At 40.5% G+C, this 57,671-nt stretch carries 43 protein-coding genes, 11 pseudogenes and 1 riboswitch (1 of these 55 cut by a window edge); of the genes and pseudogenes, 18 read left to right on the top strand and 36 right to left on the bottom strand.

Annotated features, from left to right (window positions below):
• Positions 1–16 (top strand): annotated as a pseudogene (locus ACU8V8_RS06580) (tryptophan halogenase family protein) (it extends 1,475 nt beyond the left edge of the window).
• Positions 17–112: 96 nt separating this feature from the next.
• Here the strand turns inward: ACU8V8_RS06580 and ACU8V8_RS06575 are convergent.
• On the bottom strand, positions 113–2,692 hold the full coding sequence (locus ACU8V8_RS06575; RefSeq protein ID WP_446889207.1) for a glycoside hydrolase family 3 protein: 2,580 nt from the start codon (positions 2,690–2,692) through the stop codon (positions 113–115).
• Between the two features lie 295 nt (positions 2,693–2,987).
• Between ACU8V8_RS06575 and ACU8V8_RS06570 the strand changes: the two genes are divergently transcribed.
• The 3 genes from ACU8V8_RS06570 to ACU8V8_RS06560 all read left to right on the top strand — a co-directional run bounded on the left by ACU8V8_RS06570 (position 2,988) and on the right by ACU8V8_RS06560 (position 6,986).
• A complete protein-coding gene (locus ACU8V8_RS06570) occupies positions 2,988–4,316 on the top strand; it encodes a GH1 family beta-glucosidase (RefSeq protein WP_446889206.1) in 1,329 nt (442 codons plus the stop codon).
• 72 nt (positions 4,317–4,388) lie between these two features.
• Positions 4,389–5,915, top strand: coding sequence for an MFS transporter (locus ACU8V8_RS06565; protein ID WP_446889205.1), 1,527 nt, complete (start codon positions 4,389–4,391; stop codon positions 5,913–5,915).
• A gap of 69 nt (positions 5,916–5,984) precedes the next feature.
• Positions 5,985–6,986 carry a LacI family DNA-binding transcriptional regulator gene (locus tag ACU8V8_RS06560; protein WP_446889204.1) on the top strand — a complete coding sequence of 334 codons (1,002 nt, stop codon included), beginning with the start codon at positions 5,985–5,987 and terminating at the stop codon, positions 6,984–6,986.
• Positions 6,987–6,993: 7 nt separating this feature from the next.
• On the opposite strand, the gene ACU8V8_RS06555 is transcribed toward ACU8V8_RS06560, so the two are convergent.
• On the bottom strand, positions 6,994–7,938 hold the full coding sequence (locus ACU8V8_RS06555; RefSeq protein WP_446889203.1) for a LysR family transcriptional regulator: 945 nt from the start codon (positions 7,936–7,938) through the stop codon (positions 6,994–6,996).
• Between the two features lie 130 nt (positions 7,939–8,068).
• Here ACU8V8_RS06555 and ACU8V8_RS06550 point away from each other — a divergent pair, with 130 nt between their 5' ends.
• Entirely contained in the window at positions 8,069–9,016 is a 948-nt protein-coding gene (locus ACU8V8_RS06550; RefSeq protein WP_446889202.1) for a sodium-dependent bicarbonate transport family permease, read from the top strand.
• An 85-nt stretch (positions 9,017–9,101) separates the two neighbouring features.
• Here the strand turns inward: ACU8V8_RS06550 and ACU8V8_RS06545 are convergent, their stop codons facing one another.
• From ACU8V8_RS06545 to ACU8V8_RS06515, 7 genes are all read right to left on the bottom strand, one after another.
• The gene (locus tag ACU8V8_RS06545) at positions 9,102–9,509 is read right to left on the bottom strand and encodes a hypothetical protein (RefSeq protein WP_446889201.1); all 408 of its coding nucleotides are present in this window, start codon (positions 9,507–9,509) and stop codon (positions 9,102–9,104) included.
• 259 nt (positions 9,510–9,768) lie between these two features.
• Entirely contained in the window at positions 9,769–10,119 is a 351-nt protein-coding gene (locus ACU8V8_RS06540; protein WP_169021592.1) for a cupin domain-containing protein, read from the bottom strand.
• A 3-nt stretch (positions 10,120–10,122) separates the two neighbouring features.
• Positions 10,123–11,433 carry an NAD(P)/FAD-dependent oxidoreductase gene (locus ACU8V8_RS06535; protein WP_446889200.1) on the bottom strand — a complete coding sequence of 437 codons (1,311 nt, stop codon included), beginning with the start codon at positions 11,431–11,433 and terminating at the stop codon, positions 10,123–10,125.
• Positions 11,434–11,436: 3 nt separating this feature from the next.
• Positions 11,437–12,828: an FAD-dependent oxidoreductase gene (locus ACU8V8_RS06530; protein WP_446889199.1), complete on the bottom strand. Its 1,392-nt coding sequence runs from the start codon at positions 12,826–12,828 to the stop codon at positions 11,437–11,439.
• Between the two features lie 97 nt (positions 12,829–12,925).
• On the bottom strand, positions 12,926–14,344 hold the full coding sequence (locus ACU8V8_RS06525) for an aldehyde dehydrogenase family protein (protein WP_446889198.1): 1,419 nt from the start codon (positions 14,342–14,344) through the stop codon (positions 12,926–12,928).
• A complete protein-coding gene (locus tag ACU8V8_RS06520; protein WP_446889197.1) occupies positions 14,345–14,794 on the bottom strand; it encodes an RHO alpha subunit C-terminal catalytic domain-containing protein in 450 nt (149 codons plus the stop codon).
• Positions 14,757–15,533, bottom strand: coding sequence for an aromatic ring-hydroxylating oxygenase subunit alpha (locus ACU8V8_RS06515; protein ID WP_446889196.1), 777 nt, complete (start codon positions 15,531–15,533; stop codon positions 14,757–14,759). The genes ACU8V8_RS06520 and ACU8V8_RS06515 overlap by 38 nt, the downstream gene beginning before the upstream one ends.
• 416 nt (positions 15,534–15,949) lie before the next feature.
• On the opposite strand from ACU8V8_RS06515, the gene ACU8V8_RS06510 reads away from it, so the two are divergent.
• On the top strand, positions 15,950–17,578 hold the full coding sequence (locus ACU8V8_RS06510; RefSeq protein ID WP_446889195.1) for a BCCT family transporter: 1,629 nt from the start codon (positions 15,950–15,952) through the stop codon (positions 17,576–17,578).
• A gap of 64 nt (positions 17,579–17,642) precedes the next feature.
• Here the strand turns inward: ACU8V8_RS06510 and ACU8V8_RS06505 are convergent, their stop codons facing one another.
• The 4 genes from ACU8V8_RS06505 to pdxR form a co-directional block, all read right to left on the bottom strand.
• Entirely contained in the window at positions 17,643–18,569 is a 927-nt protein-coding gene (locus ACU8V8_RS06505; protein ID WP_087534529.1) for a LysR substrate-binding domain-containing protein, read from the bottom strand.
• Between the two features lie 196 nt (positions 18,570–18,765).
• Positions 18,766–20,037, bottom strand: coding sequence for a porin (locus ACU8V8_RS06500; protein ID WP_446889194.1), 1,272 nt, complete (start codon positions 20,035–20,037; stop codon positions 18,766–18,768).
• A 315-nt stretch (positions 20,038–20,352) separates the two neighbouring features.
• Entirely contained in the window at positions 20,353–20,760 is a 408-nt protein-coding gene (locus ACU8V8_RS06495; protein WP_446889193.1) for a hypothetical protein, read from the bottom strand.
• Between the two features lie 225 nt (positions 20,761–20,985).
• A complete protein-coding gene (pdxR, locus tag ACU8V8_RS06490; protein ID WP_446889192.1) occupies positions 20,986–22,446 on the bottom strand; it encodes a MocR-like pyridoxine biosynthesis transcription factor PdxR in 1,461 nt (486 codons plus the stop codon).
• A 107-nt stretch (positions 22,447–22,553) separates the two neighbouring features.
• Here pdxR and ACU8V8_RS06485 point away from each other — a divergent pair, with 107 nt between their 5' ends.
• Together ACU8V8_RS06485 and ACU8V8_RS06480 are read left to right on the top strand one after the other, a co-directional pair.
• Positions 22,554–23,330, top strand: a complete 777-nt coding sequence (locus tag ACU8V8_RS06485; RefSeq protein WP_446889191.1) for an aldolase — start codon at positions 22,554–22,556, stop codon at positions 23,328–23,330.
• A 10-nt stretch (positions 23,331–23,340) separates the two neighbouring features.
• Positions 23,341–24,225, top strand: coding sequence for a dihydrodipicolinate synthase family protein (locus ACU8V8_RS06480; protein ID WP_446889190.1), 885 nt, complete (start codon positions 23,341–23,343; stop codon positions 24,223–24,225).
• A 91-nt stretch (positions 24,226–24,316) separates the two neighbouring features.
• On the opposite strand, the gene ACU8V8_RS06475 is transcribed toward ACU8V8_RS06480, so the two are convergent.
• Both ACU8V8_RS06475 and ACU8V8_RS06470 read right to left on the bottom strand, forming a co-directional pair.
• Entirely contained in the window at positions 24,317–26,722 is a 2,406-nt protein-coding gene (locus tag ACU8V8_RS06475) for a collagenase (protein ID WP_446889189.1), read from the bottom strand.
• Positions 26,723–27,337: 615 nt separating this feature from the next.
• Positions 27,338–27,745, bottom strand: a complete 408-nt coding sequence (locus tag ACU8V8_RS06470; protein ID WP_446889188.1) for a hypothetical protein — start codon at positions 27,743–27,745, stop codon at positions 27,338–27,340.
• Positions 27,746–28,184: 439 nt separating this feature from the next.
• Here ACU8V8_RS06470 and sbcB point away from each other — a divergent pair.
• Positions 28,185–29,630, top strand: a pseudogene (gene sbcB, locus ACU8V8_RS06465) (exodeoxyribonuclease I).
• 85 nt (positions 29,631–29,715) lie between these two features.
• On the opposite strand, the pseudogene ACU8V8_RS06460 reads toward sbcB, so the two are convergent.
• The 11 genes and pseudogenes from ACU8V8_RS06460 to ACU8V8_RS06410 form a co-directional block, all read right to left on the bottom strand.
• Positions 29,716–30,421: pseudogene (locus ACU8V8_RS06460) on the bottom strand (hypothetical protein).
• Positions 30,418–31,158, bottom strand: a complete 741-nt coding sequence (locus ACU8V8_RS06455; RefSeq protein ID WP_446889187.1) for an iron transporter — start codon at positions 31,156–31,158, stop codon at positions 30,418–30,420. Before ACU8V8_RS06455 ends, ACU8V8_RS06460 begins: the two are co-directional and overlap by 4 nt.
• Complete coding sequence (locus ACU8V8_RS06450) at positions 31,145–31,471, bottom strand: cupredoxin domain-containing protein (protein ID WP_446889599.1); 327 nt, start codon at positions 31,469–31,471, stop codon at positions 31,145–31,147. Before ACU8V8_RS06450 ends, ACU8V8_RS06455 begins: the two co-directional genes overlap by 14 nt.
• Before the next feature lie 13 nt (positions 31,472–31,484).
• The gene (locus ACU8V8_RS06445) at positions 31,485–32,789 is read right to left on the bottom strand and encodes an ATP-binding protein (protein WP_446889186.1); all 1,305 of its coding nucleotides are present in this window, start codon (positions 32,787–32,789) and stop codon (positions 31,485–31,487) included.
• Positions 32,789–33,448, bottom strand: a complete 660-nt coding sequence (locus ACU8V8_RS06440) for a response regulator transcription factor (RefSeq protein ID WP_446889185.1) — start codon at positions 33,446–33,448, stop codon at positions 32,789–32,791. Before ACU8V8_RS06440 ends, ACU8V8_RS06445 begins: the two co-directional genes overlap by 1 nt.
• 1 nt (position 33,449) lies before the next feature.
• A pseudogene (locus tag ACU8V8_RS06435) lies at positions 33,450–34,104 on the bottom strand (tetratricopeptide repeat protein).
• Positions 34,101–34,896, bottom strand: a pseudogene (locus tag ACU8V8_RS06430) (SDR family oxidoreductase). The pseudogenes ACU8V8_RS06435 and ACU8V8_RS06430 overlap by 4 nt, the downstream one beginning before the upstream one ends.
• Positions 34,893–35,582: a TenA family transcriptional regulator gene (locus ACU8V8_RS06425; protein ID WP_446889184.1), complete on the bottom strand. Its 690-nt coding sequence runs from the start codon at positions 35,580–35,582 to the stop codon at positions 34,893–34,895. The pseudogene ACU8V8_RS06430 and the gene ACU8V8_RS06425 overlap by 4 nt, the downstream one beginning before the upstream one ends.
• Positions 35,579–37,052 (bottom strand): annotated as a pseudogene (locus ACU8V8_RS06420) (AMP-binding protein). The gene ACU8V8_RS06425 and the pseudogene ACU8V8_RS06420 overlap by 4 nt, the downstream one beginning before the upstream one ends.
• Positions 37,052–37,620: pseudogene (locus ACU8V8_RS06415) on the bottom strand (thermostable hemolysin). The pseudogenes ACU8V8_RS06420 and ACU8V8_RS06415 overlap by 1 nt, the downstream one beginning before the upstream one ends.
• A gap of 268 nt (positions 37,621–37,888) precedes the next feature.
• Positions 37,889–38,770: an NAD(P)-dependent oxidoreductase gene (locus ACU8V8_RS06410; protein ID WP_446889183.1), complete on the bottom strand. Its 882-nt coding sequence runs from the start codon at positions 38,768–38,770 to the stop codon at positions 37,889–37,891.
• A 122-nt stretch (positions 38,771–38,892) separates the two neighbouring features.
• Between ACU8V8_RS06410 and ACU8V8_RS06405 the strand changes: the two genes are divergently transcribed.
• Together ACU8V8_RS06405 and ACU8V8_RS06400 are read left to right on the top strand one after the other, a co-directional pair.
• A complete protein-coding gene (locus ACU8V8_RS06405) occupies positions 38,893–39,414 on the top strand; it encodes a glutathione peroxidase (RefSeq protein ID WP_446889182.1) in 522 nt (173 codons plus the stop codon).
• Positions 39,380–40,360: a 2-hydroxyacid dehydrogenase gene (locus ACU8V8_RS06400; protein ID WP_446889598.1), complete on the top strand. Its 981-nt coding sequence runs from the start codon at positions 39,380–39,382 to the stop codon at positions 40,358–40,360. Before ACU8V8_RS06405 ends, ACU8V8_RS06400 begins: the two co-directional genes overlap by 35 nt.
• A gap of 293 nt (positions 40,361–40,653) precedes the next feature.
• Here ACU8V8_RS06400 and ACU8V8_RS06395 read toward each other — a convergent pair.
• The 4 genes and pseudogenes from ACU8V8_RS06395 to ACU8V8_RS06380 all read right to left on the bottom strand — a co-directional run.
• Positions 40,654–40,761, bottom strand: a pseudogene (locus ACU8V8_RS06395) (energy transducer TonB); the annotation flags it as partial.
• Positions 40,762–40,903: 142 nt separating this feature from the next.
• Positions 40,904–41,584 carry a DUF799 domain-containing protein gene (locus ACU8V8_RS06390; protein ID WP_008111381.1) on the bottom strand — a complete coding sequence of 227 codons (681 nt, stop codon included), beginning with the start codon at positions 41,582–41,584 and terminating at the stop codon, positions 40,904–40,906.
• 1 nt (position 41,585) lies between these two features.
• A complete protein-coding gene (locus tag ACU8V8_RS06385; RefSeq protein WP_446889597.1) occupies positions 41,586–41,882 on the bottom strand; it encodes a DUF4810 domain-containing protein in 297 nt (98 codons plus the stop codon).
• A 48-nt stretch (positions 41,883–41,930) separates the two neighbouring features.
• On the bottom strand, positions 41,931–42,614 hold the full coding sequence (locus ACU8V8_RS06380) for a CsgG/HfaB family protein (protein WP_008111383.1): 684 nt from the start codon (positions 42,612–42,614) through the stop codon (positions 41,931–41,933).
• Between the two features lie 470 nt (positions 42,615–43,084).
• On the opposite strand from ACU8V8_RS06380, the gene ACU8V8_RS06375 reads away from it, so the two are divergent.
• Complete coding sequence (locus tag ACU8V8_RS06375) at positions 43,085–43,255, top strand: hypothetical protein (protein WP_446889181.1); 171 nt, start codon at positions 43,085–43,087, stop codon at positions 43,253–43,255.
• A 118-nt stretch (positions 43,256–43,373) separates the two neighbouring features.
• On the opposite strand, the gene ACU8V8_RS06370 is transcribed toward ACU8V8_RS06375, so the two are convergent.
• From ACU8V8_RS06370 to ACU8V8_RS06360, 3 genes are all read right to left on the bottom strand, one after another.
• Positions 43,374–43,841 carry a zinc-ribbon domain containing protein gene (locus ACU8V8_RS06370; protein WP_446889180.1) on the bottom strand — a complete coding sequence of 156 codons (468 nt, stop codon included), beginning with the start codon at positions 43,839–43,841 and terminating at the stop codon, positions 43,374–43,376.
• 87 nt (positions 43,842–43,928) lie between these two features.
• The gene (locus tag ACU8V8_RS06365) at positions 43,929–44,267 is read right to left on the bottom strand and encodes a biotin/lipoyl-containing protein (protein ID WP_446889179.1); all 339 of its coding nucleotides are present in this window, start codon (positions 44,265–44,267) and stop codon (positions 43,929–43,931) included.
• Positions 44,268–44,383: 116 nt separating this feature from the next.
• Positions 44,384–45,706 carry a sodium-dependent transporter gene (locus tag ACU8V8_RS06360; RefSeq protein WP_446889178.1) on the bottom strand — a complete coding sequence of 441 codons (1,323 nt, stop codon included), beginning with the start codon at positions 45,704–45,706 and terminating at the stop codon, positions 44,384–44,386.
• Between the two features lie 153 nt (positions 45,707–45,859).
• Here ACU8V8_RS06360 and ACU8V8_RS06355 point away from each other — a divergent pair, with 153 nt between their 5' ends.
• The gene (locus tag ACU8V8_RS06355) at positions 45,860–46,609 is read left to right on the top strand and encodes a 4'-phosphopantetheinyl transferase family protein (RefSeq protein ID WP_446889177.1); all 750 of its coding nucleotides are present in this window, start codon (positions 45,860–45,862) and stop codon (positions 46,607–46,609) included.
• Here the strand turns inward: ACU8V8_RS06355 and lysC are convergent.
• A pseudogene (gene lysC / locus ACU8V8_RS06350) lies at positions 46,583–47,982 on the bottom strand (lysine-sensitive aspartokinase 3). The gene ACU8V8_RS06355 and the pseudogene lysC overlap by 27 nt on opposite strands.
• A gap of 76 nt (positions 47,983–48,058) precedes the next feature.
• Positions 48,059–48,230: riboswitch (Lysine riboswitch) on the bottom strand.
• 114 nt (positions 48,231–48,344) lie between these two features.
• Entirely contained in the window at positions 48,345–49,592 is a 1,248-nt protein-coding gene (gene nhaD, locus ACU8V8_RS06345) for a sodium:proton antiporter NhaD (protein WP_446889596.1), read from the bottom strand.
• 159 nt (positions 49,593–49,751) lie between these two features.
• Between nhaD and ACU8V8_RS06340 the strand changes: the two genes are divergently transcribed.
• The 4 genes and pseudogenes from ACU8V8_RS06340 (at position 49,752) to ACU8V8_RS06325 (ending at position 55,079) form a co-directional block, all read left to right on the top strand.
• The gene (locus ACU8V8_RS06340) at positions 49,752–51,032 is read left to right on the top strand and encodes a hypothetical protein (RefSeq protein ID WP_446889176.1); all 1,281 of its coding nucleotides are present in this window, start codon (positions 49,752–49,754) and stop codon (positions 51,030–51,032) included.
• Between the two features lie 5 nt (positions 51,033–51,037).
• Positions 51,038–51,583 (top strand): condensin complex protein MksE, encoded by a 546-nt coding sequence (locus ACU8V8_RS06335; RefSeq protein WP_446889175.1) that lies wholly within the window; start codon positions 51,038–51,040, stop codon positions 51,581–51,583.
• A pseudogene (locus ACU8V8_RS06330) lies at positions 51,583–54,361 on the top strand (ATPase). The gene ACU8V8_RS06335 and the pseudogene ACU8V8_RS06330 overlap by 1 nt, the downstream one beginning before the upstream one ends.
• 169 nt (positions 54,362–54,530) lie before the next feature.
• Entirely contained in the window at positions 54,531–55,079 is a 549-nt protein-coding gene (locus tag ACU8V8_RS06325; protein ID WP_446889174.1) for a DUF4136 domain-containing protein, read from the top strand.
• Positions 55,080–55,149: 70 nt separating this feature from the next.
• Here the strand turns inward: ACU8V8_RS06325 and ACU8V8_RS06320 are convergent, their stop codons facing one another.
• On the bottom strand, positions 55,150–55,650 hold the full coding sequence (locus ACU8V8_RS06320; RefSeq protein WP_446889173.1) for a peptide-methionine (S)-S-oxide reductase: 501 nt from the start codon (positions 55,648–55,650) through the stop codon (positions 55,150–55,152).
• A 162-nt stretch (positions 55,651–55,812) separates the two neighbouring features.
• Between ACU8V8_RS06320 and ACU8V8_RS06315 the strand changes: the two are divergent.
• Positions 55,813–57,656: pseudogene (locus ACU8V8_RS06315) on the top strand (TonB-dependent receptor plug domain-containing protein).
• Positions 57,657–57,671 lie beyond the last annotated feature (15 nt).

Genomic DNA, 57,671 nt, shown 5'->3' with positions numbered 1-57,671 from the left:
TTGCCCTGCTGAATAACCGCTAAAAAAAGCCCTTTAATTGCTTAAAGGGCTTTGGACAACACAACAAAATATCAACCAACTAACGTATTAACTGAGTTGGTATACTTAGTATTTAATTCCCTGGGCAGGTCATCATGGCATCTGCAGCGCTGTGGGGCACATAATTAACATTCGCGATGGAAATAGCCGCATCAGCGTCTGTTTGTAAAGAGAAAGGGCTCGTTACTCTGGCAAAATCAAGCCCTTTTTCGGCAAAACAATTTAGGTCAATAGTGAGAGTTTGCCAGCTGTTTGGCTCTGCGCTTTGCAGTAGATCACTAATATCAACACGCGCGCCGCAGCCATGCTCACAAGTCATGGCAATATAAAACGCAGAACTTGGTAACTGGCTGATTTTATATTCAAAACTTAGCGCTGAGTTGGCCTCAATATAAGCGACCTTATCTTCTGTAAAATTACTGTTGATTTCAGCTGTCGCTAAACCTGAACCTGTAAATACAAATGACATCGCATCTTCTTGAATATCTTTATCTTCTGTTCGATATTCAACACCAGCAAACTTCACACTATTACTTGTCACTTGCTGTTGTTGGTCAGCTGATTTTATAAATAATCGCCATGGATTAATCAATGCACCATTAAAAATGGCTAGCGGTGCTAAATTATCAATACTCACACCTGAGTCTTCATTTAAGTCATCAGCCAGCGTATTGTCATCACCATAACTTAAACCAAAGCCATACGGCAGTAATGGTGAATAGTCATCATCGCCTCTATTTACTGTCGTTTGCAGCGGTGTATTTGGCCATGAAAACGATAACTTACCTTTAAAATCATGCTGTATACCACCATCAGCGTCTGTAAGCAGCACATCAGCAATACCTTCCCCTTGCGTACCAGGCAGCCAAGCAGCAACAAAGGCATCTGATGCATTTAATTCAGCATTAACCCACATTGGGCGGCCAGATATAAATACTGACACAACAGGGATACCTTGTGATTTAAGTTGTTTTAATAACGCCAGTGACTTTTTATTATTGCGTTCAAACTCAAGGTTGTCTCTATCGCCATGCCCTTCTGCATAAGGCTCTTCGCCAAAGACAACAATTGCCACGTCTGGTTTTTTATCGTATTCACCAACCGCGCTGAGTGTTGCCGTACCACCAGCAGCGGTTATTTGCGCTTCTAAGCCAGCGTAAATTGATGTCGCACCGGGAAAATCCGCATTTTCATTATTAGTACCTTGCCACGTAATACTCCAACCACCTGACTGTTTACCAATGTTGTCTGCGCCATCACCCGCCACTAAAACATGTGAATTGGCAGAAAGCGGTAAAATATTGTTTTTATTTTTCAGTAATACCAATGATTCTCGTACTGCTTGGCGAGCAATATCACGGTGCGCTTGCGCACCAATCAACTGCGTTTTACCCGAAAATTGACGTTTCGCGGGACTTGGTTTTTCAAATAAACCCGCTCTGAGTTTCACTCTTAAAATACGAGAAACAGCATCATCAATACGACTCATGGCTATCTCACCCGATTTAACCTGTGCGATTGTATTTTCGTACAAAGGTTTCCAAGCATCTGTTGGCACCATAAAGATATCAAGCCCAGCATTCACCGCTTGCGGGCAGCTTTCATTGCTACAGCCTGCCACTTGTCCATGACCGTTCCAGTCACCTACAACAAAGCCATCAAAGCCCATTTTTGTTTTCAGTACATCCGTGAGTAGATATTTATTACCGTGATTTTTCTTGCCGTGCCAACTATTAAACGATGCCATCACCGATTGACTACCGGCACTCAAACCACCCACATAGCCTTGCGCATGGATATCAAATAACACCTTTTCAGAGTCAATATTATTACCCTGATCATCGCCAGCCACAGTGCCGCCATCACCTAAAAAGTGTTTTACTGTACTCACAACGCGACTATCACTTAAAAAGTCGCCATCAGCGTGGCCTTGTAAACCATTTACAATAGCCGCAGCATACTCACGAACAATTTCAGGATCTTCAGAGTACCCTTCATAGGTGCGGCCCCACCTGTCATCACGCACCACGGCTACGGTTGGAGCAAACACCCAATCAATGCCTGTTACCATCACTTCAATAGCGGTTGCTGCGGCAATTTTTTCAATTAACTCAGGATTATTTGCAGCGCCTAACCCTATATTATGAGGAAACAACGTGGCACCAATAACATTATTATGCCCGTGTACGGCATCAGTGCCCCACATCGTTGGGATCGCGCTGTCATCTAACGAATCATCCACCGATGCTTGATACATTGCCTCAGCAAGGGCTATCCAATCTTGTGGCGTTGCGTGTTTATTCGCATTAGGAAACGATCCCCCGCCATTTAAATATGAACCAAAGCCATATTTACGCATATCTTCCACGCTAATATCACGAATTTCTGGTTGAATCATTTGTGCTACTTTTTGTTCAAGTGTCATCGATTCAAGGTAATGTTTGATTTTCGCTTCAAGTTTAGGGTCTTGCTTGACTGAATACTCAAGCTTGGGCCAAATATCTAGGTTATTCGTGGGCGCTTCAACCTGCTGTGAAGATTGAGTCGTCTTGGTTTGTTTTTCAATATCATCTTTTGCGCAGCCAGTAAGAATCGCCAAGCTTGTTAATAAGCTAAGCGCAGGCAACTTAGTTGTGTGTAAGTGTTTTATCATTTTTGTCTCTACCCTATGTCACTTGTTGTTTATAAAACGCGGGCTGACCCATTTATTCACCTCAGTGTGGTTTTACTCTTAGCATTTCAACAAGTATTTATTGTTATCTAAATTTAACTATTGACCTGCCAAGAAATAGTCACTAACCTGAATATGGAAGCGCTTCCCTAAATCACATTAAATACCATAGCAGAGCATTAATCAAATTAATTATGGAAGCGCTTTCACAGAATAACAAATTTGAATTAAAGAAATACGTTTATCGACCGTATCAGCAAGCAGAGGTTTTCCATTAATGAAACAACTATCATTACCCGCTAACTCACCGATTCTTAGCAAAGAGTTTACTTTTGGTGTTGCTACAGCATCATTTCAAATTGAGGGCGGTGCAGACGACCGACTTCCATGCATTTGGGATACCTTTTGCGCAACACCAGGTAAAATTGCCGATAATTCCGACGGGCTTGTTGCTTGCGATCACTATAATAATTGGCCTAATGACATCGCACTAATCGACTCATTAGGCGTAGATGCCTATCGTTTATCAATATCTTGGCCTAGGGTAATGACAGCGGATGGTCATTTAAATCCGGTAGGTGTTAAATTTTATACCGATATTTTAGATGAGCTTAAACGTAGGAACATTAAAGCATTTGTTACGCTCTACCATTGGGATTTACCACAATACCTAGAAGATGATGGAGGGTGGTTAAATCGCAACACAGCTTATGAATATGCAAAATACGCCGATTTAATCAGTACGGCCTTTGGCAAGCGTGTTCACTCATACGCAACATTAAACGAACCCTTTTGTAGCTCATACTTAGGTTATGAAATAGGCGTACATGCACCCGGTATTGTGGGCCGTGAATATGGTCGCAAGGCGGCGCATCACCTATTATTAGGCCATGGTTTAGCGATGCAAGTACTGGCCAAAAATTGTCCTAACGCCTTAAATGGCATCGTGCTTAATTTTACCCCTTGCTACCCTGTGAGTCAGTCTGATGCGGATTTACAAGCCACAGCCTTTGCTGATGATTACATAAACCAATGGTATATGCGCCCTGTGATGGAAGGCAAATACCCTGACATAATCAATCAACTCCCTCCTGAGCAGCGCCCTGACATTCAGCCCGGAGATATGGAAATTATCGCTCAGCCTTTAGATTATTTAGGGGTTAATTTTTATACCCGTTTGCATTACCAAGCAAGCGACACTGATTTTTATCATGAGCTACCCCATCAAGGCCCATTAACTGATATCGGTTGGGAAATTTACCCGCAAGCATTAACGGATTTACTAGTCTCATTAAATGAAAAATACACCTTGCCGCCTATTTATATTACCGAGAATGGTGCAGCCATGGCTGATACGATACAAAACGGTGAGGTAAACGATGTAGATCGGATAAATTACTATCAAGACCATCTCAATGCACTGCATAATGCAACCGAGCAAGGTGTGGTTGTCGACGGTTATTTTGCCTGGAGCTTAATGGATAATTTTGAATGGGCTGAAGGCTACTTAAAACGTTTTGGTATTGTTTACGTTGATTATCAAACTCAACAACGCACAGTAAAAGCCAGTGGTCTTGCGTATAGTAAATTAATTACTAGCAGATAACCCCTTTTATAAGCGGCCTGAATTTTTCACAAACTAGGCCGCCAATTTAAACAACAATAAGAAACACACACAGTGAATAAAATCCCTTTATATGAAAAAATAGGCTACGCCATGGGCGATGCCGGCGCTAACTTAGTCTGGCGTGGTGCACTTGCCTATCTTGCCGTATTTTATACCGACACTTTTGGTATTTCTGCCGCCGCCGCTGCCATGTTATTTTTGGTAGTAAGACTCTCTGATGGTGTTACCGACATCATTATGGGTATGATTGCAGATCGCACCCACACCCGCTTTGGTAAATTTAGACCATGGATTTTATGGTCAGCTCCATTTTTAGGCTTGTTTATGGTGCTGTGCTTTACCACACCAGACTTTAGTGAAACAAATAAGCTTATTTATGCCTACGTCACGTATATTGGTCTAACGCTAGCATACACTGTAAGCAATGTGCCCTACTCAGCTTTAATGGGGGTCATGACTCCTGATGATACTGAGCGCACTAAGCTCTCGAGCTTCCGCTTTGCTGGCGCTTTTGCCGGGGGCTTGTTAGTAATGGGCTTCTTGCCTGAGTTGGTTGCTTATTTTGGTGCTGGCGATAATGCCAAAGGCTACCAATTCACCATGTATTTATTCGCCGCACTGCTCATTGCACTCATGGTAATCACCTTTGTCTCAACCAAAGAGCGAGTGATCCCCCACTCATCAAACGAAGGCAGTTTAAAAACAGAGTTAAAAGATCTGACTAAAAACCTCCCCTTTATTATTTTACCCCTGCTTGCAACCACACTGTTTTTTTACTATCGCGATGTATACAGTGGCCTATTTTTCGTTATTGTTATGGCAGCAATGACTTATGTGATCAAAAAATTACTTAACAAAACGCAATCAAGCTTAACTGGCACACAGCAAGACATGGTTGACTTACTCACCAATAAACCTTGGTTAATATTACTCGGTATCGGCTTTTTAACCATGATGTTCAACGGCATCAAATACGGTGTGATTGCCTATTACTTTAAGTACCAAGTGGCGGATGAACTAATGGCGGGGCAATATTTTGTCGCCTTATTAGTGGTGTCTATTTTGGGTGCACTTGCTACAGGTAAGCTTGCTGAACTGCTTGGTAAGCGTAATTTGTTTATTATTTCGCTGGTATTAAGTGGGTTGTTAACAACCGCGTTTTATTGGGTGCCCAGTGATAATATTGTTGCAATATTTACCTTTGGTTGTGCCGCGGAGTTTTTTGCAGCCATGATGCCCACACTGTTTTTTAGTATGCTAGGTGACTCAGCCGATTACTCTGAATGGAAAAACCACCGCCGTGCTACTGGGCTAATTTATTCAGCAGGCACATTTGTACAAAAAACCGGTGGCGGTTTTGCCGGCGCATTAGTGCTTGTTGTGTTAGCAGGTTATGGCTATAACGGAATGGATGAGTCAACTATCAGCCAATCATTACCCGGTATGCAATTATTAATGAGTTGGATCCCCGCTGCATTTGCTTTTTTAGGTGCCGCCTTGATGTTAATTTATCCGCTTACCCCAGTAATGACACAAAAAATTACAGAAGACTTGGCAATTAGGCGTAGTAATGTGTAAATTACGGGACACGCACAATACTGCTTTATAAAAGCATTTACATAACAACGCATTAAAGTTAGGAAAACAATGGCGACAATTTATCAGGTATCAGAGCTTGCAGGCGTGTCCCTGTCTACTGTGTCCAGAGTTCTGAACAATAATGACTATGTAAGTAAAAAGACGAAAAAGAAAGTGATGGAAGCAATGAAGGAGCTGGGTTATCAGCCGAGCTCTATTGCCCGCTCACTTGCTTCAAGTCGAACCAGCAGCGTTGGCATTTTAGTCTCAGAGCTTGACGGGCCTTTTTTCGGTCAGATGATGTCCGCAATTGAAGAACAGCTTCGCGCCGCTGGTAAACACGTCATTATTACGCCAGGACACAGTGACGAAACAAAAGAGAAAAACGCTTTTGAATTTTTGATCAGCCGTAATTGTGATGCCATCATTGCTCATGTTGAAGCGGTATCAAACGAGTATTTAATTGGGCTTAGTAAAGGTAAAACCCCAATCTACTTAATGAGCCGTTACGTCGAAGAAATCAAAGATAACTGCATCAGTTTAGACAATGAAATGGGTGGTTACCTTGCGACAAAAACAATGATCACTAAAGGTCATACTAACATTGCCTATATAGCTGGACCACAATTTAAACCCGATGCATCAGAGCGTTTTAAAGGCCATAAGCGAGCACTCGCTGAGTTTGATTTAACTTTTAACGAAAACTTATTTTACATCGGTGATTTTAAAGAAACCGGTGGTAATGATGGTTTAAAACACTTTATTGATAATAAAGCCACATTTACTGCTTTAGTCTGTGCTAATGATGAAATGGCCTCTGGTGCAATGAAGTATGCTCGCGAACACGGGTTTAATCTCCCTAGAGACTTAGCCATTATGGGTTACGATAACGTGATATTCACCAATTACTTATACCCAACATTAACCACTATCAACAACCCAGTGCCAGAGATGGGGAAAATGGCTGCTAATTTAGTATTGAAAGATATATACAAGCACACAGGAATAACAATAAATCACGTGTTCCAACCTAATTTAATACTTAGAGATTCAACACCAAGCATTAAATAGTAATAAATTAATTGAGTTTAAGTTCATTTAACTCATTGCACACCCAACGAGCATCAAGGTATTGCTCTAAGTTATTTTGCGCAAATTGTAAAAAACTACGTGCTGCATGAGATATATGACGGTCAGTACGCACAACAAAGTACCAATGGCTCGCAAGCTGCGTATCTTTTACTTTAAGAACTTTAAAGCCATGCTCCCCTAGCGGCAATACGTGACGAGAAAGCACGCCAACCCCCATCCCTGACGAAACCGCAACACGTATTGCTTCATTACTGGCCATTTGAACACTGTTGCTAAGCACGAACCCTCTCGTTTGCAACTCACTTTCAAATAACATGCGAGTCGCTGATCCTGGTTCACGTAATAAGAAGCGGTACCTCGTAAGTTCATCTAAACTAATATCTGTAGCATTTACTAAGGGGTGATCAAAAGGCACAATAAACTCAAGCGGGTTTTGTAAAAATCGCGCCGCTTGAGCATGTTCAAGTGATGGTGGGTGGCTGAATACATAAATATCATCTTCCCCTCGTTCAAATCGAGCAAGCACTTCAGCTCTATTACCAATCTCTAGTGGCAATTCAACATGAGGATGCAAGTTACTATAAGGGCCCAGTAGTTTAGGCAAAATGTATTGTGCCGTATTCACCATGGCGATTTTACAGCGCCCTCGTTCACCGCCTCTAAGTTCAGTTAAAAAATCTTTATAATCATCAAACTGACCAAAAACTTGCTGACACGTTTTAAACAGTTCAAGGCCGGCCTCGGTTACAACTAACTTTTGTTGCTGCATAAGAACTAATGGTTCACCAACAGCTTCTTGCAACCGTTTCATTTGTAGTGACACCGTAGGCTGAGTTAAATGCAGACTGCGAGCGGTTTCACTAATAGAGCCTGTTTTTACTACACTCATAAATACTTCTAGCAGCCGAAAAGAAATATGTCTTAAATCCATCGCTATCTCAACCCTTCTAGTATTAATCAACCCATAGATAATAACCTATAACTAACTACCAATCATTTTATTATTTACAATGCATGATTTTATCTACAATAGCGAGACTTTAAATTAAAAGGGGAAAGGTGTGCCTGATATTGTTGTAATGTTTTTTGTTTTGGGTTTAGTTGCGGGGATTTTACGTTCTGATCTCGTTATTCCAAAAGCAACTTACGAGACCTTAAGTTTACTATTAATGCTGACCATCGGCTTAAAAGGCGGCATGGTATTACACGGTAATTTAAGCTGGCAGTTGCTACCAGAAATGGGCTCAGTAATGTTGTTGGGAGCACTTATTCCGCTGATGCTCTACCCCGTTTTAAAATACCTTGTTAGACTTTCTGTCGCTAATAGCGCAAGTATTGCAGCCCATTACGGCTCGGTCAGCGCGGGGACATTTGCGGTAGCACTGGCCTATGCAGAATCATCACAGCTAGTGGTTGGTGCCGAAGTAACGCTTTATTTAGTAATGCTGGAGTTGCCTGCCATTATTGTCGGCCTATTGCTATACCGACGACTTGATAAAGAAAACAGCGGAGCACACACGCTGCCATTAAAAGCGCTCTGGCATGAGACTCTTACCAATAAAAGCATTATCCTTTTAGTGGGAGGCGTGATCATCGGCATGCTGTACGGCACGCAGCAAGGTAGCCAAGTTACCAGCCTACTAACCAGCAGCTTTAAGGTTGTGTTGGCATTATTTTTATTAGAAATGGGCTTAACAGCAGCCAAAACATTGCGCCCTATTCCATGGCACCACTGGCGTGTTGCTTTATTCGCATTAATTTCACCACTGTTTTTAGGTGTCATCGGTGTGGCAGTTGGAACAATGTTAACTCTTGAGCTAGGCTCTGTAGTTGTATTAGCAAGTTTAGTGGCGAGTGCCTCCTATATTGCAGCCCCTGCGGCTATCAAAGCCGCGATCCCTAAAGCAAACATAGGCCTTGCTATGCTTAGCTCTTTAGGAATAACCTTTGCCTTTAACGTCACCATCGGAATTGGCCTGTATCACCAACTAGCAGTAGCGATGCAATAAAATACATTCTAAACGCAAAAAACCACGTTAGCGATAACTAGCGTGGCTTTAAAATATGCTTTAGATTGTGTTAATCAATAAATACTTATAAAGATAAGTCTTCTTTAGCACGTGTGAGGTTATGAGACACTAAGATGTTATTTGAAATCTGTGTTGCTTCATATAAATCAGCCAAGCCCGCAGTATCATTTTTTGACTTGATACGTGATATACCACGGTTGCTTAAAGCGAATGATGTCAGCTCGCGTACTTTGAGTTTACGCCCTTTTGTCACTTTTAATAACTCAATTGCTTTTGTGCAAATTGCTTCTGCTTGCTCGTAATTTTTTGACTTAACATTTAATGCGCAACCATTGAATGACTCTTCAAGTTGCTGTGGCGCTGTTGCCTGCTCAATAACCATTAACTTATAGTCACTGCCGCCAGCCATAGCCGCTGCTGAGCAAGTTAATAATGAGCCAAGTGCGATGGTTTTGATTAGTGTAAGTTTCATGATTATATTCCTATTAAGTTACGTCGTCTTTGTTGCCGACAACTGAACTTTAAGTGCTTCTAACAATTTCAACAAACGATAAAAACAAACCCAATAGATGAAGAAATTTAACTCATAGACTTTAGTCATAAAAACGTTAATTTCCGTGTTGTAAGTACAAACACAGATATATTTAGCGAGTAGAAAATCAATTAACTAAAAAAGCCCTTAACGGCGGGTTGAATTAAGGGCTTGGGAACTAAGTTTAACGTTATTGGCTTTAGACGATACCGTGAAGTTCCTTCCAATTTCCAGGGTGCACTACATAACCAAATAGTGCATAGCCACCGTAAACCAATTCTGTTCCTTCGGGTATCCAAAGCATTTGACCCGGATATACATGATGGGTTTCGCCATCTGCCGTGAGCTCAAAACAACCTTCAATAACAAAGATAACCTCATCGTAGAGCACAGTCCATGCAACCTCTGCGCCCTCCCATTTAGCAAAGCCGACACCGATATTAGGTGATATTTCAGTGCTCAGCGCTCGCGCGACATAAGCCATACCTGGATTGTCACCACGTACATTGAAATTAAGTAGTTTGCTGTCAACTAATTTTACCTGTTTCATATTTCACTCCTGCTTTGCCATTTCGCCAGCCTGATCCGGCTTTTTTACCCCTAAACCTAAGAATGGCTCTGGTGGGTTTAAGCTCGGCATGCCGGTTACTTTTTGTATATCACTCAACGCATTTGACGTTGCACCGACGACGTAATCAGCCAGTAAACTACCTGATACTGTTCCCCAAGCGACACCCACACCGTTATCACAAGCACTGGCGTAGACCCCATCATCAAGTTCGCCAAAGAAATTGGTGAAATTTCGTGAAATAGCATAGCTCCCTCCCCACGTATGAGTGAAAGGTACATGAGCTAATTGGGGATACCTAGCTAGAAAAACTTTGCGATGTTCGCTCTGAATGTCTGCACGCACTTTATCGTTAATGCTGTTGCCATATTTCGTAACGTGTTTATAGGTATTGCGAATTAAAATGCGTCGATCAGCGGTCATTCTCAAAGTTGTGCCAGCATGATCAGCAGGTGTGAGCCCCCAATCAAGCGTCCCGCTGTAGTGGTGCATTTCATGTTCGGTTAATGGTCGGGTCCAGCTCGCAAAGGTCATCACGGGTAATAGCCGGTTCTTTAAAAAACCAAACTCGCGGGTGAAAATACTGGTGCCTAATAACAGCTTTGCTGTTTTAATACTGCCATTTTCTCCGTGTAACTGCCAAGCTCCCTGCTCTTTTGTTAAACGTTGGATAGGCGAATTTTCAAGTACTTCAACATTGCTTGGTAGACTCGCTGCAAGTCCACAAGCCAACGCAGCAGGTTGAACTAAATAACCACCGGGGGTATAAATAGCACGGCTGTAGTAGTCTGTGCCTAGTACTTTAGCTAGTTGATTACTATCAACATGTTCAAATGGCTCACCTAAGTCTGTCATTAAATGCTCAAAATGGTCTAAATAAGCTTCACCTCGCGGCCCTACTGCGCCTTGGTATTTTCCGGCGGCGGACCATTGACAATCAATATTGTGTTTATCAATTAAAGATGACAGCTGCTTAATTGCAGCACGATTTAACGACAATAGCCTTTGTTTATGGGCAGGATCTGGATGCTCTAATGAAAATTTATGCGGCAAATCGATTACAAATCCAGAATTGCGCCCTGATGCGCCTTGGCCAACTTGTTGCGCATCAATTAGAACAATACGAGCATTAGGTTCAAGTTCAGCCAAACGTCTTGCCATTGCAAGTCCTGCGAACCCAGCCCCTAAAACAACATAATCGGCACTTTGAGCGCCCTTTAAGCTCGGCTTTTCAATTTGAGGTGTTAGCGCGTGATACCAGCCGCAAGTATTATCATCATGTGGTAGATTAATCATTTGCTACTCCGTTACAACATGCGTTGGTAAATCAATCTGTCCAAGCCAATAATTGCGTGTCGATTGCACCTGTTTACCCAATAAAGCAAAACCTAATACTTTACCCTCTGCACAGTTAAACACGGCAGTAAACTCTTCTTCTTGCTGCTTAATATGCCATTGTCCTTGTGTTTGCGCTGCAACGGGGTAAATTGATAAAGGCATGATAGGTGTTTTCACTAACACAGGTGACGCGACAAACTCAGCTTTTTCAAATTTACCTAATAAGCTATTAACCAACGCTGGGAGCATTTGATTAATTGGTGCTATATAAGGTTGCCAACCTTGTGATGTTTGAGCACAATCCCCTAAAGAAAAAATAGCTTCATCGCTGGTTTGGCCATAATCATTCACAATTATGCCTCGCTCAACATCAAGTCCTGCTTGCTCTGCTAAGTATGTGTTGGGCTTTAAACCAACCGCAGACAGTACAATATCAACTTCGAGTTCTTCGCCACTGCTTAGTTTAACGATTGAGCCCGAATCATTATTTGGCTCTATATGGTTAATACTGTTTTGAAGAAACCATTGAACACCTAACTCTGACATTTTTTGTTGTAAAGCTTCACCTAAAACACGTGGGATCAAACGTGACATAGGCCATTGACCTAACCCAATGACAGAAACTTGGTAGCCACTAGCAATTAAATCATTAGCAAACTCACAACCAATTAAACCATCCCCTAAAATTGCAACGCGTTTTTTTTGACCAAGGTGGCGTGTAAATCGATCATGATCCATCAAGTCGTTTACGCTAAATACGTGACTGCAATCACCTGAAATAGGTACTTCGATGGCTGTTGCTCCAGTAGCGATCACTAAACGCCCGTACTGGTATGTGCCAATACTAGTCAAGAGGGTTTTCGTTTCACGGTTTATGTGTTCAACACGCGTAAATGGATAAACACGAATATTGAGTCTACTTTCCCAATCAAGGGCCATTTCGATTTGTAGGTCTGCTGTTTTCTTAGCTTGTGCAAATGAGTTAGACAACGCAGGCTTACTGTATAAAGCACCATCATCAGCTGTAAATACTGTAATATCGACTGTTTTTGATTGTCTACGTAATGCAGCTGCAACTTGATAACCACTGTGACCACTGCCAACAATAACGATAGGTGCGCTCAGTGGTGCTATATCGTCAGATTTAGCCGCAATAGCTTGGTCTGAAACAAGCGTATTTTCATCGTCGCTTAACTCCATCATTTCAAAATCAGCTTTACCAACAAGGCAATCAGGGCATACCCAATCCTCAGGTACATCTTCCCAGCGAGTGCCTGGTAAAATTCCATCTGCAGGCCAGCCTTCAGCTTCATCGTAGATCAGACCACAAATAATACAAAGCCACTTTTTCATTTTTCTAATCCTACTGATTGAGCTAAAAATGACCTACTCACTGTATATAAATGTAAGCATACACAGGTCATTTTAAGCTAATATAATTACCCTAAAACTATAAACGAACGGCTATATTGCGTGTTTGTACATAGCTATAAATTGCTTCTTGGCCTTTTTCTCGGCCAAAACCAGACAAGCCAACGCCACCAAATGGTGTTTCAATCCCTCCAGCAAACCATTCATTAATAAATACTTGTCCACCACGTAGCTGTTGCGCAATTTGCAGAGTCGGATTCAACCTTTCACCAAATACACCAGCAACTAAACCAAATTCAGTGCCATTTGCAATGGTGACAGCGTGTTGTTCATCTTCAAAAGGCATCACAACTAACACAGGGCCAAACACCTCTTGTTGAGCAATCGACATATCAGCTGTCGCTTCAATTACCGTTGGGGCGACGAAATAGCCGGGTAAATCAGGTGCAAAACCACCGGTGAGTATATTTGCACCTTCTTCCTTTGCTTGTTCAATCATTGCTAATACACTGATTTGTTGTTCTTTAGAAACCACGGGCGTTAAATCAACTTGGTGTTCACCTGAGCCAATCACTAAGCTTTGTGCCATTGCAACCACAGCATCTTTTATTTCTTGGTACCGTGATTGATGGATTAAAAGACGTGACATAGCTGAGCAAACTTGCCCTGCGTTAAAGAAAATTCCAGCGCGCACACTGTTAATAACCTTATGTATGTCTGCATCATCGAGAACTATAGCTGCGGACTTCCCGCCTAATTCCATAACTGATGGAGTAGCTCGTGCAGCAGCATCTTTTAATATTCGCTGACCGGTAGGAACTGAGCCTGTAAAAACAATCTGATTTACATCTTTATGCGAAACTAAGTGGCTGCCGACAGTGGAGCCTTTACCACACAGTAAGTTAACAGCCCCTTTAGGAAAGCCTGCTTTTTGCAACGCTTTTATTAAGTACACCATACCAATGGGAGATATTTCGGGTGACTTAATTACCGCGGCATTTCCTGCTGCCAATGCCGGAGCTAAAGAACGTGCACAAATTGATACGGGGAAATTCCATGGAACAATTTGTACCGACACGCCCATTGGCACGTATTGTGTAAAATCAATATAATTTTTACCTAAAGGGATAGATGTGCCTTCAAGTTTATCGGCCATCCCGCCGTAATACTCAAAATAACGAGCAGCCTCTAAAAACTCATCTTTAGCATCAATAATTGATTTGCCATTTTCACGGCAAAGAACTAAAGCTCCTTCATCCGCTATATCCCTTATTGCTTTTGCAGCATTGAGCATCCATGTAGTGCGAATGGCTGGGCGCACCTGCGAAAGCTCACCACCTTGTACGCATAGGCTTGCAGCTTGCATTGCATTATCTGCATCCTTTATAGTGGCACTTGCTATCGTGGCATATGCCATGGCCGAAGAAGGATTCATAACCGTGAGATGCTGCTCAGCATCGACCCACTGGCCATTGATATAATTTAAATAATGCTTCATTTAAGCCTCCGATACTGATTTAACTTGCTGCGCTAACCAAATTTGGAAAAAATGAGTTGGCGTATCCATTTCAGGTGAAAATGCACCGCCACCAAATCCCGGTGAATAACGACCTTGCTGCATCCCCTCAACAGCACCGATATCTTCTCCAAACACAACTCGCCAAGATTCAAGTGTTGCAGTACGACACGCAGCATATTCATCTTTAATTGCTTCATCTGTGATATAAAATATGCGTAGCCGCTCAATCGTTTTGTCAGTGCTAATTGGGTCAATCATCATGGCAAATGCATGATCGGCTTGAATGCCAATTAATACATTTGGAAACAACGCAATGTATTCGGCATGGCGCAGTTTATCTTCTGGCCAGCTAGGAAATTTAGGAAGGTGGGTCCCTGCAGTATCGGATAAATTATATTTGTAGCTTCCTTTGGCCAGAAAAACGTTCATCAAACATAATATTGTAATGATCTTCTAGCTTCGAATAAGTGTTCAATGCAGGGTGAACCCAAGGTAAGTGATAGGCTTCACAAAAGTTCTCTATGGTTAGCTTCCAGTTACTTTTAACTTCGATTTCGAGGTGACCGCCCATATTCGCTCTGCGTAATAAACTAAGCCCATCATCGCCTAAAAATTCATGCCAACGCTTTTGAAGTGGCGCAATGTGTTGCTCAAAACTTGGCGCATCAGCAGATAAATTGACGAATACCATATCCATCCATATAGCTGAACGCAGTGGTTTTAACCCGTGTTGCTCACATTTAAAGCGATCGTCCTTATGTTTGCCTATACCTCCCACATGAGGTGTGCCTTTTAGACTGCCATTTAAATCATATGTCCAAGAGTGATAAGGGCAGCGGATCATGCCTTGAACTTCACCGGCTTCGTGTACTAACTTCATTCCACGGTGGCTACATACATTATGAAATACTTGTACATCACCTTGGCGGTTTTTCATCATCAATAAGGGCAAGTCCATAAAATCAATAGGTAAAACATACCCATTTTTTATTAAATCAGATGCAAAACCGACACATACCCAAGTGTTACTAAAGACGTGATCACGCTCAAATTTAAAATATTCTGGATTTGTATAAGCTTCATTAGGCATACCCGTAGCTTCATGGATAGGGCTTAGTACTTGGTCAATTTGTTGAATAGGAATAATTGTTTGTTTTGCAATGCTCATTGTTGTATCTCCAAGTGTGGAAGTGACGGTACATACAATTGCAGAAACACCATGGCTTTCTTTAAATGTTAGATACAACCCAACTTCAAATAAGCCTATTCAGCGCAACTACATTTTGTTATCAATTGAGTTGATTTTGATTAACAAAAACGCACTAAACAAACGATTAATTAGCCTCCTATCTATGAGTTTTTATCATGCATTGTCATTTTATTCATTTTTGAAGCACACATTGCTAAACGCTCACATAACCAAAACTCATGAATCAATGAGAATTAATCATTTGTAAAATACTGGTTAATTTTTTAGTTTCTTAAAACTTATTCAACAACAAGAAAAACAACATCGGGGCACACACATGAAAAAATCCGTCATTCGAGCTAAGTCGGGGGGTCCTCAAAGGACTAAACCCCACGGTGACGATAGCGTCAAAAGTTATACTCATTGCGTTTATATTATTTATTGTGATACTTGCAAATAAAGCGGGGCAATATTTCGAAACTTTATCTACCTTTCTACTTTACAATATGAAGTGGTTTTCTATCGGCTTAGTCACTTTAGTCGTTGGGTTTTTAGCTTACCTTATGGTCAGTCGTTATGGTCATATTAGGTTAAGTGAAAATGATGACGATAAACCCGAGTTCAGTTTTTGGGCATGGATTGCCATGTTATTTTCAGGGGGAATGGGTATAGGGTTAGTTTTTTGGTCAGTCGCTGAGCCTATGTGGCACTATGCCTCTAACCCATTTACTAAGGGGCTAACTGACGAGGCGGCTTCAATGTCTATGCAACTCACCTTTTATCACTGGGGGCTTCACCCATGGTCATTATTCGTCATTGTTGCACTAGCCCTTTCTTACTTTTCGTACCGTAAAGGCTTACCTTTTACATTTAGATCGATTTTGTATCCTATTGTTGGCGAACGTATTTACGGACCTATTGGTCATGTTGCAGATATCATTACTGTTGCCGTCACTGCATTTGGTATTGCCCAAACATTAAGTTTAGGCGTTATCCAGATCAACTCAGGATTAGAGCAAACTTTTGGTATTGAAGTAAGCTTAATGACTCAATCAATATTAATTGTTACTTTGTGTACAATTGCTGTTGGCTCGGTGTTGTCAGGGGTTGGCCGTGGTATTCGGCTTTTATCTCAATGGAATATGTTACTGTCACTTTTATTAGTGTTAATTGTTCTAGCAATAGGTCCTACCCGGTATGTTCTTAATATTTTTATGGAAAGTACTGGTAACTACATGCAAAATCTAGTCAGTATGGGCCTATGGACCGACACTCAAAGTGATTCAGGTTGGCAAAGCTCTTGGACTGCTTTTTATTGGCCTTGGTGGATGACGTGGGCACCTTTTGTAGGGATGTTTATAGCGCGTATTTCCCGCGGGCGCACGATCAGAGAGCTCATTGGAGGTGCACTTGTTGCTCCAACAGTCATTGCTTTTATCTGGCTATCTGTTTTTGGTGGAAGTGCACTTAAAATGGAACAAAATGAGCGAGTTGCTCATCAACAGCAAACCGTAATAGCAGACTCAGAAGCTCAAATAGACATTGGGGAATTTACTGGCGGTCAAATATTAAATGCAACGAAGAAAGACAGTACGCGTGCATTATTCACTTTATTTGATAACTTAGATGGTGCGATCCTTGGTAAGTTATTAAGCGTACTTGCTTGCATTTTACTTGCAACTTACTTTATTACATCGGCTGATTCAGGAACTTTAATTTTATGTATCCTAGATGCAGCTGGCGATACTGAACCACCAAAATCAATTCGTATTTTATGGGGTATTGTTATCGCGCTAATTGCATGGGTTTTAATATACGCGGGTGGCCTACAGGCGATTAAATATGCGTCTATCATCATTGGCTTCCCTATTTCCATTTTTATATTAATGATGGGGGTTACGCTGTTTTACAGTATACGTCGTGAGCCAAAACCTTGGGCTATGCTGCCACAGCATGTTCATCCCTGTAAAGAGCAGCTAGATGGGCCTGTTGAGCATCTAAATCCCGCTCATAAAACAGAGTAACTTTAATTTTAATTCGTTATAAAAAAGCTCCCGCATTATACGGGAGCTTACTCATATCATAAAATCAAATTAAGCCTGTATCACCAACCTCTATGGGTAATTGTGTTAGCAACCATTCTCTGAACAATTTAACACTTGCTGGGACACGTCCACCATTATTAGGCTCAAGCATTGAAAACTTAGAGTTTGTTGCCAGCACGTGTTCTGTTGGACGTATTAATACCCCACTTTGTAAATATTCATCAACAAGTGATCCCCATGCCAAAGCAATGCCTTGACCATTAATGCACGCCTGCAACAGCATAGGGTAATTATTTATATTGACTCGATTTTTTGGTTCAATAAAATCAAGATCTACGCCTGTAAACCATTCCTCCCAATTCACCCAACCCATTTGCATTTCATCTAAGTTTAAAATAGTTTTTGAAAATATCTCGCTTGCTGCTGTTGGGTTGCCAATTTTACTTAAATATCCAGGGCTACAGACAGGAAATACTTCCTCACTAAATAAAGGGGTAACATTTACATCTAAAGGAGGCGTGCGACAGTAAAAAAGACCTATATCAGATTCTAACTTTGTTAAATCAACGATATTGTCAGAAGCAAGAATTCGCAAATCTATATCATCATGTAAATTTTGAAACTCCGCAACTTTGGGCAATAACCATAATGAAGCCATAGCATTAGTGGTTGCAACCGTTATTTTTTTATCTCCTTGCCACTTTTTAACCTGACCGGTTATGTCTGCTATGTCTAACAAAGAACGGTTTACTGTTTGATAGTATTGTAAGCCTGCCGGGGTTAGGTGAATGCTTCTGCTTGCTCTTGTGAACAAAGTCTTACCTAAATAATCCTCTAATTGGCGAATCTGTCGACTAATCGCCCCCTGCGTAACATTTAGCTCTTGTGCTGCTAAGGTAAAACTAAGATGGCGAGCTGACGCTTCAAATGCAACCAAACTATTTAACGGCGGTAACGGGTTTATTTTCATTGTGCTTCCTACTTACAACTATTTAAGGAACATGGAAGGTGCGGGTGGGTCATTATTTGAATAGATGCACAGGTGTGCAATACCTCAATTAAAAGTATCAATTAGTCATACAGAGTGCAAATGTATTAACGATATATTTACACTCTTACTCCCAAGCCACCCACATTTTGAGATGGCTTGGGTATAGTTACTTTCCTTAGAAGTAGTAGCCAATATTAATGTTGAAGCGTTGTTCTACATCGTCACTATCACCGGCAATAGAGCCTCCAACAAAAGGCTGATTCTTCGCATTTACAAAATCAAAGTAAGTAAAAAGTCCACCAGCTGCGACTGAAAACCCTGTCACATTCATCCAAGTATCTTCACTATTATCTGACTTGTCATAAACAATTCCATAGTCATTATAAAATTGTACCCCTGTAATAGGCCCCCAATCCACAGCTAAATTATAGGCAATATTAGCATTCGATGTTGTTGCTTTCGCTGCAATACTATCGTAAAAAGAGTAGGCACCAACGGCCATGCGATTTGCATTTTCAATATCATAATCGTACTCACCGTGCTGAATCTGAAAATTCCAAGGACCAATATGACTATTTAAGTGTAACGCCCAAGATTGATAGTCACCAGCTCGATCATTACCATCATGAAGGCCTCCACTTAAAGCTGAAAACCCAATTTCTGTTTTACCATTTTCATGTTCAACGTGATAACCATAACGCATTGACAAAGTATTATACTCTGCTATCTCGTCGATTGGCTCAGCATACACACCTTCATCAAGGGTTCTAAAACCAACCACATCATAGGAGTAGCGATCGCTGCGATTATCAACATAGCCATCTATTCCTCCCTGTTCATCATTTTTAAAAAAGCCAATATCGAGTTGCCAGTTATCCGCTACTTTACGCTTTAGAACGACTCCTAAATCATGATCATCCTCTAAACCGATATAATAATTGGTACTAAAAAAATAACTATGTGAATTATAGGGCCAATTACCAAATGGTACTTTGGTAATACCCGCTTGTATTTGCCATTTAGAACTAAAATCATATGCAGCATAGGCATATTTAATTGCAGTCATATAGTCAAAAAAGCGAATTTCAGCATTGAGCTCTACATCGCCTACCTCTCCTGAAAAGTTAAGTCTAAAAATATCAAAGTCAAAATCTCCCCCCCTGTCTTTTGCGCCATCATCATACGAAACGTAACTATAATTAGTCCTTACAGCTCCGCCTATTTTTATACCTTCTGGCTTTGGGGCTTCAGTGCTATTTTGCTTTTCAACACTTTCTACATGTTTACTTTGTATTGTTACTTTTGATAGTTTTTTTTGTAATAACTCAATTTGCTCATTTAAGTCAGCTAGTTGCTGGTCAACTGTATCGAGAGCTGTGGTAGCTTGCGCTTGGTGCGTAAAGAAAAACACAGCACTCGCTAATACCGACGGTTTTATAAAATTCATGAATACCCTTGTTGTTAATGTTGATATCGTGCATGGCCGGGTGTACAAAGCACAAATAATTGAAGCTAAAAAGCAACAACAACCCTATTTATCGGCCATTAGCACCAACAGATACTGCTTAACAAATTAGTAACAAACAAACGACTTTTTCGAAGGGTGACGATGAGGAAAAGTAATAGATGTGAATAGCTAAAAATACAAATAGAAAAGAAAAGTAGAAATCTTACAATCGATAATAAAATCAAAAACATTAAAACCACGTTAGAGCTAACTAACGTGGCTTTTTAAAGCGTATTTATAAGCTAGGGTAAAACCTTATAAAGAAAGGTCTTCTTTAGCACGCGTTAGGTTATGAGACACTAACGTGTTATCAGAGATTTGTGTCGCTTCGTATAAATCAGCTAGACCTGCTGTATCGTTTTTAGCCATGATACGAGATACGCCACGGTTGCTTAGTGCAAACGATGTTAATTGGCGTACTTTAAATTTTGGCCCTTCGCTTTCTTTTAAAAGTGCGATAGCTTTTGTGCAGATTGATTCCGCTTGTTCGTAATTTTTAGACTGAACATTTGATACACAGCTATTAAATGACTCTTCTAGTTGCTGCGGTGCAGTTGCTTGCTGGATAACCATTAACTTATAGTCACTTCCATCAGCCATAGCAGCTGCTGAGCAAGTTAATAATGAGCCAAGTGCGATGGTTTTGATTAGTGTAAGTTTCATGATTATATTCCTATTAAGTTACGCCGTCATTGTTGCCGACAACTGAACTTTAGAGCTTTTGCTCAAACGAAACAAACGATAAAAACAAACCCGATAGATGAAGAAATTTAACCTATAGACTTTAGTCTAATACCTAGTAGTGCGTTCTTGATATCACTTGCTAAATAGGTGATCTTTTATTGTTAAATAATCGGTAAAACAGTCCATTTAGCCGATAATAAATTGTTAGGTAATTAACTCATCAGCTAATTTTTCTATCGATCGTGTGATTTCATCCATACTAATCGCGCCAAAGCCAAACCGAATATGGGTAGGTGTTTTTTGCTCTGCAGCAAAAAAAGTATTTAATGTTGAATCACTATTGTTGAAATCAGCTACATTTTTACCTTTCACTAACTTGGATATATCCACCCAAATTGCCAGCCCCCCTGTTGGTAAAGAAAATGTCGCTTTTCCTTGAAACAACCTAGTAAACTCTTTTGCTGTATGGTCTCTTCGTGCTTTGTACTCTCGTCTAACCTTTCTGATGTGTCGTTTGACTTCACCTGAATCCATTAAATCAGCAATAACATGTTCAGTAATAGTGTTACCCTGTCTATCAATTAAAACGATTTCCTGAGCAGCTCTTTCTATAAACCGAGTATCTGCAACAATATATCCCAACCGCAACCCCGGTGCGAACACCTTTGACATTGAGCCTATATGCACTACATTTTCAGAATTAGGTAAACTAGCAAGTGGCGGGATAGGATTAGCTTCATAATGAAACTCATGATCATAATCATCTTCAATCACACAGAATTGGTGTATCTTGGATAACTCCAGTAAGGCGAGCCGTCGTTGCATTGGCAAACAGACTGTTGTTGGGTATTGATGATGAGGGGTTACATACACACCTGATACTTCATTATTGGCAAGTATTTCACGTAAGTGATCAATATCAAGTCCTTGCTCATCTAGCCGACATTTTATAATTTTAAACCCATTAGCCTCAAATGCAGCATGCGCAGGCAGGTAACTCAACTCTTCCATAATTATGGCGCCTTTATTAGCATCTAATATTCTTGATGCTAGATAAATCCCCATTTGGCTGCCTCTTACGATACATATGTCTTCTTTTGAACAATTCATAAAGCGGTCGCTAAAAAGCATTTTTTGTATTGAGGTACGAAGTTCAATAGCACCACGAGGATCGCCATAACCAAGCTTAGCTTGGCGACTCAAGTTAACACAAACACGCCTATACGTTCGTGCGAGTAACTCATAGGGGATCAAACGCGCATCAGGTGTACCATCATTCGTTATCGATACACAATCAGCTAATGCCACGGCATCCAAATACAAGCTTTCAACTAACTTAGATGAGCGCCTAGTTTTAATTGTATTATTGATCAACCTTGAGTCTGAAGCAGATAAATCTTGCTCCGGCATGATTTCAGATACAAACGTACCGCTTCGCTGCTTACTTTTCAACCACCCTTGAGCCTCAAGCTCTTCATAGACTTGCTGGACAGTTTTTCGATTTATCCCTAATTGCTTCGCGAGTGAGCGAGTGCCAGGCAACATAACGCCAGCTGCTAGCCTCCCGCTTTGGATGTCCACTGTTATGCAATTCAATAATTTAGCATGCAGTGTCTTTGCGGGGCTATCTTCAAACGAGAATTGAATATCCCAAGGTCTTAACATAACCGCCTCACCACTGGACCCCTTAACTTTATATTTCTGGCTCTTATTTTTAATCCAGACTATCGCTATCTTGTTGTCATTGTCAAAACATAAATGAGAGAACTCAGATGAAGACACTAAACACAACAAAAGAAACCTTGATGCAAGATGCACAAAATCAAATGCAAAGGCTTATTGACCAAGAGCATTTATCTCAGCGTGAAAAACTGGCGCTAACTTGCAGAATTTTATTCGATAAAGGGCATGATTCAGGGCTTGCAGGACAAATAACAAGCCGCACTGATGCTAAAAACACCTTTTTAACACAACAATTTGGGTTAGGGTTTGACGAAGTTTCAGCTAATAATTTGATTGAAGTCGATCAAGATTTAGAGCCGTTAAACGGTGAAGGTATGGCTAATCCAGCAAACCGCTTCCATACTTGGATTTATAACGAGCACCCGCAAGTGAATTGTATTATTCACACACACCCAACACACATTGCTGCACTGTCGATGCTGGAAGTCCCTTTAACCATATCTCAAATGGATACCTGTGGTTTATACAATGACTGCTCATTTGTAGCCAATTGGCCTGGAGTACCGGTAGGGAATGAGGAAGGCATGCTTATCTCCCAAGCGCTGGGAAACAACAGAGCCGTATTTCTTGCTCACCATGGGCAGCTGGTTATAGGCAAAACCATTGAAGAAGCATGCAACCTTGCAATTTTAATTGAACGCGCAGCGAAGTTGCAATTATTAGCAATGGCTGCAGGTGAAATAAAACCGCTCCCCCACGACTTAGCACAAGAAGCTCATGACTGGGTATCAACCGATAAACGCAACAAAATTAACTTTGCCTATTATGCAAGACAGGCATTAAAAACCCACAAAGACTGTATTTAGGAGTATAAAAATGAATTTAACAGGCATCATAGGTTACCCAATAACCCCATTTAACGCTGACGGTGAAGGCGTTGATTTATCTAAACTAGAAATGGTCATTGATACATTAATAGCATCAAAGGTAAATGCCATTGCAGCACTGGGAAGCGCAGGAGAAGCCGCCTATTTAAGTGAAAAAGAATGGCAAGACGTTGCAAGTCATACTGTAAAGCATGTTCAAGGTAGAGTGCCTGTCGTGATTGGTATTGCTGAGTTAACGACAGAGCAAGCCGTTAAACGTGCTAAGTATGCACACCAAATTGGTGCTGATGTAATTATGCTCTCGCCTTTTTCGTATTATAAATTGGTTGAAGCAGAAATTTATTCACATTATCAAAGCGTCTCAGATGCAACTCCACTGCCTATCATGGTTTACAATAATCCTGCAACATGTGGTGTTGATATGTCGCCCCAATTTATGCTTAAAATGGTTGCTAATATAAAAAATGCCAGCATGATCAAAGAAAGTTCGGGTGATATTCAACGTATGCATAAAATTTATAAACTTTCAGGGGCAATGGTGCCATTTTTCAATGGCTGTAATCATATGGCACTAGAAGCACTAAATGCAGGTGCAAGTGGTTGGTGTACTGCTGCGCCATGCTTAATAGCAGATAAGCCAAAGCAACTTTTTGATGCTGTTCAAAAGGGTGATCAAAATAAAGCCCGCGAGCTGTTTTATCAGCAATATAATTTTTTAGAATTTATTGTTAAGACAGGTTTAGCAGCTGCAATCAAATCTGGCTTCGACTTACAAGGCAATAAAGTGGGCCCTCCTAGAAAACCATTATTACCTTTAGCAATGCTAGAGCAAGAGCAGTTAAAAGATATGCTGGCAACATTAGGTCACATTTAAGAAATGAAACAAAAATGGCGCTCATTATAACGAGCGCCATTATTTAATTACTTATCGGTTAACCGATGAAATAACAATACTTACCTATTGTTTAATTACCTAAAACGAATACGTTGTCAGTGTCATTCAAATCAAGTACACCGATACAGCTATTACTTTCATCAGTCACCATCATTCGATCACCTGCGGCCCAATAAGTTTGAGTGTAAATCTCACCTTCAGCCAATGTAGCATAAACATTATCAAGGGCAGGCTCACCAGTCGTATTATTAATCCAATAAAGTTTGACAGGATCGCTCATGGTATTTACAACTTGAAGATTTGGTGCACTATTTGATGTTCTCTCATATGGCACAGCTAAATCACAGCTTTGCATCACTGCAGTTGCTTCTGGAATTTCAGCCGGTGGTGCTTCGTCTAATGCATCTACAACCATTTCTTCAGTTACTGTAAATGCGTTATTTTCATCATTCAATAACGCAACACCTAAACAATTATCAGTGCCATCAGTAAGCATAATACGATGACCAATATTCCAATTATCAGCTGTGTAGCTTTCATCCTGTGCTAACGTTACATAGGGATTTCCGCCTTTGTCACCTGTATTTCTATTAAGCCAATAGACTTTAACAAGTTTATCTGTTGGATTTGTAATACTCAAATCAAGCGCTGGTTTAGTTGAATTATAATATGTTTCAGCCAAGCTACATGTACCAAGTGTACCTTTTTCAGGCCAATGTGGTAGGTAAGGTTCTGTCACTGTCACCAAGGCTTGTTGCTCTGGAGTGGTAACTGCACAGTCATCTCCCGCGCAGGCACTAAAGTAAAGATCGATAACATCTGCGCCAACAAAGTCCGAAGCCACTGCAATATAATATTTACCAGACTCAGGCATACTTATAGTACAGTTTTCTGTATTAGTACCTTCTGTTATAGAAGTACATGTAAACTCAGTATCAATCGTAGGATGAAGAGCAGCCCCTTTTTTAACCCATAAGTCAACGTTAGCAGACCCACCCTGAGTTGCGAATGTGATTGAGGGTAGCCCTGCTGGAACATCGACAGAATACAACCACCCGCCTCGGCCATTAATGTGTTTATAGTCACCAAGAGTAAGAACCTCAACACTTTGTTTATATTGATCAACTAAGGTTGTTGATAACCAGGTTGTAAACTCAGCTTGATTGTCTGTTGCTATATTGTCCAATAACAGTTCAAAGTCTTCCCACTCACCCGCACGCATATGAACAAGCATTTGATAAACCAGTTCAGGGTGATTTTCGATTAGAAAAGCAACGGCTAACTGTCCCCACGAATATGCATCCGCGTTACCAGCGAAAATATCAGCTAATGAAGCAGCTTCACCATCATGTGCGGTAGATACACGGGTGTAATATAATTCATTAAACGTACCAAGATACTCAGCAAGCCCTTCTGTCCACCAATTTACACTACTTTTGTAAGCACCTTCTTTATTATAACGTCCATCTAATGCATGCACATATTCATGAGCTAGAGAACGAATAACAGAACGTCCTTCAGTCCATTCTATAGCATCAAAGGTCCAAATATCAGAGCTATGCCACCACTGGGTAGGTGAAGTCTCAAAATAAATGCCGCTGGTATTATTTGTATTAACAAGGTGCTCTGCCCAGGCTGCATGATTAGAAAGGCTAGAGAAAATATGAATATTCGTGATCTCATTTAAATCATCTGGGACAGCTTGTTGAAACTCTGGCGTAAGCCCTGAATTCAGCGTTTCATCGAATAATCTTTTCGTCTGGCTGATCACTGTACATGCTTCTTCAAGCTCAGTATTTGACATTGATTGCGCACGGATCCTTACAGGCTCTTCACACATCATATTTGCGCTAAATAAACCCGTAGTGGCAAACATAGACGCATCAACTGCATCACCACCTTCATATGCATCCATATAAATATGGTATCTACCCGCCTTAGGTTTATCAATAATACAAGTTTCATTATTGTTAGCTCCTTTATAGGATACACAATCAAAAACCCCCTCAGCGCCTGCACTTGCCTCACCCTCGTATTTAACATACAAGTCTGGATCACCAAGCTCTTTGTTTTCTACCCCTGCAAATAAGCTGACAACTAAAGTTTCTGACTCTTGTGTTAAGTCAACATAAAATGACTGGCCCTCACCGCCTACAGTATTAATATTAGTTTTAACCACATCAAGTGCTAAAGCTGGTTCTAACGCACTGGTATAATCAACCTCTGGTTCAGTAGGTTCAACTTCAGGGTCAGTGGGTTCAACCTCAGGATCACTCGGTTCAACTTCAGGGTCAGTAGGTTCAACTTCAGGATCAGTGGGTTCAACCTCAGGATCAGTTGGTTCAACCTCAGGATCAGCTGGCGTTACAGTGACTGGTGGGGTTGGCTCAGGTAAAGTGCTTGTAGAATCACTGCCACCACAGCCTGAAAGTGCACACAGAATTGCACTAGTTAAAGTCAATTTTCTAAAAAACATTTGAGTTTTCCTTTTATTATTTTACTTAATATTCAATTTAACTGCTGATGGCGATAATATTTAATGACTAGAGAGACAATTCGAATTATCCACATGAAAACAATATTTATATAACTTTCATGTAGTTAACTATAAAACGCGTGCATTTCCCCTAAAATCAGCTATGCGTAGTTGCAACTCACCATAAATATTCATGCCGTTCTTAATAACCAATGTTGAGTTTCGCGCTTACACTAAAACCCAACAAACACTGATACCAAGTTCAACAAAGTATTTGTAGCACATTTGTTTGCATAATGTAAATTGTATACTGTATATTTATTTGCAAATTTTACACTTTCGTTAATCATTAACTTAAGTTGGTTACCGTCATTTAAGGCGTTATTGCGCAAGGAATACCCAGCTTATAGTGCCTGAGCATAAAATTGTGTGACTTACTTTGTATTGTGCATTTATCAATAAATACAGAATATTAATATTTTGAGGAAAACGATTGCTTGATTGATTAAGTAGACAAAACAGACAGGAGGTTGGTTGAAAAGCAAAAAACCACGTAGTAGTAACTAACGTGGTTTTTAAGAATGCTTTAGATGGTATTAATTAATCAATAAATACTTATAAAGATAAGTCTTCTTTAGCACGTGTGAGGTTATGAGACACTAATGTGTTATTTGAAATCTGTGTTGCTTCATATAAATCAGCCAAGCCCGCAGTATCATTTTTTGACTTAATACGTGATATACCACGGTTGCTTAAAGCAAATGATGTCAGCTCGCGTACTTTAAGTTTACGCCCTTTAGTCACTTTTAATAACTCAATTGCTTTTGTGCAAATTGCTTCTGCTTGCTCGTAATTTTTTGACTTAACATTTAATGCGCAACCATTGAATGACTCTTCAAGTTGCTGTGGCGCTGTTGCCTGCTCAATAACCATTAACTTATAGTCACTGCCGCCAGCCATAGCCGCTGCTGAGCAAGTTAATAATGAGCCAAGTGCGATGGTTTTGATTAGTGTAAGTTTCATGATTATATTCCTATTAAGTTACGTCGTCTTTGTTGCCGACAACTGAACTTTAAGCTGTTCGTGCAATTGCGACAAACGATAAAAACAAACCCAATAGATGAAGAAAATTAACCTATAGACTTTAGTCTAATACCGAATAATTGCTTATTACTATCAAATGATAATCAAAGCTAATTTTAATGTTGCTTAACCACTGCAACCACCCTACTTTCGCTAACTGCTCATCGATTAAAGCAAGGCTACAGCTCAACACAATAATTATTACACTGCCTATTCAGCTATAAAAATATTTATAGCCACAGGTAAAACTTAATCAGTTTGAGAGTCGCTATAATTAACCTACAAACTCCCCCGCCCATATGCCATAATCTAAATAATTCATAAATTTAGTAACTTGGCGGTATTTCAACCGTTGCAAGCTAACTTAAAGGGTTTTTTAATGGCTTATCAAGAGCAAAATCAAGCAACTATTTATTGGCACGATTACGAGACGTGGGGGCGAGCCCGCAAAAGGATAAGCCGAGCCAGTTTGCAGGTATTCGTACCGATCTTGATCTAAATATTATTGGTGAGCCACTGATTGAATATTGCAAACCAGTGGCTGATTACTTGCCCCACCCTGAGGCCTGTTTAATCACAGGGATTACTCCACAAGTGGCGATGCAAAAAGGCTTAGTTGAAGCTGACTTTATAGCAAAAATTCATGCCGAATTTAGTGTGCCAAATACCTGTGTTGCGGGATACAACAGTATCCGCTTTGATGATGAAGTAAGCCGTTATAGTTTTTATCGTAACTTTTACGACCCTTATGAGCGTGAATACAAAAATAATAATAGCCGCTGGGATATTATTGATTTAGTGCGCGCCTGCTATGCCCTTCGCCCTGAAGGTATTGAATGGCCATTAAAAGAAGATGGTAGCCCAAGCTTTAAATTAGAACATTTAACCGTTGCAAACGGCATTGAACACGCCGCCGCCCATGATGCACTAAGTGATGTAACCGCAACTATTGCCCTAGCAAAACTAATAAAAGAAAAGCAGCCAAAACTGTATAACTTCTTTTTTAGTTTACGTGGTAAAAAAGCGCTCGCTGAACTTGTTGATGTGTTTAACATGACGCCACTGGTACACACTTCATCGCGGATTCCAGCTACACAAGGGTGTACAAGCTGGATTGCCCCGATGAGCTTTCATCCAGTAAATAAAAATGCCGTAGTCTGCTTTAATTTAACTGAAGATCCGCAAGTGTTACTGGATTTATCAGTAGAAGAACTTCGCACCCGCCTTTATACCAAGCGCAGCGAACTTGGTGAAGATGAATTGCCGGTGGGTTTAAAACTGGTGCATTTAAACAAATGCCCTATTTTAGCCCCCCGCTAAAACATTATTACCTGAAAACGCCGCGCGTTTAGGCATCGACCGTGAGCAATGCTTAAAGAACTTAGCAATATTAAAAGCCAACCCAAGCCTTCGAGATAAAGTGACTGAAGTGTTTAACGACAAGCCTGATTACGGTAAAACCACCAACACCGATTACATGTTATACGATGGCTTTACCAGTAATGCAGATAAAGCCAAATTTGCCATTATACGTGATGCCAGCCCTGAGCAATTAGCGGGAATGCAGCTTGATTTTGAAGATAAAAAATTTGATAACTTATTGTTTAAATATCGCGCCCGCAACTGGCCGCAATCACTAAGCCAAGACGAGCTCGATCAATGGCGTCAGTACTGTCAAAACAAGCTAATGCATGGTGAAGATCAACCCTCGATCAGCGCGCAAGATTTTATGGTAACCCTTGAAAATCTTGCCCATGAACATGACGATAATGAAAAGAATTTAACGATTTTAAAAGCGTTATATAACTACGCGCAAAGTATGTAGTTTCCCTATTGCTTATAAACAAACAGCGCTAGTTTGCAAAACTAGCGACGAGATTTAAGGCCGCGATTAGTCGCGGCTTTTTAATTTAAAATTCAAACTCTAGGGCAAGACGAAAACTGTGATCTTTTCCTTGTTGGCTAAGCTCGGTGACAAACCCTGCTTCCCACTTAAGTTGTCGCTTCGCCGAAAATCGATGCAGGCCAATAAAACCGGGGCCAATACCCAAGAAGTCTTCTCCGGCGTATAGCTCTAAAGCTGGCTGAAACTCAGAGCGAAAACGATACCGATACTGTGCGCGAAACTCAGTTTCCCATTCGTTTTTAATATCACCGCCCCATTCATACACTAAAAATGCATTCATAGTGAGGCTAGTACGCCCAAACTCTTTTTCCCATAAAAAAGCCCGTTGTGGCTTCATAACTGTCTTTGCCTTCTTGCATTTCAAGTTCAAATAAAGCGCCCCAGTCAGCCCAAAAGCGCCCTTGTTCAACCAACTGCCAACGTAGTTCTAGCTCGTAGACTGAAAAGCCAAAGTTACCGTCATCATCGCGCTCTCCAACCGCATAGCCTTCCAAACTCATGGTGTCGTTAAATGAGCCACCAAAGCCAACTCGTTGGGCTAAAATATTTCCTTTATCGGTTTGATGAGAGACCAGACGCCATTCAAATTCGCGTTCAAATGGTAAAACGTAAGGGTGGTAAACTTTGTCTACGACTATTCCATCGGCTCGCACATTAAACGATGTTATAAACAAAAGTGAAGTTAAGCACCACGCGAGAATAAACCTCATGATTGCTCCTTTTGAGAAAATTTCCGATTAAATACCATACTGGTGCCAATAAAGGCTAAAACCGCTGCTAGATACAACCATAATGCAGTTTTGCTTGGCGTGGCTTCATAGCCAACTAAAGCCTTTAGTACACGGCCTAACTCTGAGTTTTCGACTAGCACTGCACGCCAATCAAAGTAATTGGAGGTAATGTTGATCAAATCAATTTGGCTGGCTAAATCTAATGCGATAAGTAATTTTGCCGAGGCATTAAAAGCCAAAAATAACATCAGTGGATATACACCAAATCGTGCTCTAACACTGTGCAGTAAAAATAATAGCAACACACCAAAACTACCGCAGATCCCGATTCCCAGAGATGTTCCTATGAGCAAGGGTTTTGCTGTGTCAGTGTTATGCCAAAAACCAACCAGATAAATAAAATAGTGACTCAGATACAACGCCATAACCGCCACTATTGCAAGTAATGCGAAAAAATGTCGCTGCTTACAACTTATAAGTGACGCAACATACACAATGACGCACAACAGCATTTGGCTAAACTCTAAGCCGCGATAATCAAATAACTGGTTCAACCACGCAGCACTTTGTACATAAACAATACTACACAGCAACCCAATAAAAGCGGTTGTTATGAGCATTCGCTGGTTTAGTTTTAGCAATGACTGTAACAGCACGAGCAAAATTACGACTGGTAAAAGCTGATTAATACTCATCAACAAACTAGTTATCAGCATCAGTCTTTCCTTCTACTAATACTGCGCCACGGGCCGTGTTAGGTGAAAACTCACCAAAAAACTCATAACGCCCAGGGCTTAGTGGCCCGATATAAATCACACTACGACGATTTGGATACAGTACTTTTTCACGATTTAAATCGAAGCTGTCAAACTCTTCTGGCGTACTATCTTGATTTTCAATTAAAAGTTTTAGTTTAGTATTGGCCGGTACGATGATCTCTGCAGGATAGAAAAGGTGGTCTTTTAAAATTAATTTATATTCTTTAGCAACACACGAAAACGGTAATACGCTAAATAGCAGCAGGCTAATAAATCCTAAGCAGTTATTCACTCCCTGCTCCTTGCATAAATTCAACTCGCACTTGTAAGCCACCTAATTCATTATCGGCTAAAGAAATGCTCGCGCCATAAATTGTTACTATATGTTCAACTATCGCCATACCTAATCCGGCACCTTGCTCACCAGAGGGGTGTTTATCACCTCCAACACGGTAAAAACGATTAAAAATTCGTGCTTTATGGGCATCATCAATGCCAGGACCTGAATCATCAATCTGCCAACCAAACGTACCGTGTATATTGTTTAAGCGGATCACAATATTACCACCACTTGGCGTATACTTTATGGCGTTACTTAATAAATTACTAAATAGGGTTGCTAAGGTAAATTGGTCGCCATTAATAACATAATCATCGCCTTCAATACTGATCGTATGCTGTTTTTCATCAAGTCGTTCGTATAGCTGTGCAACCACTTTCTGGCTGATCTCAAGCACCGAAATGGGGCTAAATTGTGCCTGCCATTGCTCAGGATAGGTGCGCCCTAAAATCAACATTTGTTCAACAATATTACTTAGTTTATCAATACCCTTAGCCATTGCATCAAGCTCTAAACTATTATTACCTTGAGTGCATAAGTTATGTACATTGATTTTTAAACTACTTAATGGAGTACGTAATTCATGGGCAGCATCTGAGGCAAAAAAGCGCTCTCTTAAGTAAGCACTTTCTACACGCTTAAACAGGTCATTTAAACGTGAGATCACCGGTTTAATTTCATGCGCATTTACTTGCCAATCAATTGCAGTGAAGTCATTAGCTTGCCTCGTCTTTAAAAGCTTTGAAAGACGAGTTAAAGGGCTTAGACCTTGCTTAACAAATAAACTAATTAATATCGCCAGTAACGGCACACTCCAAAGCAAAGGGGTCATTGCTGATAAAATCATAGTCTCGCTAAGGGCATAGCGTTTATTCAAAGGCTCTGCCACCAACACTTGTTTTGTCTGCATGGTTAACCTGAATACTCGCATACGCTGCCCAGCTAAGTTTTCAACACTAAATCCATTCAGGCTTGGTTTTTGTGCAAGCTCGGCTAATGATTTAGACGCACTGAGTAAATTATTATCTTGCCAAATTTGAAACAGTAATTGGGTGAGATCACTGCGCAGCATCGGCGCATCTGTGTGTATAGGTTGTTCGATTAGTACATGAGCTATGGTTTGCAATTCATTATCAAGTAACTGCTCAGCTTGCATCATGCTTTGGCGGTAACCTTTACTAAAGGCTAAAAAACAAGTCAAAATCACTGTTGATAAAATAATCAGCGTGAGTCTGCGTTTGATAGACACTAGCGTTTGCCTACCACGTAACCGATACCTCGTAAGGTTTTTATCAACTCTTTAGGAAGTTTTTTACGAAGGTGGTGAATGTGTACTTCGATAGTATTTGACCCGACTTCTTCTCCCCACTCGTAGAGCTTGCTCTCTAATTGTTGTTTAGATAACACGCGCCCTTGGTTTTCGAACAGTGCTTTAAGAAGCATGAACTCTTTACGTGGTAAATTAATAGCTTGCTGATCCACTGACACAGTGAATGCTGAAGTATCCATAACAATGTTAGCCACTGTAATTTTACTTGATTGCGTTTGAGTTACGCGCCGACTAGCGACTCTTAAACGGGCAAATAACTCAGCAGGATCAAATGGCTTAGCTAAATAATCATCAGCGCCTAAATCTAGCCCTTGTACTTTGTCGTCAATACTACCGCGTGCCGTTAAAATAACGACAGGTAAGTTAGGGCGATGTTTTTTAACGTGTTTTAAAACATCGATACCATCGCCATCAGGTAGCCCTAAATCCAATACGAGCAGTTCAATTTCGTCGTTTTGTAACCATTGCATGGCTGAACTTATACTCGCACAATGCTCAACACTGTAGCCTTGTTGGCGAAGTGATCGACATAAGCCTTCAGCCACCAATTTATCATCTTCAACGAGCAGTAAATGCATATTATCTCTTTAGTTTCTTCTCGACTTTGGCCAACAGTTGAGTTATTTCTTGCTGGCGATATAAATCTGCTTTTGGCCTTTCTGGGCGAGCCGGTGCCTGTTGGGCGGCAAGTAAATGTTTTTTGGCCTTTTTGTACTCTCTTTCGTCATACAAAAAATGCCGCGTATAAATAATTACTATCGATGCCGTTTGGATTTATAGCAAGCGCTTGGTTAAATAGTTCATTCGCTTTGTCATCATCACCAAACCCAATTGGCCAACCCGGTACTTTGCTGTAAAGAGTCGCTAAACTGGTGTAAGCAGAGCCTGATAACGCATTAGCATCAATTTCTATGGCTTGCTCTAACTGTGCTTTCGCATCTTTTGCAAACCCTAACGCACCTAAGCCCCCTTTTGCCCCAGCGTAACTCGAAAGCACAATACCATACCAAATATGGCTTTGTGCCTGATCATCATAGGACTTTGCAAACCCAGCGGCCTGCTCTGATAACTTTTCAAATGCATTGAGTTGCGCTTTATCTACTAATTCATAATTCACAGTAGCCCAACTGGTTTGCACTTGAGCTAATTCGCTTGCAAGATCAGCATGTGCAGTACTGGTTAAAAATATCCCAGATAACAAGCAGCTAATATAAAGTAGTTTAGTCATAATCATTCACCTTTATCAATTTTATCTACAAAAAAACTTTTAATTTTAGGAAGTTGCTTTGCAATTGCGTTATCTACTAAGGAGGGAAATACCCCATTTAGTTTGACAAATAAGCGCTCAGGAAAGCCAATGTAACTGCGTGAGTTTCCGGATTTTAATAATGAAATAAGCGCATCTGCCACTTTATCAGGTGGATCCATTGCATTGCCTAAAGCTTTATTCATCGCGCGTACTTGCACTGAATTGATAGTTGTATCTGTAGCTCTAGGTGCTAAATATAATATTTTTACATCACAGTGACTGAGTTCGCGGTCCAGCGCTTCTGTCATTCCTCGTAATCCAAATTTACTTGCGCAATATAAGGTTTGATAAGGGTAACCAATACTGCCAAACGATGATCCCACATTAACTATTGAGCCTTTTTTTAGCTAAAATTTGTGGTAAAAATAGCTGGCATAGCTTAATTGGCACCGACAAATTAACTATCAGTAAGTCATCTATTTGCTGCTCCGTCATTTCACTAAAACCTTGCATCACATTAATGCCAGCGCTATTTATAAGCATTGTTGCACCGCCAAGTGATTTAGCATGTTCGAGTAAATTTTGGCGAGTCTGTGCTGATGTTAAATCACCAATAAATATCTCACAGTCTTGGCCACACTTAACTTGAAGTGCCTCTAGCTGAGCTTGTTGACGGCCCACTAACAGTAAACGCCAACCATGCTGAATCAACTTTAATGCCACGGCTTGGCCAATTCCGCCTGTCGCACCTGTTAACACGCAAAGTGGGCGGTTCATGCAGTTTGCTCCAATTCACTATTTACAAACTGTGGATCTGTATCTAATTCACGAAAAATATTGCCATATAATTTATAAAAACATTTAGCGGCATGCACAATTGCTTGTTGATCTGCGGGAGACTCTATTTTATTCATCAGATCTTCAAAAAACTTCACATGCTCAATATCTAAAGCACCATGAGATGTTAAATAGCTAAATGCCTTTTTAGGTAATCCGGTCTTATTGGCTATGTTACTTGCCGCATTATCAGCTAACGAAATTGATGTACCTTCGAGCACATGCACCATGCCAAAAAATGCCAATGGATTACCACGATTAATTGTATCGTAGGCATAAGCAACCATTAACTCAGTGGCAAATCTGGGAGCACTTTGACGTACTTGTTGTTTATCAAAGCCACAGGCTGCAATATCATTGAGCACCCATTCTTGATGGCCTATTTCTTCTTCTATATATTCAGCAACAGCCTCGCGGATCCACTCTTGTTCAGTCGATAATTTCGCGCCCACAGCCATCATTAATGGCACCGTATGTTTAACATGATGATAGGCTTGTGCTAAAAATGAAGCATACTCAGTTGTACTTACTTGCCCGTTAAATACCCGGACAATGATCGGTGCAGCCAGTAAATATTCGCGCTCGGCTTGGGTTTGTGACTTTAATGTCTCGAAAAAATTGCTCATAATATTGCCTCACTGTACAGTGCTGATAATTGTGTATGGTAATAGTTTGTTATTGCTTGGCGTTTAGGGCGGTTATTACTGGTTAATAACCCCCGCTTCGCGGTAAGTGGTTCAGCTAAGCGATGAAATGCTTTAATTTGGGCATACTCAGGTAATTGTGCGTTAATGCCTCGACAATGCTCGGCTAATACTGCATCAGACATATTTACTGATGCATAAATAAGCGCCACTAAATGCGCCTTACCTTCGCCAAAAACAACAGCTTGTTGTACTTCACTGTTACTAAGTAGCAATGATTCAGGCCACTCAGCGCTAATGTTGCGCCCAAAACTAGTAATAATTTGGTTTTTTAAACGCCCCTTAATAGTTAACCGACCTTGTTGTTGATCAACCAAATCACCGGTTGCATACCAACTCGTTTGATCATGGGGCTGTTGACCTAAATAGCCTAAAAATAAGGGGCCTTTAATAAATAGCTGCCCATCTACCAGTTTGCTTTGCAAGTGATTTAACACCCGCCCTGCACACTCTATGTCATCATCATTTGGCGTATTTAAACTCACCACTGATGAAGCTTCTGATAAGCCATAACCTTGGTAAACTGGTAACCCTAAACTACGCGCTTCAGTGATCAATTCACTGCTGAGTACAGCGCCACCAACGGCAATAAACTTCAGGCTCTTTGGTACTGTCCATCCCTGCTTGGTAAACCAGACTAAACAGGTCAATAATTCCGGCACCAAAATTAGCGTATTCGGTTGCACACGATCAATGGCATTGATCAGTTGACTGGGATCATTTAATTTTGCCCCTGAGAAGCCTAATTCTGGCAGTGTCATCACGTGAACCTCACCTGCCGCTAATAACGGTGCAAAAACCCCTGCAATGTTTTCAAGCAATACCGGAAGAGGTAATAAACACAGATGTTTGGGCTGTTTTATCGCTATTTTTTTATGTAATGAGGTCGCCACTTGTAATTGGCTTTGTAAAGATAAACACACTCCTTTTGGCTCACCGGTAGAGCCTGAAGTAAACGTTACTTTTTGGGTATCTGTAAAAAACGTTGTAGGGCTCGAAGCGCATACTTTATAGATATAAAGTGGATAGCGATTTAACACGCTCAATGTCGCAATACAATCTAAACCTTCAAGTTCACAGAGAGTGTCGCTAATTAAATGCGAAACGCCGCTTTTATTCATGCTATTAGTTAGCTGTTGTGGGCTAAAAAAAGGTCGGCAACGGAATGCTTACTTGTTGTAACTCAATCAATGCAAAGTCTACAATTAACCAAGCAGGCGTATTGTCCATAACAAACGCCACGGCTGAAATATCCAGCGCTTTAAAATCGATAATTAACTCGGCCACTGCTTGCATCAGCGTCTGCCTAGTAATTAGGCGCATTTGCTGGTCATGATGATCAACAATCACAGTATCAAGCGCTGCGTGTGATAGTTGCGATAAAAACCCCATTATGCCTCCAATTGAGATGCTAATTGGCAACTCGCTTGGTGGTATTGCTGTTTAATATTAAATAAATGAGGTGTATTTGTTACGCACTCATGAGCAGCCGCTAAATCAACCACACACAGTGTTGGCTTATTTTCATAATAAGTGCCCCAATCGGCGGGGTTATCAAGTGCTTGACTATTGGCTAATGCAATTTCAGTGCAATTAACTGAGAGCATTTTTAATAATGCTCTAACCTTTGCAGTAGCACAAAATACCAAGCGTTTTGCACCAATTTTATAAAGTGCTTCAGTCATTAGTACAAAATGAGCGAGCGTTGCTTTGCGGTTGGTTGAACATAAATTACCAAGCTCGTAAATATCTGCCCTTGGTACATCAACAAAGTGTTCAATCGGCTCTGATAAATATTGCTCGATAAAAGTGATTCAGTAGCAGCTCTAAGTCCCAACGTGCAAGAATCAGCAGCAATACTTAATTGGCATAATACAGGCATAAACTGCTTAATATTAGCGCCGTAAGCTTTGGCAAAACTCGCTTTAACGACGTGCTCTAATTGCACACGCAATGGCATGTTTGCATTTGCACACACATAATCATGTGTGTTCGTAACAGGCAAGTTAGTAACTTGAAGTGATTGCATAGTGTTCGCTCTTTTTAGACTATGGGTAAAATCTAACGAGCAAAACTTAAATAAACCTTAAGGAAAATTAATTTTCATAAAAAAACCCAAACAATGTTTGGGTCAGTGATTACCTAAGCGAAGATTTAAGGGATAACAAAGCACATCTACCCACTAACTACATGCTGATGATAGATTTGTTATCCGATAATCTAATAGTCTACTTTTTATGCAGTGCTTCAATACGCGCTAATAAGCTTGATGTATCAAAACGCCCACCACCAAGTGCCTGAACATCCGCATAGTATTGATCAACGGTTGCAGTCATGGGTAAGGTAGCGCCGTTGTTTTTCGCTTCATCTAACGCAATACCTAAGTCTTTTCGCATCCAATCGACAGCAAAACCAAATTCGTACTCACCCTGCCACATAGTTTTATAACGGTTTTCCATTTGCCACGAACCAGCAGCCCCTTTTGAAATGGTTTCAATTACTTTTTCGCCATCAAGACCTGCTTGCTTTGCAAAATGTAAGCCCTCTGCCAAACCTTGCACAACACCTGCAATACAAATTTGATTAACCATTTTACATAATTGACCAGAGCCAACTTCACCCAGTAATTGACTAAAGCGACTAAAAGCCGCCATAACGGGCTGTACTTTTGCAAATACGGCTTCATCTCCACCAGCCATGACCGTTAACACACCATTCTCAGCCCCAGCCTGACCACCAGAAACCGGTGCATCAATAAATGCAATATTCTTAAGTGCGGCTTTTGCCGACACTTCACGCGCCACCTCAGCTGAGGTGGTTGTGTGATCAACCAAAATAGTGCCAACTGCCATACCTGCAAGTACACCATCATCACCATAAACCACTGAACGTAAATCGTCGTCATTGCCTACACACATAAATACAATATCAGCACCTTTGGCTGCAAGTGCTGGAGTCAGAGCAACATCACCTTTGTACTGTTGTGCCCATTGTTGTGCTTTAGCTGTGGTGCGGTTGTACACAGTAACAGTGTGTCCGGCATTGGCTAAATGACCCGCCATTGGATACCCCATAACACCTAAACCGATAAACGCGACTTTCATTGACATAAAACTGTCCTATTTCAGTGGTAACTTAAAAAGATATATTTATTATCTCAATCGAATAGACAAAAAGCGAATGAAAAAGTCTTCATTAATTTTCTTCATGGACGACACACAGCAGGTATACTATGGATAGCATTTATCAATTTAGCGCCCCACTTTATAATGGCGAAGAGTTTTCTTTAAGCCAATTAAAAGGCAAAACGATTTTAATCGCCAACACCGCTAGTAAGTGTAACTTTTCAGTGCAATTAAGTGCGCTTGAAAAACTATATCAGCAATATAAAGCACAAGGGTTTATCGTGTTGGCTTTTCCATGTAATCAATTTGATTATAATGAACCCGTTGACAACGCCAACATGAAAGACGTCTACCAACAACAATTTGGTGTGAGTTTTCCTGTATTTAGCAAAGTAATGGTGAATGGCCCTGAGGCACACCCTTTGTTCAATTACTTAAAAGCACACACCAGAGGCATTGCACAAAATCGTGCCATAAAATGGAATTTCACTAAATTTCTTGTAAACTCTGAGGGGCAGTTGTCAGTGCGTTACGCACCACGTACCAAACCCGAAACCTTAAAAATGGTAATAGAGAGTACCCTTAATGAATCAGATGACAGTAGCGCTTTTCAGTTCGCAAAAATATGAGCAAGCCCCTTTTGATGTATGCTTGCAAGACCAAGCAAGCATTTCAATCACTCATTTCGAACAAGCGCTGACTGAGCAAAGCAGCATTTTATGCAAAGGTTTTGATGCTGTATGCATATTTGTAAATGATCTCGCTAATGAAGCAATAATTAAACAACTAGCAGCGCAAGGTATTAAATGTATTTTATTACGCTGTGCAGGCTTTAATAATGTCGATTTAACAGCTGCTAAAGCCCACAATATAAAAGTATGCCGCGTACCTGCTTACAGCCCTGAAGCAGTGGCAGAGCATTGTATCGCATTAATGCTAACTTTAAATCGTAAAACACATAAAGCTTACAATCGCATACGTGAAGACAACTTTGATTTAAATGGTCTACTTGGTTTTAACCTGTTTAAAAAAACCATTGGCATTATTGGCTGTGGTAAAATAGGCCTTGCGCTGGTAAACATTCTAAACGGCTTTGGTGCCAACGTTTTAGTATGCGACCCCTACGCCGAACAAGGTGATTATACACTTTGCGACCTTGATACATTACTAAGCCAAAGTGACGTGATCTCATTACATTGCCCACTGAACGACCAAACACACCACATAATTAATGAGCATGCCTTTAGTAAAATGAAACCAGGCGTGATGCTAATTAATACCTCACGCGGTGCATTAGTCGATAGTAAAGCATGCATTAACGCACTCAAAAGTAAAAAACTTGGCTACTTAGGCCTTGATGTTTACGAGCAAGAGTCAGAATTATTTTTCAAAGACCACCGCGACGAAATCATGCAAGACGATATATTTTCACGCTTAGTAAGCTTTCCTAACGTATTAGTCACCGGGCACCAAGGTTTTTTCACCAAAGAAGCATTGACTGAAATAGCCCAAACCACCATTAATAACGCGATTGAGTTTGCTAATAACCAGCCGCTGAGTAATGAGGTTAAATAAGGGGTTTATTTAGGTGCTAGGTCAAAGATAAAAGGTTAAAAACCAAAGCACGAAAAATCAACCACGTGAACTTTGCTAAGCCTGTTTAGTTACATCGGCTTCAAAAAAGGACAGGCATATATTTCAACCCCGTTGGTATTGCGCATAAATTGTGACTGTCCTGTTTTACACGGGTAGATTAAATGTATTAATGATTGAAAATAAGAAGGTTGAATTACAATTCGAAGAACTACGAGGTTGCTTGATGTCTGAAGTCAAGATTTGACCCTCAAGGCTCTGACCCTCAAGGCTCTAATTAAGTATTGCATAAAGGCAAATGCAATAAAGGTCATCACAGCACCGCCAATAACAGCTGTTGATGTTTTGAACATGGGGGTTTTAGGAAATTCAAGTGTGTGCATAAGCCGCTCCAAATTAACTTATTATGTTGTTTCAGAGCTATAACGGCTGGCAAATAGAAAAGGGGTGAAATAGTTTTAAAATTTAATTAATTAAAAAGCCGAGTTAGTATTTAACTCGGCTTTTTGTATATTTAATTAAAAATTACTGTTTCTTTTCACTTAGCGCGGGCTGGCCGTAGTTTGGCGAGCGTGGGCCATACAATAAGCCATTGTATGTATCTGATGAAAGTAAACGATTAGAAGTAATTGCAGCAATTTCAAAGCCTTTATCACTCACTGTTTCAGCAATTTGATTAATAGCTGCAACAACTAGCATTCCGACTAAGCCACCACCCGTGTTGTTGTTTTGTTGCTCAGCAGACGATGCTCTTGCCTTATCCTGCCATAGGACTTCGCCAGTGCGTAAATCAACAAGTTTTGCTGATACAGTGACCGCTGTTTCACTTGAAATAACGACGTAGCTAGTACCGTATTCTTCAATGTTGATATATAAGGCTGAATCAGCACCAAAAATATCATGTAGCTTTTTAACGGGCACTTGGTGAATATCGTTTGCAACCGTTAAACCATTACCTTTAAAGGTTTGATCAACAACCGCAACAGGAAATACATAAAAACCTGATTCAGCGATAGGAGTCATCATTTGTGTCATTACGCTATAAGGCGCGATGACTTCTGGTGTGTTGTTTAAAGGAGGCAACACAAGAATTGAATGAGGATCTGCTTGTCTAAATGCACTGTAATCATGGCTCGGTGGCGGTGATACACAGCCTGCGAGTGCTGTTAATAATGTTGCGATAGAGATTAGCTTTAAATAACGCATATTAAGCACCCTTTGCCGATTTTAGAAGAAAGTCGATGTACTGAACTGATTCAGGAAATAATTGTTTTTCTGTTTCAAAATGAGCAATACCTTGCACAGCATTGCCTGTATCAAAATACAGCATACCTAAATGAGCATGTAATCCTGGTGCTATTGCTTTACTGTTATTAGCTGCATCAGCAATAACCTGCTCTAGAATAGTTATTTGCTCTTCAACCGAAACTTCATCTGCTTTTAAATAAGCATAAACGGCGCTGTTATAGTCACCGTAATAATAAAAGAGGTTCTTTGGTGTTATTACACCCAGTAAGCGCGACGCATACTATAGCGGTAGCGATTAGCTTTTTCATGCTTTACTACCCCATTGACCCGATTCAAGACCAGTAACTAGTTTATTTACCACTTCACGAATCGCTAAATCGAGTACTTTTCCGTTTAATGTTGCATCGTATGAAGCTGTGCTACCAAAGCCAACTACTTCACGCTCTGATAAGCTGTACTCGCCAGCACCTTGTACTGAGTAAATAACTTCTGATGTTGTTACATCAACAATGTTAAGTGTTACTTTGGCGTATGCAATTTGTGATTTGCCTTTTCCTAGTAAACCGAATAATTGGCGATCACCTATGGCTTTACGGCCAAATTCAGTTACATCGCCAGTTACTACAAACTTTGCACCGCTAATTACTTGCTTTGCGCCTGTTAATTTAGCTTCTTCTGCAAGTGCTTGCATATTGTCGCGATCCAGCACACTAAAACGGTTAGTTTGTTGTAAGTGGCTCATTAAGGTTGTTTTTGCTTGGCTACCTAAGCGATCTTGGCCTGATGAAAATATACCATTTTGAAAACTTGAGCGATTTACAAACTGACCCACAACTAATTTACTCTTGGTGCCAGAGTAAGTGGTGTTGTAAGTTGCGACTGTTGGTGTGTCTATAGCTTTTGATGAAGTAGTTGCACAACCAGATAAAGTGGCAGCTGCAAGTGCAGCAATAAGGGCTGTTGCTAAATGTTTTTTATTTTTTAACATGAAATTTTCCAATGTTCGTTGGGGGTAAATAATTAAACGAACACTTGGGGATGTACTTATACTGATAAGCTTATGACATTATTCAAGAATCCGTTCCGTGCCCATTTATAAACAAAAAGCGATAAATATGCAATTATTATTACTTTTCATTGTTAGTAGATGTTAACAAGCATTAATGAGTACTAACTTCTATTGCTTAAATACTATTAATATTTTCTCTGATTTTGTCGGCTAACTTTTTAGATGCATCATTTAATTGCGGCTGTAAGTGCAGGACTATTTCGGTAGGCGGTAAGTCGGGTAGTCCATGGGTTATTTAAATCACTGCGTGTGGAAGTGATTAAACGCGATAATATTCAGCACCTTAATCAGGCTACACCAAGCAGTTTGTCGCGTATCCAAGATGTGGGCTGGCAGCAGCATTTATCGCATTTAATTGCTATGCCACAAAAACAGAAGCGCTGGAATTTATGCATACCAATATTATTGATGCCATGAGCGATGTGGCTGAGGTATTTAAAAATGAAGGCTTAGAAACTCGTGTTGATGTTGACCAAACTCACTGTGCTTTAGTCGTGGGGCATGGCAGAAGCCAAAGGGGTCAAATCTTGACTTCAGAAGCCAAAGGGGTCAAATCTTGACTTCAGACATTAAAACTCCTCAACGTCTGCAATTGACATACTTCTGACTATCAGGTTTGGTTAAGCCCTGTTTATCGGCTGTTATAAATCAACCACTTAAGTCACTTAAATACGCCTACTACATTTTGCGAATAGCGTTTAGTTTATTTATCTTGTTGATCACACCTAAATCAAACAGTTGTTGCGCTGTAGACTTGAGCAATTGAGTTTCCTCTGGCGTGCGATGTTCTGTAATGATTAATTTTGCATAGCTAATTTGCAGCCGGTTTATTGCGCGGGTTTTCTTTCTGCATTCAAAACACTTGATTGCATGTGCATCAATCCAAAACTTTAATTGTTCAAACCAGTATTGCTGCTCTTTGGCAAAAAATATAAATGCTCTGTGACAATCAACACACAGCTCTTGTATATCAACATAGAGTTGCCTTGGATATACACAGTAACTTTGTTTCTCGATAACAGCGGGGATTGCTGTTTCTGGATAGTAACGCACGCTTTCGTATCGCCAATGGGCATTATCGATTTCTTGCTTTGTATAGCTATTACCAGAGGGAATTGGCTCGCTGCCATATAGTGGGTGGTTCACATAATTGACCATAGCAGCTAATTACCCAGCACAAAAAGGACAGCTAAAGCCCCTACTGCTAGTGCAATTATCAAACTTACATTAAATTTAGAAAACAATGGAGGAGTAACCGCTGCTTGGTTCTGCCAAGTCGCTTGTGTTGTTATTGGCGCTTTGAGCTTTAGGCCGTGCTGGCATTTCAATGTCGGCAAGCTGTTTAACAGTCATCACAACTTGCTCGCAAGTAACGGCATCGCCATTAGCAATCGTTATATTCTCAATAATGCCATTACAGTCTGCCATCACTTCTAACACGACTTTATCTGTTTCAACATCAAACAGTACATCGTCTACATAGACTAGTTGACCTTCATTAACATAAAGGTTAGTTATTTTTGCTGTTGTTACCGAATCAGGCAAAGTTGGTACTTTAACTTCTTTGTTCATAATCCCTCCTTGGGTGTAATACCACTCAAAACTGACGGCTGACGGCTGACGGCTGACGGCTGACGGCTGACGGCTGACGGCTGACGGCTGACGGCTGACGGCTGACGGCTAAGTTATTACCCAAACGCCACGTTAGCAAACACGGCGGTCATTAAAATTGGGCACACAAAGCGAATATACTGAGCAAACCAAAACTTAAAACCACTGCTTGCTTGATGCAATTGGTTGCCACGGCGCCACAACCAGCCTACCGTAACAAAATAAAACAAGCCCATTAATGGCAGTTGGTATTGCGTTAACACCATAATCACTAAACCAAATAACCAATCAAAATTAAAGATGATTAATGACGATGCAGCCAATACCGTTAGACTAACCATTAAGGTTGCTGATTTACGCTCAACTTGATGATTTTCAACTAAGAAGGCCACAGGAATTTCAGTTGATGAAATGGTCGAGGTCAGTGAGGCTATCGACATGAGTACGAAAAACAATAGCCCAACCGCTAAACCTATTTCGCCCATGGTATTAAATAGCTGGGGTAAAATTGCAAAAATAAGTTGTGCCTCGCCAACGAGTTTGCCATCACTAAATACTTGTACTCCGTTGTGCTGAGCCACATAAATGGCTGGAATAATTAATAACCCAGCTAAAAATGCTACCCCTGTATCAAGCAAAGCTACCGATGCGGTTAATCGTGGTAAATTGGCATCAGGCTGTAAGTAAGAGCCATAAATCATCATACAACCCACTCCTAATGATAAGGAGAAAAACGCCTGCCCCATAGCCGCTATAATTAAATTAGGCTCAAACACTTGGCTAAAATCAGGAACCAAGTAGGCTGCAAAGCCTTCACTTGCGCCATCAAGCGTGGCAATGTAAAAAATTAAACCGACTAATAAAACCAACAACATAGGCATTAAGCGACGAGACCAGGTTTCAATTCCCGATTTAACCCCTTTTAAAATAATGCTGGCAGTCAAAATGAGCATTAGCGGCGTAAATACAAAATTACGCGCTGTAGAGTCTGTTTGTAGAAATTGACTTACCTGAGTAAAACCAAAGAAAGTAGCAATGGGTTCAAGGGCGTAAGCTATCATCCATCCGGCAACAATCGAATAAAAACTTAGCATCACTATGGCGCCAGCTAAGCCTAAATAGCCAGCAGCAGCCCCTACTTTTGGTGCTTGATCTTGCCATGCGTTTTTAAGTGCTTTAACTGGATTCGCTTGGGCTTGATGACCTAAAAACAGCTCAGTGTATAAAGCAGGCACTGCCAACAAAAATATTACGATAAAATAAACCAGTAAAAATGCACCGCCACCGTGATTCGCCGCTTGCGTAGGAAAACCCCAAATATTACCTAAACCAACCGCAGCGCCAGACGCCGCTAAAACAAAACCAAGGCGGCTTTGAAAACCATCACGCAATTGTGCCATACATCTACTATCTGTTATTATTTTTCATTATTGTGAATTAAACCATATTTCACAGCGACTGAGTAATAAATTTGTCAATGCTGGCGCAGACCATTAGTAAATGCGCACTTTATACCCAGCTTTTATATTTTCACTGCTAGCCATCTGGACTTTATGCCTAACCAATACTTTGATCAGTACCTGACTGTAAACCCATTTAGTGCCTCTGAGATTAATGCACAAAGCGTTTTATTGTTGAACGCAGAGTCTATTAACTTTGCTGATTTCGCATTAGATAATTTACTCAGCCCATTTGAGCAAGCGGTTATTGAACGCAGAAAAAGCTGTAAAGCAAAACAAGAGTACCTTGCCACGCGTTTATTGCTTAAATTTTTAGTTAAACACTGTTTTACTGAATTTGCCGATACACCCGCTCATCACATAAGCTCTGAATTTGATGAGCATAGCAGCAAACTTTTATTGCATATAAAAAACACGAATACCGTTTTGAGTAGTTGTTTATCTCATTCGAACGGTTTTGTTGGAGCAGCGCTGAATATTGAGCAGGTCGAATTTGGTTTTGATATTGAGAAGATAAGCTTGAAACGCCCGTTTGAAAAATTGGCTAAGCATTTTTATCACCAGCAAGAAGTCGACTCAATCACCGCAAATGAGCAATGTGCCGCTCAGCGTTTTTTTAGGATTTGGACGTTAAAAGAAGCACTCGCCAAAGCGACTAGCCGCCCTATTGCGCAGCTACTCAGTCCACATGTTTTCACCGAGCTCGCAACAGCTAATTTAAATGCTAAAAGCACGGTATTTGAAGGCTTTGACATAACTATCGTGAATAAAAAAAGCACTGACTGGCAGTGCTTTTATATCACTGATTTACAGCAATTATGCAGCGCTTTCGAGCTCAAGTAAGCGGCTGTGAATAGCTTGAACAACTAAGTCTGACTCTGCTTGCTCAACTAAAAAGCATAAATTATGTTTGCTCGCACCATGACAGATTAAACGAATATTAAAGTCGCTAAGCACATTCATTAAATTAACTTCTTGTTGGCGAAGCTGAATTTGTGAGCCAATAAGCGCCACCAGCGTTAGGTTATTTTCAACCGACACATGACAAAATTCAGCGAGTTTATCTAAGCAATCTTGATCAAGCTCAGGACGAGAAGCATTTGGTGCATTATCAAGAGTAATTGCCACACTGATTTCAGAGGTTGTCACTAAATCAACCGAAATATTAAACTCACTTAATATAGTAAATACACGCGCTAAGAAACCACTGGCTAACAGCATTTCAGGGCTTTTCAAGGTCAACAAAATTTGGTTTTTACGTTGCGTGACAGCACGAATACCAGGTATTTGCGACTTTTCACGTTCGATCCACGTACCACCACGCTCAGGCTCACGACTAGAGCCTACAAATACACTAATATGGCTTCTACTAGCGGGTAAAATTGTTGCTGGGTGCAAAACTTTTGCGCCAAAGGTCGCCATTTCGGCTGCTTCATCAAAGCTTAAGCGGGCAATTGGTGTGGCTTTTACGCACAAACGCGGATCGGTGCTAAAGATACCCACAACGTCTGTCCAAATGTGTACACTTTTCGCGTTGACAGCCTCTGCTAATAACGCCGCGCTGTAATCTGAACCTCCACGGCCAAGGGTAGTTGTTTGCCCATGAGCATCACTACCAATAAAACCTTGGGTAACGACAACATGTTCTTTTAATAAGGGGATTAAATGCGCTTTTGCCGCCATTGCAGTCGCTTCTACATCTGGCGTTGCTTTTGAGAACTGGCTATCAGTTTTTAATACTTGGCGTACATCAAAACGCACCGCATCTAAGCCATTTAGGCGTAATACTTGAGTAAATAAATACGACGATAAACGCTCACCAAAGCTTAATAATTCATCGTGTTGTTGCTTAGATTTAAGCGTTTCGCTGGCAAGCGATTTAAACGCTTTAATTGTTTCAGTAAAACCATGTGCTAAATCAGCATCAAGCGATAGTTCATTTAAAATGGCGTCTTGGATAGCAACCACACCATTAATGTGTTCGCTACGCTCTTGGGCAGTTAAGTCTTTTTGCATAAAGCAACGAGGTGGTTTGTTACACCTGCGCTGGCACTCACAGCCACAACGCGCACTGTGTTATCAGCTACAATAATTTCACTACAACGGCTCATAGCGTCAAAATTAGCTACGCTTGTACCACCAAATTTAGCGACAACGTAATCTGATTTTGCATTGCTTAATTGTTGCGTGTTATTTGTAACTACTTGGGTATTCATGTCGTCTCCTGTTGTGGCATTTAACCACGATAATACAAGAAGAACTTGGCAAGGGGGTGCTTGATAAGAAAAGTCCACTGCCAGAAGCTCTCCACCTAAATTGGTGACAGTTTTGAGGATTCAGCCCCATAAACCGAAAAACCACTGTGACGTCAGTTGTTCTTCTCGGCGAGTATTTCCCTCCTTAATGATCAAAAGCAAACGTCGCTTCACATTAAGTACCTAAATATCGCACCTCTTCTGAATGTTAGATTAACTACTTTAAATTAGTGGTTAAAATAACAAAGCCCGCTATAAAGCGGGCTTTGAAAGTTATCGTTTAGACGTCTAGCTGTCAAGTTGTTTTATTAAATCTCGTACGATTAAATAAAACTCCCGGCAACATAAGAGCCAACATAACCCACCGTATAAGCAATTAATAAATAAACCGACATACGTAAATAGCTCATAAAGGTCAGCGCTTTTACTTTGCTCATGGCAATAATACCCGCGGCCGAACCTATAATAAGCATAGACCCACCCACACCTGTAGCATAGGTAAACGACAGCCACTGCTGCGGGCTCATTATGATATCGGCTTTTAACAATGCAGCTGTTAGCGGCACGTTATCAACCGCAGCTGATAGAATACCCATGAGGTAATTTGCATATTGCGCTGGCATTAGCTCATATAAGTTAGTGAATTTACTAAGCATACCCACTTCTTTTAATGCACCAACGAGTAACAGCACACCAACAAAAAATAGTAAAGTGTCGTATTCTATTTCACGGATGTAATCGATGATTTTTTTGTTTACGTCTTTTTTGCGCATTAAAAACTGTGCAGTTAAAAACATAAGTGACAAACCAAACAAAAAGGTCAACAACGGCGGTACATGGTAAAGTACGCTAAGCGTTAATGTAGCTATAATAGTTGATAAGAAAATAACCGCGATGGTGATATCGGTTTTTTCAATACGCCGCTCTTCTTGCTTAGTAAACTCGACGGCACCATTTAAGCCAAACGACAACATAATCGCCAGCAGAGCAACACTCGCCAATGCCGGTACAATAAGCAGTAGCAAATTAGCAATACTGACTTTGCCATCAAGGAAAATCATCAAGGTAGTTACATCACCAGTTATCAGCGACACCCCACCAGAGTTAACACTAAAGACAATCAAAGTAGCGTATTTAATAAGCTTTTTCGGATCGAGTTTTAACGACATCACCACCGCAAGCGAGATAAGCGTGGCGGTAATATTGTCTGAAATCGACGAAAATAAAAAGGAAAAGCCACCAATTAAAAACATCAGCTTACGTTCACTAATGGCACTAGGCATCACTCTGTGCACAATATTTTGGATAAAACCTTTGGAGTTCAAGTAGGCAACAAAAGTCATTGCAGCCATTAAAAACAACCATAGAGTGGCAATCTCTAAAATATTGTGATCAAGTTGGTGTTGTACATTTTCGGGGCTTTGCCCGTTGAGTGGCGAGATAAATAAGATAATCCAGCATAAAGTACCAAAGAAAAGCGTGGTTTTGGCCTTGTTTACATGGATAATATCCTCTATAACGATGAGCACGAATGCAAGCGTTATCAGGGTTAGGATAATTGACGTTACCATGGTGTTTGAACAACCTTTAGAAAAATGTAAAAATTGCATTCTTATGTCACTTATGTGACACGGCGCGCAGTCTAGCACCAAAGGCATTGTAAAACTATTGCCAATTACCTATTTTATAACAATCGCTGATTCAGCCTAAATGAGAAGTACTGGAGCGTTATGATCCCAGCTAAAAAGTTACTAAATACCCTGACAGAACATTGGGGGATGTTAGAACTATTATTTAAACGTTTTAAAATGGCTGATTTTAGCTTGAAAGACGTACAAAATGCGATCAAACAAAAACAACCAACTTGGTCAAACGAACGTATTTACAAAGAAACCAACCGGCTTTTAAATCAAGATATTATTATACCTCTAGCTAAATCGTCCCAGCTGGAAATTAACCGTGCAATTGCCGACTTTGCGACCTTTTTATTGCAAGAAGAACATTTGGGGCTTGCGCAAGAGATCAGTGTATTAGTTGATGACCTTGCTCGCTTAGGCAACCGCTTAGCCAATGCTGGTGAAATTGAAGATTACGATGAATTACGTCGCTTTAGCCGCATTATGGATGACCGGGTCCGTAAAATAATGAAACTGTTTGCCCACAACGAAAATGCCATTTTAAATATTGTGGAGCAAGCAAAAGCCAACAACGCGGTGCAATCGTTGCAAAAGCGCTATAAGGCGGTGATTGAAGCCTTTGATGAATATATTGAGCCTATGCTCGAAATGGTGGATATTCGTGGTGATTTTCATGCTTGCTTTAGTACCATTGAAGAGCAAATAAGTACACAGATCGCGCACATCGAACGCTCCGGTAAAGCATATCAAGATAAACGTATGCTAGAGCAATTACGTACGCGTATCTTAGAGATGCACCTTGTTGGACGCGAGAGCTTACGCAAAAGTGCCGATATGCTCATGCCCCTGCGTGAAGAATTACGCCGTAATAATATGATCACCCGCCAAGCAGCTAAAGTACTTGGCTTAATTCGTAAAAATGGCGTAGATAACATGCTAAGTAATGTACAACCGCATTTTGTCTCTGATGCTCAGCGTTTTTCACTGGGCCAGCAACGTCACATGGTAGCCTACATGGCAGGCTTGGTGGAATTTGAACATAGTGAATATGAATTGCCTGACCAACAAGATGTGCCCGCATATGTTACACCCAACATTCCAGATTATAACAATGTTAAAACTAGCTTTAAAAAGCGTTTTAATGCTAAACGTAAAAAACCCGAGCCTTTATTAACTTTTCTTGGTGAAAGTTATCCAGAACTTGAAGCCGACGAAATGCTGTTTTTATATCAAAAATTAATTAGCGATACTGATATAGAAATCAGCCAAAGCGATGAAAAAATGCGAGTTAAAATCGCCGGACAACACTTTTCACTCTTTCCATTTAATACAAAGCCTGTTGATCCCAAGCATAACCAAACAGGGAATGAGTAACCTCTATGACACAAATTAATTTAGATGAATTAACCCACCTACAAGCCATCAATAAAAAACTGGTAACGGGTTATCATATTAGTGAGCAAGACACTTTAATGTGGCAAGAGCTTGATCAACACATTGAGCAATACAGTGCGCTATTTAACTCTCTCGGCCATGACTTACAACACGATAGCCGCGGTTTTTATTATTTTGCCAGTGACGAAAGTACACCAAACATGGGGAAAATCTCTCGCGCAATCGCACTCACCGTTTATATATTAATTGAGCATTATGCCAATACCGGCAAAGATCCTATGCGTGCACTATTTGATGAAGTGAACGATTTAGAGTTGATGCAAACCTTAGTGCAGATGAACAAACATTTGTTTGATCAACTCGAGATTTTTTCGGGATCAGATTTACGTAAAGATGTGTATTTACGCATGATCCGACTCGGCCTTGCCCGTGAAGTTGAAGGCGGTTTTATGTTACAAGCCCCAATTTACCGCTACATCGATGCATTAATGGAAGTAAATGAAGAAACCTATATTGGAGAGGACGAATAATGAAAAACCTATACGGCCTCAGTAAGCTCGCATTATTAAACACCGCCGGTTATGCCAAATGTGTGATCCCGCTTGATAAAAGTAGCTCTATTTGCGCGCCAAATAATACCGGTAAAAGTTCGGTTATTAATGCTCTGCAGTTTCCACTTATCAATGATTTACGCCTTACCGAATGGGACGGTCATGATCTAGATGAAACCCGTAAGTTTTATTTCTCATCAGATCAATCTTACATTTTACTAGAAGCAAACTTACCGCAAGGCCCTGTGGTCATCGGTGTTGCGGGTCTTGGGAAAATTGCCGGTTACGCCCATCAGTTTTTTTGTTATCAAGGCAAACTGGAGCTTGAGCAATACACTCAGGGCAAAACTATTATTAAGTTCACCAAGCTGTTTAATCACTTAAAAGAGCAAGGCTTTAACCCGATTGAACTCAAAGCCCAAGAGCTCAATGCTTTACTAACAGGCGGCGCAACGCCGTTTGATGGCGACATTAATTTAAAAATGATCCCGCTTAATAATGTGCAAGATTCGGCGATTTATAAAGAAATATTCCGCCGGATCTTAAACTTACACAAGCTTGGCGCTGCCGATGTTAAACGTTTTATGCTCCGTGTGTTTGAACGCCATATGTCAAATTCGAAAGTCGACTTTTATGAAGTATGGCGCCGCTCATTTGATAAAGTAAATCGCGCAAAACGTGAATTAAAAGCCCTTGAGTCAATGCAAGAGCCAATTAGCGCCCTTGAATCTATGCTTGAAAATCAAACCGTACTCAAAGGGAAATTGGCCGCTTACGCCCCTAAAATTGACCAAGCGTTAATAGACTTTGATACTTACCAAGAAGCACAACTTAGCGAACTCAATGTTGCCCTTGAGGACATTGAACACGAAAAACATGAGTTTGAACAAAAGCAGCAGCTCTACGTTCAGCAATCGCGTGATATAGAACGTAAGCAGACTCAAATTGAACAATGGTTTTTAGACTTTAATGCACTAAAAGCAGAGTTTGAACTGGTTAATATGGCAACGCTTAAAGTGAGCCTTGGCCAGTTAAAACAAGATTACGAGTCACTATCGCATTCAATAAATAGTGCTCAAGGGCAAAGTTTACACACCCTTGATTACCGTATCAGCGAAACCCAAAAGCAAATTAAAAGTTTAAAACTGCAACTTAAAAACCTTGAATTTAATTTGTTCACCCGAATGCGTGAAGATTTATCGCTCAAAGAAGTGGAAGAAATTTCACGTATTTTAAACCCTGATATTCTCTCGTTTGCCACCACCAGCAGTGGTGATATTGATATCAGCGATGAAGATGCATTTGGCGAATTTTTAACGCAATTATCTGATAACGTAAAAGGCGGCGTACTTACCCTGCCCGGCGCGACCATTAAATTGAAAAAGCTCTCTGTTGTGCAAATGCAAACAGGCGAGAATAAAGAGCAACTGACAGCGCAGCTAAGCGCCCTTGAAAATTCATTAAAAGAATTTAAACAGCAGCGCGAAGTAGCTGCAAATGTTGCTGATAAACAAAAAGAAAAAGATGCCCTATACGATGAGCTAATGAGCTGCGAAAGTGCACTGAAACGCTTTGAGCAATATGAGGTGATGTTGCAGTCAATTGACGCTCAAGCCATGCTGAAAGAGCAGTTAGTCGCCGAGCGCGATCAGGTTGATGAGTACTTACAAGATATTCAAAAAAAATAGTGGCTCAATCGCAGACAGACGCTCAATTATTAAATCTAAAAAGGATTTACTATCACGTCAAGCTGATCGCCTGCGCCAAGTTAAATCTGAGAGAATCGACCATACCCTTGATTTATACAGTGGCAAAGTCACCCCTTATATGATTGATATTCATATCGACTTTGACAACTTGAGCGATTTAGTCCATCACTTTAATAAAGACTGCCAAGAGCTACGTAATTTTGATATCAACGTTCGAAATACCTATTTGCACATTTATAATGCAGGCATCACTAAGTTTGATAACGAAAACGATGAGTTTACTAAATACCAGAAACTGATCAGCGCATTTCATAATATTGATAACGAACGTGATGCAGTTGAGCGCCAAGCCCGTGTTGCACTGACTGAAGTTGCGGCAACCATTAAAGGCTTGCGTGAAGACTTAGACCGCTTGCGCCGCGAAATGAATAGCTTTAATAAAGGCATCAGTCAGCACCGCATTTCAAACCTACAAGCGTTCAAAATTAATGTTATACCGCGCAAAATGCTGGTTGATAGTATTGATACCATTATCAGCACTTCCAATCAGTTTGAGCAAGGCGACACCCTTGATTTATTAAGCCAAGAACCTTACAGCGAAAGCGCGGTAAATGAAGCAAAAGACCACTTAATTCAACTGGCCTCAGATAAAGCCGGTTTAACCCTAACCGACTTATTTGATATTCGCTTTGAAGTAGTTAATCGTGCAGGTGAGACAGAGCATTTTGATAAAATCGATTCGGCCGGCTCTAACGGTACTCGTATTACGATTAAATTATTATGCGGCATGTTGTTTATTCGTTATTTATTAAGCGACCAAGAACAAAATCTTTACCGTATACCTATTTATATCGATGAAGCGGCCGATATTGACCCGCAAAACCAAAAAGCAATTATTGAAACCGCACTAAGCTTTGGCTTTGTGCCTATATTTGCCTCTGTTAAACCACAGATTAGTTGTGATTACATTGTACCAATTAGATCGGTTAAAGACGGCGCCCAGAACTGGGTAGATGAAAAAGACTGGATAGAAGTCGAGCACCAATAAGATAAGAGCGACGTTTCTATAAATTAATATATCATTCAGTCAAGGACGACTAAACTGATCAGTACTTATCGTTTATACAAATTACAGGTAAAAAATAACATTTCCTTGAATTCATTCTATGTTATGTTATCCAACGAATAGTCATTAAATTTGCCAAGGAGCAAACTCCATGAAAAATATACTAATTGCAACTGCTGTATTACTACTTGCAGCCTGTGCAAAAACCCCTGATATTGATTACGACAAATCTGTGGACTTTGGTAACTACAAAACGTTTGCTTGGTTTCCACAAGCGACTTTGGCTAACGCGGATAATTATCAAATCAGCCCATTGATGGAAAAACGTGTGCGTGAAGCGGTAAATACACAATTACAAGCACACGGTATGACACTTGCCGACGAAGCCTCAGCAGATGTATTAATTAACTATCATGCCTCTGTTGATACTAAAGTTGATGTTGATACATTTAAGGTAGGTTATGGCGCACGTTGGAATTACTGGGGTATGGGTTATAACACACAAACAACAACCCATGAATATGATGTAGGTACTTTAGTTATTGATGTTGTTGATCGTGCCTCTAATCAGCTTGTTTGGCGCGGTGCTCGTGAAGGTCGCCTACAGAAAAAACAAACGCCTGAACAGCGTAACAAAGCAGTTCAAGAAGCTGTTGCGACTATTCTAAGTGGTTTTCCACCAGAAAAACTTGCACAATAAACTGCTATAACTAATTTTATAAAAAAGCTCACTTTTTAGTGAGCTTTTTTGTTTCTGAACAAATTTAAATTTAATCCATTTTATACTTATACAAAAGATCATGCGGTATGTGGCAGTAATCATCGGGGAAGTTGGTTAAGCGGTCTTGATGCTCGGGATCGCTTGCAACGTAGTTTGTTAATGGTTGCACTTCGACTACGACTTTAGCGGCATCATCACGTTGGTTGATATAATCTCGCGCTATGGTTAGGTGTGTTGGCTGTTTACTATAAATGGCTGTGCGGTATTTCGGACCAATATCATCGCCTTGCTTGTTAATGCTGTAAGGGTCGATAATTTCAAAAAAGTATTCGATTAAACTGTTGAGCTCAACTTTACCGGCATCAAAAACCACCTTCACACATTCAGCATAACCATCATACTCACCGGCTGTATTACTGCTGATACCATTGGCACGCCCAGCTTCTGTCACCACGACACCCGGTAAATGCTTAATAAACTCTTGCACTCCCCACAAGCAGCCGCCAGCAAAATAAACGGTTTCTAAATTGGTGTTATGTAATGTGTTCATATATCAACCTATGTGAATAGACATGAATGATTATCAAATGCAATTTTCTCTCATTAAGATACAATAGCGCTCTATTTAAAACGCGTACTAACAACGTAATAAATATGATAACAACAAATAATCACACCACTATAATTAAAAGCGCAAAGAGATTTTAACGTGATCAAAACTGTACACCTAGCAATACCAGCCATCTTATGTAATTTTTCAACACTCACCCTGGCCACAAATAACACTGATGATATTGAACAAATAACAGTGCACTCCTCCGCCACAGCAAATCAACTACCTGTGGGCACTTTCGATGCACCAGTGTCAAATTTAGAGTATGACCCACGAGTTGATTTACAATCACGTAATATGGCTGAGGCACAAGCCGATGTCACTATACGTGGCGGGATTTTGAAAACACTGGTTTTAGTGTTGGTAGCGTGACTTTATTCGATCCACAATCGGGGCACTACTTTGCTGAAATCCCTATTGCCCCACAAATGCTTAGTGGTGCTAAAATTTATACTGGCGTTGATAATGCTTTTAATGGCATGAATAGCTCGGTAGAAACAGTTGCTTTTGGATGGACACCAATCAACACCGGCGGCAGTGCTTCTTTAGGCGTTGGTAATAACGACTTTAATCTACAAAGTGTTAATGCAGGCATTAGTACTCCTCTTGAAGGAATGAACGATTGGCAGTTAGGCTTTCAAGGTGAATATTCGCACTCACAAAGTGACGGTACTATAGAGTATGGCGATCATGACTTTAGCCGTGTATCAGGCCGCGTACAACTAGTCGGCCCACAGTCACAAACTGATATTTTTTATGGCTCACAGCAAAAGTTTTTTGGTTGGCCAAATATGTACACCCCTTTTGGGGTAAATGAAACTGAAGACTTAGACACTGAACTGTTTTTAGTTAATCATCAGCAAAACTATGCCGCTGATAGCTCATTTGAAGTATCGGCTTATTATCGTAAGAATAACGATCATTATATATATTCTCGTGAAAACCCAAGTGCCTTTGAGGCTTTTCATGAGACCGAAGTTAAATCGATTGGTTTTTCAGGACGTCATGCTCAAAATCACTCATTTGCTTTAAACTACTCGGCTCAATTTATTGAAGACTCAATAGAATCAACCACCCTTGAAAATAACTTCACCTCTCGTAATTACTATAAAATAAGTGTGTTACCTGAATATCAAACAGCTATTGCCAATAATCAATTGCTGACTGTTCGTTTAGGGGCAGCTTATGATGATACTAATAGAGATGATTCTGAACTTTCGTTAATGGGTGATATAAACTGGAACACAGTAAATACTAATGGAACAGAACGCACTGTTTATTTATCCTTTGCGCAAGCAAGCCAAGTGGCAGGTTATACGGCGATTGGTGGCAGTGAGTCAGGTGGTTTATTTAGAAGTAACTATAACCTTGAGCGCGAAACCACACAAAATCTAGAGCTCGGTTTGTTACTTGAACAGCAAACTTGGCAATTAAATTCTGCCTTATTTTATCGTCAAGATGACAACTTAACTGACTGGACTTACAGCTTCGATTCAGTATTTGCCCGTGCTGCAAACCCAGTAGATATTGATACTTCTGGCATCGAACTTTTAGCCACGAAGCAGTTCGATACTGTTGAATTGATTACAAGTTATACTTACCTACATAAATCAGAAACATATGGCGCAGAAGAAATTGACGCCAGTTTTTATGCTCTTAACTTTCCTGATCATCGTATAACACTCGGCGCAGTGTGGACGCCTACTGACATGTTAGAGTTTCGTATTGATAACGAGTGGCGTAAGCAGCATGAAAATGCATTACGCAGTGGCGATGATTCGGCGTTCTTTACCCACTTAACCTTAAAACTAATACCAACGGGGCTTGATAACTTATTTATTACGCTTGCTGCTGATAATTTATGGGGTGAATCGTTTGAAGAAATTCCTGGTACACCAGGTCGCGGCGAACAATATACTTTAAGTGCGACTTATAACTGGTAAAGTAAAAAATATATG

Source organism: Pseudoalteromonas sp. SaAl2 (assembly GCF_052947895.1).
The sequence above is the reverse complement of the archived record's forward strand: the minus strand, read 5'-3'. Positions and strand labels throughout refer to the sequence as shown.

Excerpts from the sequence above, each read along its gene's own strand:
- ACU8V8_RS06500 (WP_446889194.1), bottom strand. The coding sequence starts at position 20,037 with ATGAATTTTATAAAACCGTCGGTATTAGCGAGTGCTGTGTTTTTCTTT.
- ACU8V8_RS06400 (WP_446889598.1), top strand. The coding sequence starts at position 39,380 with ATGACAGTAGCGCTTTTCAGTTCGCAAAAATATGAGCAAGCCCCTTTT.
- ACU8V8_RS06545 (WP_446889201.1), bottom strand. The coding sequence starts at position 9,509 with ATGAAACTTACACTAATCAAAACCATCGCACTTGGCTCATTATTAACT.
- ACU8V8_RS06575 (WP_446889207.1), bottom strand. The coding sequence starts at position 2,692 with ATGATAAAACACTTACACACAACTAAGTTGCCTGCGCTTAGCTTATTA.
- ACU8V8_RS06410 (WP_446889183.1), bottom strand. The coding sequence starts at position 38,770 with ATGTCAATGAAAGTCGCGTTTATCGGTTTAGGTGTTATGGGGTATCCA.
- ACU8V8_RS06530 (WP_446889199.1), bottom strand. The coding sequence starts at position 12,828 with ATGAAAAAGTGGCTTTGTATTATTTGTGGTCTGATCTACGATGAAGCT.
- ACU8V8_RS06335 (WP_446889175.1), top strand. The coding sequence starts at position 51,038 with ATGACACAAATTAATTTAGATGAATTAACCCACCTACAAGCCATCAAT.
- ACU8V8_RS06525 (WP_446889198.1), bottom strand. The coding sequence starts at position 14,344 with ATGAAGCATTATTTAAATTATATCAATGGCCAGTGGGTCGATGCTGAG.
- ACU8V8_RS06535 (WP_446889200.1), bottom strand. The coding sequence starts at position 11,433 with ATGATTAATCTACCACATGATGATAATACTTGCGGCTGGTATCACGCG.
- ACU8V8_RS06325 (WP_446889174.1), top strand. The coding sequence starts at position 54,531 with ATGAAAAATATACTAATTGCAACTGCTGTATTACTACTTGCAGCCTGT.
- ACU8V8_RS06440 (WP_446889185.1), bottom strand. The coding sequence starts at position 33,448 with ATGCATTTACTGCTCGTTGAAGATGATAAATTGGTGGCTGAAGGCTTA.
- ACU8V8_RS06470 (WP_446889188.1), bottom strand. The coding sequence starts at position 27,745 with ATGAAACTTACACTAATCAAAACCATCGCACTTGGCTCATTATTAACT.
- ACU8V8_RS06555 (WP_446889203.1), bottom strand. The coding sequence starts at position 7,938 with ATGGATTTAAGACATATTTCTTTTCGGCTGCTAGAAGTATTTATGAGT.
- ACU8V8_RS06515 (WP_446889196.1), bottom strand. The coding sequence starts at position 15,533 with ATGAGCATTGCAAAACAAACAATTATTCCTATTCAACAAATTGACCAA.
- ACU8V8_RS06425 (WP_446889184.1), bottom strand. The coding sequence starts at position 35,582 with ATGAGCAATTTTTTCGAGACATTAAAGTCACAAACCCAAGCCGAGCGC.
- ACU8V8_RS06540 (WP_169021592.1), bottom strand. The coding sequence starts at position 10,119 with ATGAAACAGGTAAAATTAGTTGACAGCAAACTACTTAATTTCAATGTA.
- ACU8V8_RS06495 (WP_446889193.1), bottom strand. The coding sequence starts at position 20,760 with ATGAAACTTACACTAATCAAAACCATCGCACTTGGCTCATTATTAACT.
- ACU8V8_RS06570 (WP_446889206.1), top strand. The coding sequence starts at position 2,988 with ATGAAACAACTATCATTACCCGCTAACTCACCGATTCTTAGCAAAGAG.
- ACU8V8_RS06520 (WP_446889197.1), bottom strand. The coding sequence starts at position 14,794 with ATGAACGTTTTTCTGGCCAAAGGAAGCTACAAATATAATTTATCCGAT.
- nhaD (WP_446889596.1), bottom strand. The coding sequence starts at position 49,592 with ATGGTAACGTCAATTATCCTAACCCTGATAACGCTTGCATTCGTGCTC.
- ACU8V8_RS06485 (WP_446889191.1), top strand. The coding sequence starts at position 22,554 with ATGAAGACACTAAACACAACAAAAGAAACCTTGATGCAAGATGCACAA.
- ACU8V8_RS06375 (WP_446889181.1), top strand. The coding sequence starts at position 43,085 with ATGCATACCAATATTATTGATGCCATGAGCGATGTGGCTGAGGTATTT.
- ACU8V8_RS06505 (WP_087534529.1), bottom strand. The coding sequence starts at position 18,569 with ATGAAAATAAACCCGTTACCGCCGTTAAATAGTTTGGTTGCATTTGAA.
- ACU8V8_RS06380 (WP_008111383.1), bottom strand. The coding sequence starts at position 42,614 with ATGTTAAAAAATAAAAAACATTTAGCAACAGCCCTTATTGCTGCACTT.
- ACU8V8_RS06320 (WP_446889173.1), bottom strand. The coding sequence starts at position 55,650 with ATGAACACATTACATAACACCAATTTAGAAACCGTTTATTTTGCTGGC.
- ACU8V8_RS06340 (WP_446889176.1), top strand. The coding sequence starts at position 49,752 with ATGATCCCAGCTAAAAAGTTACTAAATACCCTGACAGAACATTGGGGG.
- ACU8V8_RS06475 (WP_446889189.1), bottom strand. The coding sequence starts at position 26,722 with ATGTTTTTTAGAAAATTGACTTTAACTAGTGCAATTCTGTGTGCACTT.
- ACU8V8_RS06355 (WP_446889177.1), top strand. The coding sequence starts at position 45,860 with ATGCCTAACCAATACTTTGATCAGTACCTGACTGTAAACCCATTTAGT.
- ACU8V8_RS06405 (WP_446889182.1), top strand. The coding sequence starts at position 38,893 with ATGGATAGCATTTATCAATTTAGCGCCCCACTTTATAATGGCGAAGAG.
- ACU8V8_RS06360 (WP_446889178.1), bottom strand. The coding sequence starts at position 45,706 with ATGGCACAATTGCGTGATGGTTTTCAAAGCCGCCTTGGTTTTGTTTTA.
- ACU8V8_RS06365 (WP_446889179.1), bottom strand. The coding sequence starts at position 44,267 with ATGAACAAAGAAGTTAAAGTACCAACTTTGCCTGATTCGGTAACAACA.
- pdxR (WP_446889192.1), bottom strand. The coding sequence starts at position 22,446 with ATGTTAAGACCTTGGGATATTCAATTCTCGTTTGAAGATAGCCCCGCA.
- ACU8V8_RS06455 (WP_446889187.1), bottom strand. The coding sequence starts at position 31,158 with ATGCTGATAACTAGTTTGTTGATGAGTATTAATCAGCTTTTACCAGTC.
- ACU8V8_RS06390 (WP_008111381.1), bottom strand. The coding sequence starts at position 41,584 with ATGCGTTATTTAAAGCTAATCTCTATCGCAACATTATTAACAGCACTC.
- ACU8V8_RS06560 (WP_446889204.1), top strand. The coding sequence starts at position 5,985 with ATGGCGACAATTTATCAGGTATCAGAGCTTGCAGGCGTGTCCCTGTCT.
- ACU8V8_RS06480 (WP_446889190.1), top strand. The coding sequence starts at position 23,341 with ATGAATTTAACAGGCATCATAGGTTACCCAATAACCCCATTTAACGCT.